The organism is Candidatus Hinthialibacter antarcticus, assembly GCA_030765645.1.
In the GTDB taxonomy this organism is placed as follows: Bacteria; Hinthialibacterota; Hinthialibacteria; order Hinthialibacterales; family Hinthialibacteraceae; genus Hinthialibacter; species Hinthialibacter antarcticus.
The window spans coordinates 173,014-230,684 of sequence record JAVCCE010000015.1 but is presented as its reverse complement, the minus strand read 5'-3'; the positions used below and the strand labels follow the sequence as shown (position 1 = coordinate 230,684).

The 57,671-nt window shown below is 54.4% G+C and carries 42 protein-coding genes and 1 tRNA gene (1 of these 43 running past the window's edge); 28 read left to right on the top strand and 15 right to left on the bottom strand.

What is annotated here, in order from left to right; translation table 11 throughout:
• Nucleotides 1-18: 18 nt before the first annotated feature.
• Both P9L94_05515 and P9L94_05510 read left to right on the top strand, forming a co-directional pair.
• Nucleotides 19-1,095, top strand: coding sequence for a Xaa-Pro peptidase family protein (locus P9L94_05515; GenBank protein MDP8243521.1), 1,077 nt, complete (start codon nucleotides 19-21; stop codon nucleotides 1,093-1,095).
• 213 nt (nucleotides 1,096-1,308) lie between these two features.
• Entirely contained in the window at nucleotides 1,309-2,145 is an 837-nt protein-coding gene (locus P9L94_05510; protein MDP8243520.1) for a glycoside hydrolase family 16 protein, read from the top strand.
• A gap of 344 nt (nucleotides 2,146-2,489) precedes the next feature.
• Here P9L94_05510 and P9L94_05505 read toward each other — a convergent pair whose 3' ends face one another.
• Nucleotides 2,490-3,332, bottom strand: coding sequence for a prepilin peptidase (locus P9L94_05505; GenBank protein MDP8243519.1), 843 nt, complete (start codon nucleotides 3,330-3,332; stop codon nucleotides 2,490-2,492).
• Nucleotides 3,333-3,576: 244 nt separating this feature from the next.
• Here P9L94_05505 and P9L94_05500 point away from each other — a divergent pair, with 244 nt between their 5' ends.
• The 12 genes from P9L94_05500 to P9L94_05445 all read left to right on the top strand — a co-directional run bounded on the left by P9L94_05500 (nucleotide 3,577) and on the right by P9L94_05445 (nucleotide 18,906).
• Nucleotides 3,577-3,936, top strand: a complete 360-nt coding sequence (locus P9L94_05500) for a histidine triad nucleotide-binding protein (protein MDP8243518.1) — start codon at nucleotides 3,577-3,579, stop codon at nucleotides 3,934-3,936.
• A gap of 295 nt (nucleotides 3,937-4,231) precedes the next feature.
• Nucleotides 4,232-6,340: a tetratricopeptide repeat protein gene (locus tag P9L94_05495; protein MDP8243517.1), complete on the top strand. Its 2,109-nt coding sequence runs from the start codon at nucleotides 4,232-4,234 to the stop codon at nucleotides 6,338-6,340.
• A gap of 11 nt (nucleotides 6,341-6,351) precedes the next feature.
• A complete protein-coding gene (yqeK, locus tag P9L94_05490) occupies nucleotides 6,352-6,942 on the top strand; it encodes a bis(5'-nucleosyl)-tetraphosphatase (symmetrical) YqeK (GenBank protein ID MDP8243516.1) in 591 nt (196 codons plus the stop codon).
• A 209-nt stretch (nucleotides 6,943-7,151) separates the two neighbouring features.
• Nucleotides 7,152-7,487, top strand: coding sequence for a hypothetical protein (locus tag P9L94_05485; GenBank protein MDP8243515.1), 336 nt, complete (start codon nucleotides 7,152-7,154; stop codon nucleotides 7,485-7,487).
• Nucleotides 7,488-7,557: 70 nt separating this feature from the next.
• A complete protein-coding gene (locus tag P9L94_05480) occupies nucleotides 7,558-9,150 on the top strand; it encodes an NAD(P)H-hydrate dehydratase (GenBank protein ID MDP8243514.1) in 1,593 nt (530 codons plus the stop codon).
• A 30-nt stretch (nucleotides 9,151-9,180) separates the two neighbouring features.
• Nucleotides 9,181-10,731 (top strand): ribonuclease Y, encoded by a 1,551-nt coding sequence (rny, locus tag P9L94_05475; GenBank protein MDP8243513.1) that lies wholly within the window; start codon nucleotides 9,181-9,183, stop codon nucleotides 10,729-10,731.
• A 30-nt stretch (nucleotides 10,732-10,761) separates the two neighbouring features.
• Nucleotides 10,762-11,589, top strand: coding sequence for a TIGR00282 family metallophosphoesterase (locus P9L94_05470; GenBank protein ID MDP8243512.1), 828 nt, complete (start codon nucleotides 10,762-10,764; stop codon nucleotides 11,587-11,589).
• Nucleotides 11,589-12,884 (top strand): exodeoxyribonuclease VII large subunit, encoded by a 1,296-nt coding sequence (gene xseA, locus P9L94_05465; protein ID MDP8243511.1) that lies wholly within the window; start codon nucleotides 11,589-11,591, stop codon nucleotides 12,882-12,884. Before P9L94_05470 ends, xseA begins: the two co-directional genes overlap by 1 nt.
• The gene (gene xseB, locus P9L94_05460) at nucleotides 12,868-13,113 is read left to right on the top strand and encodes an exodeoxyribonuclease VII small subunit (GenBank protein MDP8243510.1); all 246 of its coding nucleotides are present in this window, start codon (nucleotides 12,868-12,870) and stop codon (nucleotides 13,111-13,113) included. Before xseA ends, xseB begins: the two co-directional genes overlap by 17 nt.
• Before the next feature lie 35 nt (nucleotides 13,114-13,148).
• A complete protein-coding gene (locus P9L94_05455; GenBank protein MDP8243509.1) occupies nucleotides 13,149-14,114 on the top strand; it encodes a polyprenyl synthetase family protein in 966 nt (321 codons plus the stop codon).
• Between the two features lie 80 nt (nucleotides 14,115-14,194).
• A complete protein-coding gene (gene dxs / locus P9L94_05450) occupies nucleotides 14,195-16,096 on the top strand; it encodes a 1-deoxy-D-xylulose-5-phosphate synthase (GenBank protein MDP8243508.1) in 1,902 nt (633 codons plus the stop codon).
• Between the two features lie 113 nt (nucleotides 16,097-16,209).
• Complete coding sequence (locus tag P9L94_05445; GenBank protein MDP8243507.1) at nucleotides 16,210-18,906, top strand: PAS domain S-box protein; 2,697 nt, start codon at nucleotides 16,210-16,212, stop codon at nucleotides 18,904-18,906.
• On the opposite strand, the gene P9L94_05440 is transcribed toward P9L94_05445, so the two are convergent.
• Nucleotides 18,898-22,449 carry an interleukin-like EMT inducer domain-containing protein gene (locus tag P9L94_05440; protein ID MDP8243506.1) on the bottom strand — a complete coding sequence of 1,184 codons (3,552 nt, stop codon included), beginning with the start codon at nucleotides 22,447-22,449 and terminating at the stop codon, nucleotides 18,898-18,900. The genes P9L94_05445 and P9L94_05440 overlap by 9 nt on opposite strands.
• 184 nt (nucleotides 22,450-22,633) lie before the next feature.
• Here P9L94_05440 and P9L94_05435 point away from each other — a divergent pair, with 184 nt between their 5' ends.
• Entirely contained in the window at nucleotides 22,634-23,272 is a 639-nt protein-coding gene (locus P9L94_05435; GenBank protein ID MDP8243505.1) for a hypothetical protein, read from the top strand.
• On the opposite strand, the gene P9L94_05430 is transcribed toward P9L94_05435, so the two are convergent.
• The 10 genes from P9L94_05430 to P9L94_05385 all read right to left on the bottom strand — a co-directional run bounded on the left by P9L94_05430 (nucleotide 23,259) and on the right by P9L94_05385 (nucleotide 30,318).
• Nucleotides 23,259-24,629, bottom strand: a complete 1,371-nt coding sequence (locus P9L94_05430; GenBank protein ID MDP8243504.1) for a glycosyltransferase 87 family protein — start codon at nucleotides 24,627-24,629, stop codon at nucleotides 23,259-23,261. The genes P9L94_05435 and P9L94_05430 overlap by 14 nt on opposite strands.
• Nucleotides 24,626-25,153 carry a 2-amino-4-hydroxy-6-hydroxymethyldihydropteridine diphosphokinase gene (gene folK, locus P9L94_05425; GenBank protein ID MDP8243503.1) on the bottom strand — a complete coding sequence of 176 codons (528 nt, stop codon included), beginning with the start codon at nucleotides 25,151-25,153 and terminating at the stop codon, nucleotides 24,626-24,628. Before folK ends, P9L94_05430 begins: the two co-directional genes overlap by 4 nt.
• A 4-nt stretch (nucleotides 25,154-25,157) precedes the next feature.
• Entirely contained in the window at nucleotides 25,158-25,604 is a 447-nt protein-coding gene (locus P9L94_05420; GenBank protein MDP8243502.1) for an Rrf2 family transcriptional regulator, read from the bottom strand.
• A gap of 7 nt (nucleotides 25,605-25,611) precedes the next feature.
• Nucleotides 25,612-25,791 (bottom strand): hypothetical protein, encoded by a 180-nt coding sequence (locus tag P9L94_05415; protein MDP8243501.1) that lies wholly within the window; start codon nucleotides 25,789-25,791, stop codon nucleotides 25,612-25,614.
• 175 nt (nucleotides 25,792-25,966) lie between these two features.
• On the bottom strand, nucleotides 25,967-27,124 hold the full coding sequence (locus tag P9L94_05410; protein MDP8243500.1) for a transglycosylase SLT domain-containing protein: 1,158 nt from the start codon (nucleotides 27,122-27,124) through the stop codon (nucleotides 25,967-25,969).
• A gap of 2 nt (nucleotides 27,125-27,126) precedes the next feature.
• Nucleotides 27,127-28,020: a DUF58 domain-containing protein gene (locus P9L94_05405; protein MDP8243499.1), complete on the bottom strand. Its 894-nt coding sequence runs from the start codon at nucleotides 28,018-28,020 to the stop codon at nucleotides 27,127-27,129.
• 60 nt (nucleotides 28,021-28,080) lie between these two features.
• On the bottom strand, nucleotides 28,081-28,830 hold the full coding sequence (locus P9L94_05400; protein MDP8243498.1) for a PH domain-containing protein: 750 nt from the start codon (nucleotides 28,828-28,830) through the stop codon (nucleotides 28,081-28,083).
• Nucleotides 28,823-29,338 carry a PH domain-containing protein gene (locus P9L94_05395; protein MDP8243497.1) on the bottom strand — a complete coding sequence of 172 codons (516 nt, stop codon included), beginning with the start codon at nucleotides 29,336-29,338 and terminating at the stop codon, nucleotides 28,823-28,825. Before P9L94_05395 ends, P9L94_05400 begins: the two co-directional genes overlap by 8 nt.
• A gap of 270 nt (nucleotides 29,339-29,608) precedes the next feature.
• Nucleotides 29,609-29,908 (bottom strand): DUF559 domain-containing protein, encoded by a 300-nt coding sequence (locus P9L94_05390; protein MDP8243496.1) that lies wholly within the window; start codon nucleotides 29,906-29,908, stop codon nucleotides 29,609-29,611.
• A gap of 326 nt (nucleotides 29,909-30,234) precedes the next feature.
• Nucleotides 30,235-30,318 (bottom strand) — tRNA-Leu (locus tag P9L94_05385).
• A 155-nt stretch (nucleotides 30,319-30,473) separates the two neighbouring features.
• Here P9L94_05385 and glnD point away from each other — a divergent pair.
• Nucleotides 30,474-33,110, top strand: coding sequence for a [protein-PII] uridylyltransferase (glnD, locus tag P9L94_05380; GenBank protein MDP8243495.1), 2,637 nt, complete (start codon nucleotides 30,474-30,476; stop codon nucleotides 33,108-33,110).
• A complete protein-coding gene (locus P9L94_05375) occupies nucleotides 33,103-35,100 on the top strand; it encodes a GAF domain-containing protein (GenBank protein MDP8243494.1) in 1,998 nt (665 codons plus the stop codon). Before glnD ends, P9L94_05375 begins: the two co-directional genes overlap by 8 nt.
• Here the strand turns inward: P9L94_05375 and P9L94_05370 are convergent.
• Nucleotides 35,095-36,975, bottom strand: a complete 1,881-nt coding sequence (locus tag P9L94_05370; protein ID MDP8243493.1) for a glycosyltransferase family 39 protein — start codon at nucleotides 36,973-36,975, stop codon at nucleotides 35,095-35,097. The genes P9L94_05375 and P9L94_05370 overlap by 6 nt on opposite strands.
• A gap of 75 nt (nucleotides 36,976-37,050) precedes the next feature.
• On the opposite strand from P9L94_05370, the gene thpR reads away from it, so the two are divergent.
• From thpR to P9L94_05330, 8 genes are all read left to right on the top strand, one after another.
• On the top strand, nucleotides 37,051-37,608 hold the full coding sequence (thpR, locus tag P9L94_05365) for an RNA 2',3'-cyclic phosphodiesterase (GenBank protein MDP8243492.1): 558 nt from the start codon (nucleotides 37,051-37,053) through the stop codon (nucleotides 37,606-37,608).
• 14 nt (nucleotides 37,609-37,622) lie between these two features.
• Nucleotides 37,623-38,288: a DUF4159 domain-containing protein gene (locus P9L94_05360; GenBank protein MDP8243491.1), complete on the top strand. Its 666-nt coding sequence runs from the start codon at nucleotides 37,623-37,625 to the stop codon at nucleotides 38,286-38,288.
• Between the two features lie 83 nt (nucleotides 38,289-38,371).
• Nucleotides 38,372-38,617, top strand: a complete 246-nt coding sequence (locus P9L94_05355; GenBank protein ID MDP8243490.1) for a DUF433 domain-containing protein — start codon at nucleotides 38,372-38,374, stop codon at nucleotides 38,615-38,617.
• Complete coding sequence (locus P9L94_05350) at nucleotides 38,614-38,976, top strand: DUF5615 family PIN-like protein (GenBank protein ID MDP8243489.1); 363 nt, start codon at nucleotides 38,614-38,616, stop codon at nucleotides 38,974-38,976. The genes P9L94_05355 and P9L94_05350 overlap by 4 nt, the downstream gene beginning before the upstream one ends.
• Nucleotides 38,977-39,119: 143 nt before the next feature.
• Nucleotides 39,120-40,760 carry an ATP-binding protein gene (locus P9L94_05345; GenBank protein MDP8243488.1) on the top strand — a complete coding sequence of 547 codons (1,641 nt, stop codon included), beginning with the start codon at nucleotides 39,120-39,122 and terminating at the stop codon, nucleotides 40,758-40,760.
• Nucleotides 40,760-43,249, top strand: coding sequence for an O-antigen ligase family protein (locus tag P9L94_05340; protein MDP8243487.1), 2,490 nt, complete (start codon nucleotides 40,760-40,762; stop codon nucleotides 43,247-43,249). The genes P9L94_05345 and P9L94_05340 overlap by 1 nt, the downstream gene beginning before the upstream one ends.
• 284 nt (nucleotides 43,250-43,533) lie before the next feature.
• Nucleotides 43,534-45,027: a S41 family peptidase gene (locus P9L94_05335; GenBank protein ID MDP8243486.1), complete on the top strand. Its 1,494-nt coding sequence runs from the start codon at nucleotides 43,534-43,536 to the stop codon at nucleotides 45,025-45,027.
• Between the two features lie 69 nt (nucleotides 45,028-45,096).
• The gene (locus P9L94_05330) at nucleotides 45,097-45,723 is read left to right on the top strand and encodes a cyclase family protein (GenBank protein ID MDP8243485.1); all 627 of its coding nucleotides are present in this window, start codon (nucleotides 45,097-45,099) and stop codon (nucleotides 45,721-45,723) included.
• A 16-nt stretch (nucleotides 45,724-45,739) separates the two neighbouring features.
• Here P9L94_05330 and P9L94_05325 read toward each other — a convergent pair whose 3' ends face one another.
• Nucleotides 45,740-46,633: a dihydrodipicolinate synthase family protein gene (locus P9L94_05325; protein MDP8243484.1), complete on the bottom strand. Its 894-nt coding sequence runs from the start codon at nucleotides 46,631-46,633 to the stop codon at nucleotides 45,740-45,742.
• Nucleotides 46,634-47,016: 383 nt separating this feature from the next.
• The gene (locus tag P9L94_05320; GenBank protein ID MDP8243483.1) at nucleotides 47,017-54,981 is read right to left on the bottom strand and encodes a hypothetical protein; all 7,965 of its coding nucleotides are present in this window, start codon (nucleotides 54,979-54,981) and stop codon (nucleotides 47,017-47,019) included.
• A gap of 358 nt (nucleotides 54,982-55,339) precedes the next feature.
• Between P9L94_05320 and P9L94_05315 the strand changes: the two genes are divergently transcribed.
• The 3 genes in view from P9L94_05315 to P9L94_05305 are tightly spaced (at most 2 nt apart) and all read left to right on the top strand, a layout consistent with a single transcriptional unit that may run on beyond the window.
• Complete coding sequence (locus P9L94_05315; GenBank protein ID MDP8243482.1) at nucleotides 55,340-56,188, top strand: HAD family hydrolase; 849 nt, start codon at nucleotides 55,340-55,342, stop codon at nucleotides 56,186-56,188.
• Between the two features lie 2 nt (nucleotides 56,189-56,190).
• On the top strand, nucleotides 56,191-57,159 hold the full coding sequence (locus P9L94_05310; protein MDP8243481.1) for a hypothetical protein: 969 nt from the start codon (nucleotides 56,191-56,193) through the stop codon (nucleotides 57,157-57,159).
• Nucleotides 57,156-57,671: the beginning of a PfkB family carbohydrate kinase gene (locus P9L94_05305; protein ID MDP8243480.1), read on the top strand. It continues 531 nt past the right edge of the window; the window shows 516 of its 1,047 coding nt (coding positions 1-516); its start codon is at nucleotides 57,156-57,158; the stop codon falls past the right edge of the window. Before P9L94_05310 ends, P9L94_05305 begins: the two co-directional genes overlap by 4 nt.

Sequence of the window (57,671 nt, the reverse complement as noted above, 5' to 3'; positions counted from 1 at the left end):
AGTAAGGATAATAAACCTATGGATTACGCATCCCGGCAGGCGGCGGTTCGACGAAAAGTAGAAGAAGCAGGCGCGGATTGGTTTTTTGTGACCAATCTATTCAATATCCGCTATTTGTGTGGTTTTTCTGGCAGCCACGCCTATTTATTTGTTGGGCGCGACCGCCTGGTTTTCATCACCGACGGGCGTTATGACCAGCAGGTTCGTCAGGAAGTCAAAGGCTGCGAAGTCGTCATTCAAGGCACGCGCAAAGACCACGAAGCCGCCACTGACGCGCTGGGCGACCTGTCGAACGCGCGGGTCTTATTTGAATCGGGGCATTGCACCTTCTCGAAATTTCAACAGTGGCAGGAAAAACTGCCCGCCAAAGAATACATCGGGCAGGACGGCATCGTTGAATCGCTGCGGGTGGTGAAAGACGACGACGAAATCGACGCGCTGCGCCGCGCGTTAGCGGTCGCCGAAGAGGCGCATCTGAAATCGCTCGGTTTTCTCAAAGAGGGAATCACCGAGCGCGAGCTGGCGCATTTTCTCGAAGACGAAATGTGGAAAGGCGGCGCCGAGAAGGAATCGTTCGATTCGCTGGTTCTATTCGGCGAGCGCAGCTCGCTGCCGCACGGCAAGCCGTCGAACCGTAAACTCAAAAAAGGCGACATTGTTTTGACTGACTTTGGCTGTTTGCTTAACGGCTATTGCTCCGATATAACCCGTACGGTGTGTTTCGGCGAGCCTTCGGACGAGGTGCGCTCGATGTATGCGGCGGTGCTCGAATCGCACCTGGCGGCGGCGGACGCGATCCAGGCGGGCATGACCGGCAAAGAGGCCGATTTGAGTTCGCGCCGCGTGATTGAAGCGGCGGGGCGCAAAGACCAGTTCATCCACGGGCTGGGGCATGGCGTCGGGCTAGAGATTCACGAGTCGCCGCGCCTGTCGTACATCGCGGAGGGCGTCTTGCAGGCCGGGCACGTCATTACCATTGAGCCGGGGGTGTATGCGCCTGAAATCGGCGGTATCCGCCTGGAAAACATGGCGGTGGTGCGCGAGGGCGGCTGCGAAGTGCTCAATCAAACCCCGATTGATTTGCGGGTGATTTAGTTTTCGGCTTTCCCCCTCGCCCTCTGGGAGAGGGCTGGGGTGAGGGGCGGCTTTTTTCGTAATTCTTGATAAGGGCGTGCTCGCAAGCAGCCCGCCCTGCAAAAAATGGAGATGCGCAATTTGAGCCCCCTTTATTAAGGGGGGTGGCGCGAAGCGCCGGGGGGGGATCAAACAATGCTGATACGGAAGCATTCATCTCAAAGGGGAACCATTATGTTCCGAACTTCATTACTCATTCTTATTGCATTATTCGTCACGACAATCACCCACGCACAAGAAGCGCCGGAGGGCTACCAACTGGTCTGGTCGGATGAATTTAACCAGGACGGCGCCCCCAATCCCGAGAACTGGATCTACGAGCGCGGGTTTGTACGCAACGATGAATTGCAATGGTATCAGCAAGACAACGTCCGCTGCGAAGACGGCTTGCTGGTTATCGAAGGCCGCCGCGAGCGTAAATCCAACCCGCGCTATGACGAAAACAGCCGCGACTGGCGGCGCAACCGCCCCTACGCTGAATACACTTCGGCCTGCGTCCTGACGCGCGGCAAACACGACTGGCAGTATGGGCGCTTTGAGGTTCGCGCGCGCTTTGAAACCGAGCCGGGGCTGTGGCCCGCTATCTGGATGCTGGGCGTTTCGGGCGAATGGCCGGCCTGCGGCGAGATCGACATAATGGAATACTATCGCGGCATGGTTCTCGCCAACGCCTGCTGGGCCAGCGGGCGCCGCTGGCAGGCAATTTGGGACGACAGCAAGACGCCGATGGAGAAATTTAACGATCCTGAGTGGGCGTCAAAATTCCACGTCTGGCGCATGGATTGGGACGAAGAACGTATCGACATTTATCTCGACGACAAGTTGCTAAACACAATTGACCTGACCAAGACGGTCAATCAAGACAGCGCCAAGAAGAACCCGTTTCACCAACCGCATTACTTATTGTTAAATCTCGCCGTCGGCGGGACTAACGGCGGCGACCCATCAGAGACGACGTTTCCCACGCGCTATGAAGTCGACTATGTGAGGGTGTATCAGAAAACGGAATAGCGTACGAACAAATTCATAAAAAATACATCAGTGTCATTGCGAGGAGGCTAAAAGCCGACACGGCAATCTCACCCATCAATAAAGCGAGATTGCTTCGCTTTGCTCGCAATGACACACACTATACGTTGAGGTGAATCCTAAAACGAAATAGTGAACGGTTTTGGGTGGCAAGGGCAAGGCGTCGCGTAGCGACGGCAGCCCTTGAAATATTGCTTGAATGCATTGCTTTGTTTGTGCTGTTTTGATATCCCCCCCTGGCGCTTTCAGCGCCGTCCCCCCTTAATAAGGGGGGCTAAAAGTCTTAAGTCAATGACATTGGGATCGGTGGGGGGGGGGAAGGAAAATCAAAACGAAATCGTGAACGGTTTGGTGTACCACGCGATGATCTCGGGTCCAAACAACAAACAGCAATACGCGCCCAGCGCCAGATAAGGCCCGAAGGGAATCTTGCCGTATTTCTCTAACTTGCCCGCCAGCTTCATGCTGATTCCGACGATGGAACCGAAAAACGCAGCGAGAAAAATGCACAACAGCGCTTCTTGCCAGCCGAGAAATCCGCCCAGAAACGCCATCAACTTCACGTCGCCGAAGCCCATCGCTTCCTGTTGAAAGATGAGGGTGCCGATCGCGCGGATCGACCAGATCAGGCCGCCGCCAACCACCAGCCCCAACAGCGCGTCAGGGAATGTCTGCACCAGCGCCATCGGGAACCAGCCCGTCCATTGCGCGAGGGCCCCTATCGCCAGCGCGATAAAACTCATCGGGATCGACAGCTCGTCGGGGATGTATTGATGGTCCCAATCAATGCCGGAGATAATCAGAAGGTCAGAGACGAGAAATAAATAGAGAAATACCGTCGGGAGCGACGCGGCGGTCCCCCCGAAGCGCCACACCACGCCCATGAACACCAGCGCCGACAGCAATTCAAAAATGATATAACGCGGCGGGATGCGCAGCTTGCAGTTGGGACATACGCCGCCGAGCAGCAGGTAAGAAAACACCGGGACGTTGTTGTACCAATGAATCGGGGTGTCGCATTGCGGGCAGTGCGAGCCGGGCGAGACGATGGATTGATCTTCGGGAATGCGCACCACGCAGACGTGATAAAAACTGCCCGCCGCTACGCCAAACACGCCCGCGCAAAACACGAAAAATTCCAATGGAATATTTTGAAAAAAACCGTCCATCAATCAGAAGCCCATCTCGCTCGAATATTGCTGTACTGTAGAATGGGAACCTGCTTCAACAAAGATGCGTGGATTTGCCCGCCCCAACAATGCAGTTATAAATTTTAACCTGAACCGTTTGGACTAGACGGATTCATTGAAGGTCGCCAAGATGATTGGTCGTACCATCTCTTAAGCGTACAGGCTTCGTATGGCGGAATTTACCTACGATCAACCTTTTGGAAAACCGGAGGTCATTTCACTCATGACGAAAGACCATGACCCGGAGTGCATTTTTTGTAAAATTGCGGCCGGGGACATTCCAACCGAGTTCGAATATGAAGACGAGCGCGTCGTCGCTTTTCACGATATCAACGCGCAGGCGCCGCTTCACGTTCTTATTATTCCCCGCAAACATATTCCGCGTGTGGGGGATATCCCTGACGATGAGGGCGATCTGCTGCAGGCGATCAATCAGGCGGCGGCTGCCATCGCCAAAAAACGCGGCGTTTATGACGAAGGCTATCGGCTGGTGATCAATTCCGGCGATAATGGCGGACAAACGGTCTACCATCTTCATTGCCACTTGTTGGCGGGGCGCTTTATGCGCTGGCCGCCCGGCTGAGATTGTTGAGAATACAATCTGTCGAGAAGCCATCTCGTTATCAATCGTTTTTGAATAGAGAATTAAGCATATCACATTTAGATAAACCAACGTTGGCATGGGTGCAATTCTGGGAGCGCCTGTGCATCAGGGCCTGAAAGCCCGCACTGAAGCGAGCAGAGTTGTACCCATGCGTTTCGCAACAAACGGTCAAATTGTTAAAAAATGGTAATTAATTTGGGTGGCGCCAGCAAGACAATTTAAACGCGCGTTCGTTTAATACAGTGATACGTCGCTTTTGGTTTGAAGGAATCTAATGATGCGTTCATTTGTTTGGCTAGCGTTGGCATGCGTTTTCATCACGGGCTGTATCGCGCCTGAAGAATCTCAGCGTGAAGTCGCCAATCAACAGATTGAAAACCCAACTACGACGCCAATCACCGCGCCTACATTGACTGCGACGCCTACGCCGCAGCCGACCGTGACTCCTGCGCCGCAGATTACTTACGATGACCGCCGCAAACTGTACGAGGCCCTGCTTGAAGCCGCAATGCTGGAAGAAAAAAATAAATTTGCGGAGGCTGGCGAAGCCTATAGCAAGGCCCGCGAACTTCAACCCAAATCAGACTACCTCGGCGCCCGCGCGGGCGAAGCCCTGCTGAAAAGCGGTAAAGTCGATGAGGCCATCCATGTGGCGGAAGCCCGGCTGCTCGAATCGCCGGACGATCTCGACTTACATCGCGTTTTGGCGTTGAGTTACGCCGAAAAAAAAGATTGGGCGCGTTCGATTGAACATTACCAGATCATTTTGCAGGATTCACCCCGCGATCTCGAAGCGCTATTTGAACTGTCGAACGTGTATGAACGCGCCCGCCGTTTTGATGACTCGGCGAAACTATACCACCAACTGATTGAGTTCGATCCCGCCCGCGAGCTGGAATATCGCTACCGCGCCGCGTTGTTGTATTCGCGGGTTCGGCGCTTCCCGGACGCGCTGACCGAATATAACCGCATTGCGGAACTCTTGCCTGACTACTATGACGCGCATGTGAAGATTGGCGAACTCAACAGCCTGATCGGCAACGCAGACGCCGCCATTGAAGCGTTTTTGAATGCGTTGAATCTGGTTGACGGCGCCAATGAAGAACTGCGCATCCGCCGCTTGCTGGGGTTGCTCTATTTTCAGCGTGAATCATGGCGCGAAGCGTCGTTTCAATACAAGAGAATTAAAGAGTTAGACGCAGACGACCTGGATGCGTCGCGCAATCTGGCGCTGATTGCCGTCAAAATGGGCGATACCGACGCCGCCGTCGAGCAGACCGAAGCGGCCGTCAAACAAAAACCCGCCGACTATCGCCTCAATCGGCTTCAACTCGAAATTTTGCAAACCGCCGACCGCAACGAAGAGGCCTATCAGCGCTTTTTGAGTGGATTTGAACGCGCACTGGCGCAAGCCAACGAGCGCAATGTCAATTCATTTTTACTAGACCTGATTCATCGCAATTCATTTAAGACGCTCGAGACGCATGGGTTGCTCCCCCGCCTGTATGAAATTCTCAACCAAGCCGCCGCGTCAAATCCCGAACCCGTCCGTCTGGTGTTCTCACAAGCGGCGGTTGCCAATTATTTGGGTTACGACAACGAATTGCGCGGCTATCTATCATCGTTAATTAAGCAACTGCGTCAGGCGACGATTGCAGAGAATGAAACCCGGGTGCTGCTTTTGTTGGAACAATTTCAATATCGCTCTTATTTGCGTCATGCCTTGCTGCGCTTAAATCTGTCGTCGGACTTGCTCAGCGCCATGATGAGCGCGACCTTGGCGTTCCCCAATCAACCGTCGGTCTGGCGGGGGCTGGGGCTGGCGCATTCTGACCGCGAGGAGTGGTCGGAGGCGGGGCAAGCGTACTTAAAAGCCTTGCCGTTGTTGGATATTTCGTCATCTCAACATCGTCAGGCGAGCTTTCAACTCGCGTATGTTTATGATAAACAAGACCGCCTGGGAGATGTAGAAACCGTCATGCGCGAACTCATCGAGCGCTTTCCTGGCGACCCCGAGGCGTATAACTATTTAGGCTACACCTTCGCCGACCGCAGCCTGAAAGTCGAAGAAGGGCTGGGGCTGATCGAAAAGGCGCTGCATATTCAGCCCAATAACGGAAATTATATCGATAGTCTGGGTTGGGCCTATTTTCGTTTAGAAAAGTATGACGAAGCGATTGACCAACTCGAACGCGCCGCCAAAATAGAAGAAGACCATCCCATCATTCTCGATCACTTGGGCGATGCGTACGCAAAAAAGGGAATGACGGAAAAAGCATTGCAGGCCTGGCGACAGGCGCTCGACGCAGGTCCTGATTATCCATTTGAGTTTACGCCGGACTTTCAGCAAGCCCTCTTGGACAAAATTCACCGTTTGGAGTAGTAACCGCCACCGTGATTGATTTATTACCGTCTGACGCCGTCGCCCATCTCAAAACGTGTATTTCTGAAAAGCGCTATGAGCATTGCCTTGGCGTGATGGAAACCGCGTTTGACCTGGCGGACGCATGGGGCCAATTTAAGATTGACCGTACGCATTTGGCCTGGGCGGCGCTCTTTCACGATTGCGCCAAAGAACTCAACAAAGAACAGCGGGCGGCCCTGCCCACCAACGGACGGGTGGTCTACGGCAAGGAATTGATGCGCTTGCCGACTTTAGCCCATGCGCCGCATGGCGCCCTGATGATGAAAAATACATTTAATATTGGCGACTATGGCGTCTTGATGGCAGTGGCCTATCATCCAACCGGACACCCCAATTTGACCCCGCTGGGTTGGATCGTGTATCTGTCGGATTATCTGGAACCGGGGCGCTCGTATTTTGATTTTCGCGAAGACTATTTAGAAACCACTCGAAAAGACCCGCTGGCTGGCTTACGATTGGTGTCTGATTCAAAAATTAAGTCGGTTCAAGACAAGGGGCGCCTGGTTCACCCAATCGCCTATGAAGTCAAGACATATCTAGATTCATTACAAAAATTATAAAAATATTAAATTTAAAGTTGATTCACCGAATTTCTATGTTTGTATCAAAAATTGACGTAAAAAATGACGAGACCGAGACTTTTTGGTTTGTAAGACGTTTTTAGGGAGCAGGCGTGAAACGTATTCGTTCGATTGAATCAGGGCTTCCCGCCCTTCCCAAATAGATTTATCTGGACTTACAATACACACAAACACAAGGGCTTTGTAAAATGGCACGTGGAAAGAAAAGCCGAAAAACGACGGAAACACCGCCGCCAGCGTCTGTAGCGCGTCCTCAAGAAGTTGAGAAAAAGGGCGTGGTGCATCGGCGTTTTTATTTTTATGACTACATCGTCGTCTCAATCTTTTTTGTTGCATTCGCATATTTGCAAAAATTCGTGACGATGAAGTTTTTAGGCAACAGCGGACTCGATGACTTAAAATTTGAGAAAATCGCCGTCGATTTCTTTTTCGATACCTTATGGAAGGGTTTTTTAGTGGTCGCGCTTTTGGTCTTTCTTCACGATTTCTTTTATCGTGACGTTGAAGACGACAACGCGACATAAGAAGCCTGTTTGTTTAAGGTAACGCTCTCTTTCTCAGCCGTGGGACATCGCTCTTGCCCATGAGCTGATAATGGTATTTGCCCCGTATCCGTTACGCATTGTGACTGGCCGCGCGATGGCTGAGATTGATCGTATCTCAATCGAAGATCGCGGTGTGCCCGGTCAACAATTAATGAACCGCGCGGGGGAAAGCGTCGCCCGCCGCATTCTTGCGTCTGTTCCTACCAGCCAATTATTCGACTCTGCCATTTTGTGCGGACGCGGCAACAACGGCGGCGATGGGTTCGTCATTTCCCGAATTTTACATAAAGAAGGCTATTCGCCTCAAGTTGCGCTATTGGCAAGCGGCGCCGCTCTCAAGGGCGACGCCCAAAAAGAATATCAACGCGCCCTCGAATGCGGTGTTTGCGTTTATGAGTGTGAAACTGAGGCCGATTTAGACGCATTTCTTGAGACGGCCTGTCGCGCTCAAGTCTGGGTGGACGCCCTGCTTGGTACGGGGGCGTCTGGCGCGCCGCGCGGCTTGTTCGCCAAGGCGGTGCAGGCGATGAATGCGCGGGCGAAGCACTGTTGGGTCGCCGCCGTTGATGTGTGTTCCGGTGTGGACGCCGACAGCGGCGCGGTCGCAGGCGACGCCGTATACGCTGACGCGGTCTACACCATGGGCTTGCCCAAGGTGGGGCATGTCTTGCCGCCGGGGCTGAATTATTATCAATCGCTCGAAGTTCTCGATATCGGTTTTCCGCTTGATTTGATGCAAGCCGCTGAATCTTGCGCGGAGTTGCTGCAACCTCGCCAAATTGATGATTGGCTGCTGCAACCGGGGCGTTCGTCTCATAAAGGCTCTAAAGGCCATGTGTTGACCATCGCGGGTTCGCGCGGCATGACTGGCGCGGCGCTGTTGTGCGCCAGGGCGGCGGTCAAAATGGGCGCGGGGCTGGTGACGGCTGCGTGTCCGGCGTCTTTGCTGCCGCTGTATGCAAACGGCGTTTGGGAAATGATGACTTTGCCAGTGGATGAAACCGCCAGCGGCGCGTTTTCGCAGACGGCGTTCGATCAAATTGACTTTGCCCGCTTTGATGCGGTGGTGATTGGCCCTGGATTGGGACGCGACGAAAGTACGCAAGCGTTGGTGAAACGGGCGTGTCGAGAAATCAAGCAACCGTTGTTGATCGACGGCGACGGGCTGTTCGCTCTTTCGTTGAGTGATCTCCAGGCGCGGGCTGCGCCCTGGGTGATTACGCCGCATCCCGGCGAAGCGGCGCGGCTGTTGGAGTGTTCCACTGCGGATGTACAAACCGACCGTTGGGGCGCTGCACAGAAACTCGCTGTCGGCAATGGGGTGGTCGCGCTCAAAGGCCCCAAGACGCTTGTCGCAAAGGCGGGCGAGCCGCATTTGGTGAATCCCACCGGCAATCCCGCGATGGCGTCGGGCGGCATGGGCGACACTCTCGCGGGCATGATCGGCGCTTTGTTAGCGAATGGACTGGCGCCTCAAAATGCTGCGGCCTGCGGCGCTTACCTGCATGGGTTGGCAGCGGACATTATCGTTGAAGAATCCGGCGCGGAGTCATTGGCGGCGGGCGAAATTTCCAATGCGCTCCCTGCTGCGTTAGCGGCGGTGCGCAATTCTTGTAAACAACGCGCAATGATTTGCGCGTGATGACATAGATAGAAAGGATGTATCAATACCATGGAATATATTCTTGCTGTAGTGGGGCTGCTAGTCGGTTTGATTATCGGCTTCGTTCTGAATAAATCGATGATCGCCAAAGAAATTGGCAGTCTGGAACAATTGGGGGCCCGTATCCGGGAAGAAGCGCAAAAAGAAGCGGCGACGATCCGTCAGGAAGCTGCGTTTGAAGCCAAAGAGCAGATGCTTCGCGACAAGACCCGCATGGAAGAAGAAGAACGCAAACGCACGAAAGAACTCAACGAGATTGAGAAAAAACTTGACCGTCGTGAAACGCAAGTCGAAGAACGCAGCGGTCAAATTGAAAAACGCGAAAAAGAAACACAGGAACTCTCCGTTCGTTTAGAAAAGAAAGATAAAGACCTCGAAAAGAAAGAAACTGAACTCGATCAACTCATCCATGAAGAACGCACCCACTTGGAGCGCATTTCAGGATTGACCTCAGAACAAGCCAAAGACTTGCTGTTGAAATCACTGGAGTCGGACGTTCGCCGCGACGCGGCGCGCATCATCAAAGAGATTCTTGATGACGCCAAAGCCAATGCGTCGCGCGAGGCGGCCCGGATTGTTGTCGAAACCATGCAGCGCGGCTGCACCGAAGTGGTCAACGAAACCACCGTATCAACCGTCGCGCTGCCGTCAGACGAAATCAAAGGCCGCATCATTGGCCGTGAAGGACGCAATATCCGCGCCTTTGAAACCATCACCGGCGTGAACCTGATTATCGACGATACGCCCGACACCGTGGTCATGTCGGCTTTTGACCCCATCCGCCGCGAAGCCGCCCGCCAGACGCTGGAAAAACTCATCGCCGACGGACGCATCCACCCGGGCCGCATCGAAGAAGTCTACGAAAAAGTCATGAAAGATATGGAAGAAGACATGCGCGAAGCCGCAGAGCGCGTTCTCTTTGACTTAGGCATTCTCGATATGAACCCAGAAATCGTGAAAGTGCTAGGACGCCTGAAATACCGCTATTCATACGGACAAAACCAACTCTATCACGCCCGCGAATGCGCCTTTATGGCGACGGCGCTGGCAGAGGAACTCGGCCTCAATACCGAAATCGCCAAGCGCGGCGCGTTGCTGCACGATTTGGGCAAGGCGGTCGACTTTGAACGCGACGGCACTCACGCCTCGATTGGCGCGGACATCTGCCGCAAATTCGGCGAACGGCCTGAAGTCGTGAACGCGGTCGCGGCCCACCACGAAGACGTGGAGTTTGAAACCGCTGAAGCGATCCTCGTCCTGGTTGCTGACTCGATTTCCGCCGCGCGCCCCGGCGCCCGCCGCGAAACCATCGACCATTACGTCAAGCGCTTAGAAAAACTCGAAAGCATCGTTACCTCATTCACCGGCGTGGAAAAATGCTTCGCGATTCAAGCCGGACGCGAAGTGCGCGTTGTTGCGCTGCCGGATGAAATTGACGACCAGGGTTCGGTCAAAATGGCGTATGACATTTCTAAGAAAATCGAAGATGAAATGGATTATCCGGGCCACATTAAAGTGACGGTGATTCGTGAAACGCGCTCGGTGGCCTATGCACGTTAGGATGGCCGCTCGATTGATTAGGAGATGCGCGTGAGTGCAGATGATAACGGGAATGCCCTGAATATTCTGTTTATTGGAGACGTATTTGGCCGGCCGGGGCGCGAAGTCCTGGCCCGCCGATTGCCTCAATTACGGTCGCAGCACGGCGTCCATTTGTGTATCGCCAACGGAGAAAATTCCGCTGGAGGCAAAGGGCTGACCTACGACGTCGCGCAGCAATTTTACGATAGCGGCGTGGACGCGATCACCCTGGGCAACCACTCGTGGGACAACCGCTCGATCTTTTCGTTCATCGACCATGACAAGCGCATCGTGCGGCCCGCCAATTACCCGGAGGGAACGCCCGGGCGCGGCGCGACGGTGGTGAAAGCTTCCGACGGAACGCCGGTAGTGATTGCGCAGTTTTTGTGCCGCTTGTTTATGAACCCCATCAATTGTCCGTTTCACGCCGCCGATGAAGTGTACGATCAATATGGTTCGCACAAAGTATTTTTTATGGATCTGCACGGCGAATCGACCTCCGAGAAAATCGCGATGGCGTGGCGCATGGACGGACGCTATAGCGCCATCGTCGGCACGCATACCCACGTACAAACCGCCGATGAACGCATTCTGCCCAACGGCACCGCTTTCATCACCGATGCGGGCATGACCGGTTCGCATGATTCGGTTATTGGTATGGACATCGACACGGCGGTGACCAGTTTTGTGTCCGGTATCCGCCAACCGTTTCGTATCGCCAAAGATAATGTGAAAATCATGGGCGTTCTGGTCAAAGTGAATAAAGAAACCGGGTGCGCCATTAAGATCGAGCGCATTCAAACCAACGGCGCACTGCCCGACACGGAGCACGCCTGATGAACCAGGAAGCGCCCATGCGCCCGCCGTTGTCAGTGTCTGAATTGACGGACGAAATTCGTCAGTCGCTGGAAGAACGCTACGAGTGGGTGCAGGTGCAGGGCGAGATTTCCAACTTCAAAAAAGCGCCGTCCGGGCATGTGTATTTTAATCTGAAAGACAAAAACGCGGTGCTCTCTTGCGTCGCCTGGCGCAGCACCGCCTCGCGCTGGAGCGGGCTTGATCTTCATGATGGACGCGAAGTGGTGACGGGCGGGTCGATTACGCTTTATCCGCCGCGCGGACAATATCAGCTGGTGGTCAATTCGATCCGCCTGGCGGGCGTGGGCGCCTTGCAGCAAGCCTTTGAAGCGCTCAAACGCCGCCTCGCCGATGAAGGGCTGTTTGACCCGGATCGCAAGCAGTCGCTGCCCGACTGGCCAAAACGCGTTGCGGTGATTACTTCGCCCACGGGCGCGGCGGTGCGAGACTTTATCCGAACCCTGCGGCTGTCGCGATGTCCGATTGAAGCGACGGTGTGTCCGGTGCGCGTACAGGGGACCGAAGCCGCGCAAGAAATCGCCGCCATGATTAAGGCGGTCAACCAAAGCGGGCGCTTCGATATGATTGCGCTGATACGCGGCGGCGGCAGTCTAGAAGATTTGTGGTCCTTCAATGAAGAAATCGTCGCAAAAGCGATATCCGCTTCCAAGGTTCCAATCATAAGCGGCGTCGGGCATGAAATTGATTTCAGTATCGCCGATTTCACTGCGGACTATCGCGCGGCGACCCCAACGGCGGCGGCGCAGGTTTTATGTGATATCTATGACGTCCATCGCGGGCGCCTGCAACTCGCGCGCGAACGCTTGTTGCGAAACGCTTCCAATGCGCTGCAAAGCGAACGCGGACGGCTCAAGGCCATGCGTGACGCAGTGAAAACACGACATCCCCGCGCGATGGTGTTTCAAGAGCGCCAGCGTCTTGATGACCGCGCAGAGCGCTTTCAACAATGGATGACATCGACCATCCAACAAAAACGCGCGGCGCTGCAAGACCGCCGCGCATCGTTACAACGCGTGTTTCGCCATGGTTTTGCATTAAAGCGCCAGTCGCTCGAAACGCTGTCCGGCTTTTTGCGCAGCTATGACCCGCATAAAATGATGGAACGCGGCTATAGTATCTGCCGCCGCCAAGATGGAACCCCGGTGTTACGCGCCAATGAAGTACAGCCCGGCGAACGCATTCGGGTGCAGATGGCGAACGGCGCGCTTGGCGCCGAGGTCAAAGAGGTCGAGATCAATGACGAAAAAAACTGACAAGCCTTTCGATTACGAAAAAGGCATGGCGCGGCTCGAAACCATCATCGAAGAATTCGACGAGGGCGGCCTGTCGCTCGAAGCCATGGAAAAATCGTTTATCGAAGGCATGGAACTCATTCAAAAATGCTCGGAACGGCTGAATCAAGTCGAGACCCGCGTAAATAAATTGACAGAAGAACAACAAGGTGAGACCTGGAGCGAAGAGCCGTTTGACGATCAGGAATGATCGTCGCCCCGGTTAGCAACAAGGAAAGGAAGTAAATGGCCGTGAGCGCCGCCAAACAAGACCAATCGCAGTGTAAAACCTATCTCAAACAACGTCGCATTGAGATCGAAGACATATTGTGGAAACTGTTGCCTAAGCCGGACGGCGTGGCTGCAAAACTCAACGAGGCCATGCGCTATCCGCTCGAAGCGGGCGGCAAACGCATCCGTCCGCTACTGGTTTTAATCGGAGCGGATTTTTGCCGGGGCGTCTCCGGCGAGAACCTCTACGCTGGAAATTACTGGGACGGCGTTGACGGCGAATTGAAAGAAGCGCTGCTGGTTTCGGCCTGCGCGATCGAAATGGTTCACACCTATTCGCTGGTCCATGACGACTTGCCTTGCATGGATGACGACGACCTGCGGCGCGGGCGCCCGACCTCGCACAAGGTGTTTGGCGAGGCGATGGCGGTGCTGTCCGCCGACGCGCTTCACACCTTGGCGTTTCAATTGCTCGCCAGTGTTCCCGAATGCTTCGCCGAACGTAGTTACTATGTAGCGCGTGAGCTGGCGGTCGCTTGTGGATATCCCGGCATGGTCGCGGGCCAGGTGGTTGATTTGGAATATGAGAACAAACCCGGCGATGAACAAATTCTAGAATATATTCACATGCACAAAACGGCGGCCCTGATTCGCGCCGGATTGACCATGGGCGCCCACATGGTGAAAGGCAATGAGCGCGATTGTCGTATATTAAAAGAAGTCGGCGAAAAACTTGGTTTGATCTTTCAAGTGGTTGACGATATCTTGGATGTGGTCGGTGATACGGAAGCGCTCGGAAAAGAAGCCGGAGCAGACGAAAAACATGGTAAACTGACCTATCCGGCTTTGATCGGTCTCGAAAAGTCGCGCGGGCGCGTCCAATCGCTCAAAAACGACATCCTTTCACTGTTAGAACCGGAAGGCGACCGGGCGACTGTGTTAATTGACATCACCAATGAGTTGGTCGAGCGCGAGAGCTAGCACTTTCTCTCGATAGATGATGCAGTCATACTATTAGATTCGGCGAAAACGATAAAGGTAAAGGTTTAGGTAAAGAACGAATGGTTCTTGAACGCATCAACGGTCCAGAGGATCTAAAGACGTTAGACTCCAACGAATTGGAGTTGCTTGCGGAGGACATCCGCCAACAGATTATTGATGTTGTCAGTCAAAAAGGCGGACACCTTGCGCCCAATTTAGGGGCCGTTGAACTCACCATCGCGCTGCACCGGGTCTATGACAGCCCCAAAGATAAAATGGTGTGGGACGTCGGACACCAATCCTATCCGCACAAACTGTTGACCGGGCGCCGCGATGAGTTTCATACCATTCGCCAATATGAAGGGCTGAGCGGGTTCCCCCGCCGCTACGAGAACCCCCACGACGCCTTTGGCGTGGGCCACGCCAGTACGTCGATCTCAGCCGCATTGGGCATGGCGACGGCGCGCGATTTAAAGGGCGGCGACAATAAAGTGGTCGCCATCATCGGCGACGGCGGCCTGACTGGCGGCGTGGCGTATGAAGGCCTCGATCACGCCGGACACCTCGACTCGGATATTCTCGTCATTCTCAACGATAACGACATGTCGATTGCCCCCAACGTGGGCGGCATCTCACATTATCTCAACCGCATCATCAGCAGCTATTACTACAACAAAATTCAGGGCGATATTGATAAGGTCATCGAAAAAAGCCTGGGCGACGCCATCCGCACCCGCATCAAAAAGGTGCAGGAGAGCATCAAGTCGTTGATTGTTCCCGGCGTGTTTTTTGAGGAACTCGGTTTCCGTTACTTCGGGCCAATCAACGGGCATGACGTTCACTTATTAGAAGAAACCTTCAAGGGCATCAAAAAATTGCCTGGGCCGAAGTTGCTGCACATCATCACCGAAAAAGGCCACGGCTATAAATACGCCGCTAGCGACCCGGCGATGTGGCACGGCGCCAAGCCGTTTGACATTGATACCGGCAAGCCGTCGGCGAAAAAATCGACGACCGAAAAGCCCTCGCCTCCCGCCTATACCAAGGTGTTTAGCGACGTGATTTGCAAAATGGTTGACAAGGACCCGCGCGTGGTCGGCATCACCGCAGCCATGCCAGGCGGCACCGGGCTCTCGGCGCTGCAAGAACATGCGCCCGACAAATTCTTCGACGTTGGCATCGCTGAACAACATGCGATTCTCTTAGCGGCGGGCATGGCCTGTGAGGGCATTCGCCCGGTCGCGGCGATTTATTCCACCTTCTTACAACGCGCTTACGATCAGATTTACCATGATGTGTGCATCCAGAACCTGCCCGTGATCTTTGCCTTAGACCGCGGCGGCGTGGTGGGCGACGACGGCGCGACTCACCAGGGCTTGTATGACATTGCGTATTTGCGCACGTTTCCCAATATGGTGGTGTCGGCGGCGTCGAATGAAAAAGAACTTTCACAGCTGCTCTGGACGGGCCTCAATCATAACGGGCCTTTTGCCGTGCGTTATCCGCGTGAAAACGGTCAGGGCGTTGAATGGTCAACCGAAGAAGAGCCCTTGCCGATTGGTAAAGGCGAAGTGGTCCATGAAGGCTCAGAGGTTGCGATTCTTGCCTATGGCTTCATGGTCAACATGGCTGACCATGTCGCTGAGCATCTTCAAAAAAGCGGCATTAACCCGACCATCGTGAATATGCGGTTCGCCAAACCCATTGATGTTGAAATGTTGAAAGAAATGGCGAAAGACCATCATCATTTCGTGAGTTATGAAGACCACACCATCGCGGGCGGGTTTGGCGCGGCGGTTTCAGAAGCGCTGCACGACAATGGATTAGAAAACATTCCATTGCTGCGGTTGGCGATTCGCGATGAGGTCGTTGAACATGGCCCCCGCAAAGTGGTATTCGCCGACCATGGAATCTCTCCCGACTTGGCCGCCAAGCGAATTGAAGCGTTTGTGCAGTCAAAAGCTTCGGCGCTCATTGCTTAATGAGCGTCTCGTTTCAAATATGAGCATTTGCTTGTAAGTTGGAGTGCAAGCAATTCCTTCTGCTTTTTCATGCATCTGTTATACTTGTATGTACAACTGCGTGGTGAAAAAGCATGATGTCAAACTTTCCGTTATTTTCCCGTCGTGAAATCCGCTTTCTCATTATCTATATTCTTTCCAGTATTCTTTATTGTTCTGTCGTCTATATTCTTTGGCGATTCTTTTCCGCAAGCATTTCTGATGAAATGCTTGCGATTATTGCTTTACCAATTTTATACAGCGCTTACCATTTTCGCCGCAATACCTTTTACGCCGTTACCGCGATTTCATACATCGGCTGCTTTCTATTTATGCAGGCGGTATTCGAGGGCCTCGTATTACATGATTCCTTGATGATGCTACATGTCGGCATCATTGTACTCTTTGTTTCGGGCTTATATGTGAACCGGGCCATCGGGGACCTACGCCGGTATGAGCGTTCATTATCTGATGAACGCGACAAGTTGTTTTCAATTCTCTCTCATACTCCTGACCGCATTGCAGTAACGGACGAAGATTTTAATATCGTCTTTGTCAGTCAAAATGTAGAAAAACTGTATAAAGGCTGCGTCGGCAAAAAATGTTATGAAGCATTTTGCAACCGCTCATCTCCTTGCTGTGTAGATTGCTCTGTCCAGGAAGTGATACAAAAAAAACGTGATCATTTTTATTTCAGCCACCCGTTTGTTGAACGGAACGTGAACGGCGATGACAGCGAACCGGCTGAAAAAATGTTTGAGTTCCATGCGTATCCGATCCAGTTGGACGGTAAGCAATGCGTCGTTGAATTCGCCCGTGACATCAGCGACCGGATGTTTGCGGAGGCGGAATTGCGCAAGAGCCAGCAAAAACTGGTCGAGCGCGAAAAAATTTATCGTGACGCTATCGAGCTGGCTGGCTGCGTCCCCTATTACCTGAATTACGAACGGGATGACTATGATTTTGTTGGATCAGGCATCAAAAAATTATTAGGCTATGAGGCCAGTGAGTTTTCACGTGATGCGTGGGAGCGGTGTGAGAAAGAACTGTTTTTGTTAGACGACTTAAAAGCCACGCCCGCTCTAGAAGCGGTCGAGGCCGTGAAAACTGGCAAAGAAACTCACTGGCATGCGCACTACCGGGCCGAAACCAGGACGGGTGAAGAGCGCTGGTTGTCTGACTCCGCCGTTCAAATTAAGAACGACCAAGGAATCGTGATCGGTTCCATCGGTCTGCTTCAGGATATTACCCAGCTGATTTCGCAGGAGAAAGACCGAATCCTGCTCGAAACCGCGATTGAGCAAGCCGCCGAAAGCATTGTGATTACTGACAGCGCAGGGCGTATTATTTATGTTAACCCGTATTTTGAGCAGGTGACAGGGTATACGCGCGCTGAAGCATTAGGCCAAAACCCGAGAGTACTAAAAAGTGGAAAACATGACTGCGGCTTTTATGAGGAGATGTGGAAGACATTAACGGCAGGGAAAGTCTGGACCGGCGTTTTGATTAATAAAAGCAAAACCGGAGAACTTTTTGAAGAAGAAGCCACCTTGTCTCCAGTGGTTGACTCGTATGGAACCATCGTAAATTACGTTGCCGTGAAACGCGACGTAACAGAGAAAAAGCAGTTAGAACAACACCTGCGCCAATCGCAAAAGATGGAAGCGATTGGTTCGCTCGCCGGCGGCATCGCGCATGATTTTAACAATATTCTGATGGCTACGATGGGCTATGCGGAACTGGTGCGGTCTCAGTTGCCGCAAGGGGGGGAACTGTATAACCAACAGTCGAACATCATTAAAGCCAGTATGCGCGCCAAAGAATTAATCAACCAGATTCTTTCGTTTAGCCGCCAAACCGAGCAGGAAAAACAATCTATCCACTTAAGCCCAATCCTAAAAGAAGCCTTGAAGTTGCTCAGCGCTTCGATCCCCAAAAATATTACAATCCTCAGTGAGATCGAGTCGGATGATATTTGTATTTTTGGCGATCCGACTCAGATGCACCAAGTGATGATGAACCTGTGCACCAACGCCTATCATGCCATGCGCGACCGCGGCGGCGTGTTGTCGGTCACGATGAAATGCGAACCGGCGCCCATTACTCAAACGACGGAGCGAAATTCGACGCCGGGTGAAGAACGCTATTGCGTCTTAAAAGTCAGCGACACTGGCGTGGGCATGGACGAGCAAACGATGGAACGCGTCTTTGAGCCGTATTTCACCACCAAGAAAAAAGGCGACGGTACCGGGTTGGGGTTGTCGGTGGTGCATGGCATTGTGAAAGACCATCACGGATTCATTGATATCCAAAGTGAAGTCGGAGGCGGGACAACCGTGACCGCGTCTTTCCCGTTATTGCCAAATAAGGCTGAAAATCCACAACACAGCGAACCGTTGTTGCCGGTAGGCGCTGGCGAAACCATTATGATTGTTGATGATGAATGGCCTATTGTCGAAATGCTAAAACTTTCGTTATCGCAATTGGGCTATCGAGTGGAGGGCTTTGTTTCATGCCGCGAAGCGCTTGAGGCGTTCAAGGCAAACCCCCGTTCGTATGACATGGTGATTACCGATATGTCGATGCCGCATCGGTCGGGCATTGAGGTCGCGCAGGAAATCGCTCAAATCCGAGAGGATGTTCCTGTGGTTCTTTGTACGGGGTATGTTGGTCCTGAACATGAACGGATGATTGCCGATGTCGAGATTGCTGATGTTTTATTAAAACCCGTGCTTCAAAAAGATGTCGCCAAATCGGTTCATCGTTGTCTTCATCGCCCCACATTACATTGATGCGTCGCGCGACCTGTTCGACCGAAAAATCAACCAGCCCCAAATCAGAGTCGCGATGGCTGCGATTAACGAAACGACCGCTCCTAAGATAAAACTCGCGGGTTGATACACCAGTTCGATCTGGTGCGCCCCCGCTTCGACTTTGACGCCCCGGAAAAAGTAATTGATCCGTTGAATCGGCTGCGGGCGCCCATCGACGTACGCCTTCCAACCGGGATAGGCGATTTCGCCAAATAGAACCGTCCCGCCTGATTCCGAACTGCCGGAGGCCAGCAGGCGGTTGGGGGTTGGCTCATCCACCAGCCACACTTGAGCAACGGAAGCATCGTTCGCCGCCGGGTCGTAGGTCTTCTCAAATAATTCTTTGACCGGGTCTGCGGGTATGTTTTGTTCACGCGGCTGAATGAAGTCGGTTCGCGTCAACGCCGGGCCGTTGGGGTAGCGGGTGAAGGCGATTGAATCCGGCCCCTGCCATTGAAATGTTTCTGAGCATTGCGTGGTTCCTTTAATCATGACGAACGCGTGAGACAGGTGTTTTCGGCTGTCAGGTTCGAGATGATATTCAAACTGCGAGCCATTTTCACGCAACAGATCAACCGTTTTCCGTAACAATAAATCCGTCCCTTCGCCGCAGAGCGCGCCGAGAATGTACGTCCCGTCGGGCGCGTCCTCGATGAATTCGCGCATACGGATATTTTCCGCAGGCGGGTCTTTGACGTAAGAATTTTGCGGATTATTTAAATCAAGATCATCCGCCAAGTCAAAATTCTCTGAGGCAATAACCTTCTGCGCGCCCGCGTTGTAGGCGACCAGGTTATAGCCGCGTTTGTTCAGCGAATGGTCAACGCCGCCGATGAGAATGCCCGCCTTGCCGACCTGCATGTCACCGTCGAGCGACTCCCAGGGTTGGATGGATGAAAACACAACCATCGGCGCGACAATGGGCGGCGTTTCTGTGGCCGGAGGTACCACGCCCGCGTATTTCCAGGGAGCAAAACGCGTATCATGGATGTCTTCAAATAACCGGTACCAGTCTTCGGCGAAAGTGCCTGTCGCGATCCAGTCGGGCTTGGGCTGTTGCGATTTACTGCCGCTGATATACATTTTTTTGTTGGATTGAAGCACGAGCGCTTCGGTAGCGGACGCGACTTCCAGGGCGGAACCCAGCGGCGCCCCTTTGACGCCGACCACAGCGTGAGCGAGGCGAAACGTGGTTCGTACATCCACCGAAGCGCCAATGGCGCGGAACACGCCCAGGCCTTGAGCGAGTAAATGGTCGCTGGCGTTATCGCGCACGGCGGCGAACACGATGCGCCCTTCCGGCACGGATTCGATAAAATTCGCCATCCGTTCATGCTCGGGGTAACCGGGCACGCTGATGCTGAACATCAAGTTGAAATAGCCCTTCTTTTCGATCATGCCGGTTTTTGGGTGCGCCACCGCAAAATAATAACCCGCTGCGGAATCATCCGGCGGGACCAGTTCGTCAAACACATTCTCGCCGTTGATGATGAGATAGGCGCCATGCTTGACCGCGTTGGCGGACGCGCTGGCGAGCAGAAACGGTTTGCAAAAGACGGCGTCTTGCGCCGGGACTGGCTTCGCGTTTGTCGCGTCATCCGTTTCAACAAGAACTACATCGTTGTAGGGGAACGATTGCAGCGCCAACAGTTCGCGCTGCGTTTCTAAATCGGTTTGGAACACATCGCGGGTTGCGCGGGCGCGAATGGGCGGCGTCTGAGAGAGATATAAAAACGGCAGTCGCCATTCGTACTCTAACGGTAATCGGCGCGAATCGTTCACAATGGCGCCGACGCCGCACATTTGTAATAACGTGAGGTTGGGGTTGTCAGGATTTACCAGAGCTGTGTCTTGCCGCAGCGACAGGTTGATTTGCGGCGTCAGCGGCGAGTTGCCGTCGAGTTCATAAAACCCTTGCGCGGCGCCGTGATATTGATTGCGAATACCGCCGCCGCCGAGAAATACTTTCGCGCGGTGGTTCCAGGTGAGGCTGCGCACTTCATCCACCAGCGGGTCAGCCGGATAGCCGCCGGCGCCGGGCGCGAGATCGAGATTGCGGTAATGAACGCCCAGGTCGATCCAGGCCAGCGCGATGATGCAGACCGCGAACGCGGTGGGCGGGCATTTGCCGGTTTGGACGAGACGCAGCAGCAAGAAAAACGCTCCAGCGAAAAACGCCAGCCAGATCACGCTAATCAAAAGGCGCTGAGAAATTTCATCGGTGGCAGCGCCGCCGCCTGCGTTAATGGTATTCATCAATACAACTAGCAACAGAACAATAATAAGCAACGCCCCCGCGCCGGAAACCACGCGGTAGAACAGACGCGCTTCGTTGGAGTCGTGCATACGCGCAGCATTTGCGCGGACCCAATCCAGCCCGGCGCCCGCAAAAAAGGCGACGGGCAAACTGGCGAAATAGATCCAGCGGCTGGGGGCCCGGACCCAGGCCACGCCGGGAACCAGTACGTAACTGATGTCATAGAGAAACATCCATTCGCCCATCGAAAGGCCAATGGCGATCAATCCAGACGCCAACAAATATTTTTCAAAGGCGTTCAAGTTGCCCCGCAGCACGGTGAACAGCGCCAACAGGAGCGGAATGATTCCCCAATAGAACACTTCCACCTGCGACCAGTTGCGTAAGGCCTCGGGCAACACGGCGTCGATCAGTTCATACGGCGGCATGGAAAATTCGGTGCTGCGCGCGAATTGCCCCGCCTCGGCGCGTTCACCCAACGCAATCATTTCAAGCGTGGGGAACCACTGCGCGGCAGCGATAGCGAAGCCAACGGCGAACGGGACCGCAATGGGCAGGCAGCGTTTGAATAAGACGGCGGCGGTGCGCGGCGCGTCTTGGGTTTGCGTCCAGACGCCGTAGAGCATCCGCGCAATTAAGAGCAACGACATATAGAGCGCGGCCTGTGGGTGTCCGGCCAAAAATGCCAGCGCCAATAAAAGCGTCATCGGCCATAATGAGCGTGCCTGCGGCGAACGCGCCCAGCGTTCCGCCCACAAGAGCAGCCACGGAAACCAAACTAACGCAAACAACATATTCGTATGTTTTTTATGGGCGCAGTGGAACCCGCAAAAGGTAAACGCAATCGCGCACAGCGCCGCGCCCCAGGGCGACAGGCCTATTTCACGCGAAAGACGGTAGGCGCCCATGCCCGCAATGAAGAGATGCAGCATCACGGTCAGCTGCGCAATCAGGTACGCGGTTTCGGGCCAGCCGATGAACGGCGCCATCAGCCAATGGAACGGATAGAAAAAACCCGCCTCGCAATTGGCGACGCCGGGCCAGCCGCCGAATTGATAGGGGTCCCACAGCGGCAGGCTGCCTGACAGCGCCGTGCGGAACATGCCCATGCGGGTGGCGAAATCTTTGATGAGAATGTCGTCGGTGAAGTGCATGCGGTCGGCGGCGAAGGGCGTCCACACCCGCCACCAAAACAGCGCGATCATCGCCGCCAGCGTGAAGGCGAACACCCATAGTTCATTTGTGCGGTTTTGCGTCTGGTTCATAGTTAGCCCGGGTTCTCATTCGCTCTGGTCTTTTGGCTTACGAAAGCGTACTCCGTATTTGCCCGCTTTGTAAACGATTAAGAATACACGAAGCTTTGTCAAGCGAAAACACAGGCGACATTTTCTATAAAAGTTGATATCCTATAAAAGAAGCATTTTGAATTCGCCTGTAGGAGTTTGTTGCGTGAATTTTCGCCGTCATACGTCCGCATTCAGTTTTGTTGAAGTGCTGATTGTCATCGGGATTCTGGTGATCCTTGCCACGATGGCTGTCCCGAAATTTATGATCGCCCAGGTACGGGCGAAGTTATCGCAAAATCTTACCGATATGAAATATATCAGTGAATCGCTCGAAGCCTATCGTCTCGACCACAAAGTTTATCCGCCCTGGCGGCAGGCGCGGGCGTGGGTCAATGTTGACGATCACATGCACCCGCTCGTGATTCGCTATTACCGCCTGACAACGCCTGTCGCATACATCGGGCAGGTTCCGATTGACCCGTTCGTTAATTATGAAGACGAAGCCGAGTTGGAGCAGTGGGGCGACGCCTATGATTATGTCGAGGTCACCAACGGCGATAACGAGGTCGACCCGGACGCCTGGGGACATCAGTTTCGCATCAACGGCTGGGGGCCTGACGGCGTCAACAGTTATGCGGGCGGGCGTGAATTTAACAATGCTGCCGAGGGCTGTCCGGCAGGCTCGCCATTGTTTGTGTATAACCCGACCAACGGGTTGGTCAGTTACGGCGATATTTTATGGGTCGGCCCCAAAGGCGGCCCGTTCATTGATTCATACTGCGAAATCATCAACGGCTACTAAGAGTCGGCAGGGCTACAGGCGCACCATTTCTTCGCCAGGGCAAAGCGTCGTCGAGCAATAGAAAAAAGAACACGCCGAACTCGGTCGCCTTCACCCACCAGGGGAAACTGAGGTCGTAATAATAGGTATAGGATAAAAAGACCAACCCGGTCAGCGCGATCCAACTTTTGTTTGGGAACACACACATCAGCGGGACCATCCACACCAGATACCAGGGGTTCATAACCGGAGAGCAGAGAAGTAGCGCACCGAGCACAATGAACGTAGAGCGCATCGTTTGTTCAAGGCCGGGGCGCCAATAGAGACGCAACGCCTGCCATGCGGCAGTGAGAAGAACCAAGGCGAACAGGGTTCGTCGTGTAAGCATCGAGGCGGCGCCTGGCTCAAACCCGCCAAACCGTGCAAACGAAAATGAGAACAACTCATACACGCCCGCGTTAAACTGCCATTCATTTGAGAACGCCATAAAGCCCGCAAATGGGTTCACGCCGGGCGCGAGAAACGGCGCATAGAGAAATAAAATCGCTGCGAAAAAAAATACATACGTCCAATAGTTCCATTGCCGATGCAATAGCGGCAAGAGAAACACGCCGAAGAATTTGGTCAGCGTCATCGCCGCCAACACGGCTGCGCTGCACAGCGGTTTCCCCTTTGCCAGCAGCAGAAAGAACCCGACCAATAAACACGCGCTGACCGTATCGGCATGGCCGGAGTTCGCGACCTCTTTTATCACCAGCGGCGACCAGGCGTAAATCAGGCACCACTCCGGCGGCTTGTTGAGCGCTTCCAGCAACGACAGCAACAAGAAAATCGTTAGCGCGTCGAAGATTAACAAGATGAATTTCATGCCGACGACGCTGCCGGGATATACGCCTTCTGATAGAAAGAAAATCATCTGCAACGTCGGCGGATAAATGGTCGGGACGTACTTGTAATTGATCTGCTGAAAATAGTCTGTCCGGTAGTCGCGGGTTTCAGGCTCCGAGGGCGCGTAGCGATAGGGGTTTACGCCTTGGTGTTGCGTGTGACCGTCCCACAAATAGCGGTAAATATCATTTTCTAAAATCAAATCGCTGGGCAGCAGGATCGCCCGGAATAGCAGCCCGAAGGCGATGCCGAACCACAGGTGGCGAGGGTCGAGGCCCGGTTTCCAAACCAAGGGCGTAATCAGCAATAGGTAAAGGCCGAACAAGATGAAATAAGTAATCAGAAAAAGCGTAATCAGTTCCGGCTGGCTGGTGCGCGGCGACAGGTCTTCGAGCGACAAGCGAAACAGATAGACGTAGCCCAATGCGCTCAACACGCCGAGCGTAATTAACCCGACCGCGCCGCGAACCGGCGATGATGTTTGCGTCATTTCTCCGCCCATTGTTTCGCTTCCCGGACGCGCTTGCTGTTTTTGTCGGGCGGCGTTTGGTTGAGCAATTCGGCGATGCTGTATTGTTGCCCCGGGGGAGTGAGATCAGGGCAGAGGTCCGCCAGCGGTTGCAAGACAAAGCGTCGCTCGTTCATGCGCGGATGGGGAACTTGTAGCGCGGGCGTATGGATGATCTGGTCGCCAAAAAGCAACAGGTCGAGGTCAATGGTGCGCGAGGCATGTCCTCCGTCAGCGGGGCGTTCTCTCCCCATTGTGTGTTCAATTGATAATAGACGCTGCAACAAGTCCTCCGGCGCGAGCGATGTCTGCGCTTCAATCACGCCGTTGATAAACGCCGGGGCGTCGCCGATTTCAACCGCAGCGGTTTCGTAGAGAGGCGAACATCGCAATCCCAGAATGGCAGCGTCCCGATGGATTTGCTCAATGGCCTGATCAATGAGCGCTTCCCGGTCGCCCAAATTCGACCCAAGCGCTATGTAAGCCAATGTTGTTTTATTTGACACGAGATTAGATGTAATACATGATGACGTCTTTGTCGACGCCGGCTTCTTCGACGTGGGCGAGGTCAGCGAGGGTAATCGACTCCAACCGCTGCCGCGCGAACATGCGGATTTCTTCCATCACCCGGCGTAAGCGCACGACCGGCTCTTTGGCGTGTTCGGGCAAGCCTTCGCCGTCCATGTGTTCGGTCGAAAGCAAGGGGCCCTGCGAGGCGATCAATATGCGGCTGATAGAAATCAGCGCGGGCGGTTCCCTGAGTGAATAGCCGCCTTTGGGGCCGGGGCTGCTTTTCAGCAATTCGGCCTCTTTGAGGTTGCGAACGACGTGTTCGAGAAACTTGCGGGGAATGCCCTCGCGCTTCGCCAATACTTGCAGGCTCAATCGTTCCTCGCCCGCTTTCGCCAGCGCAATCATGACCCGCAACGCGTAATCAGTGGTTTTGGAAAATTTCATCAGCCTCTTATCGAATTCCCTTGCCGGATTCGCCTTGCCTGCGAATGGCGTTGTTCGTCCAGCCTGAACCACTTTCAGGCGGCAAGGGCCGTTTGCGGCGTTTGCCCAATAGATATCCGCTGGCAACGCCTAAGCCAATCACGGCGCCCAGTAATAAAATGGTAAACATCGTTCCTTGAATTAACATGATAGAGTAGTGTACGCCAACCTGTGAATAAGAGCAATTGTGAGGCGGAGTTTGCGCACTGACATGGAAGGCTGATTCGATCTCGTGAACACGAATTTTCTATCACGCTGGCGTCGCGTTCGCTGGCGGCGATGCAAATCAAACCAGGACGAACAGAACGGCGACGGGTTCAACGTCACCCGAACCGCGTTTCGAGTTTCTGTAAGCGGGTGCGTACTTTTTCGATATAGCGCTGGCCTGCGCCAGTGACGCCGCTGCGTTCAACCCGGCCCGGCCCGGTGTTGTAGGCCGCCAGCGCTTTGTCCTCATCATTGAAGATGTCTAATAAGAAACGGATATAGCGTGTGCCGCCGCGAATGTTTTCTTCTGGATTAAACGGATCGGTGACGTCAACGTCTTTGGCGGTGCCGGGCATGAGTTGCATCAACCCTTGTGCGCCTTTGTGCGAGATCACGTCTTTTCGCCATGACGATTCCACGTCGATCAGCGCCCACACCAACAGTGGATCGAGTTGGTTTTCCTCTGCGTATTGGTCCACCCATTCCAGCCATTCCAGCGGAGGTAATTTTTCGCCGTTGGATTGTGCTCGTTTGACGGAGGCGAGAAACTCGGTGCGCTTTGCGGGTTTTTTCTTGGCCTTGGGGCGATGCTCAGCGAGGGCGTCGGCGCCGTAGCGCAAACGGTACGTGCGCAACTGTACCAGTTCCTGACGCACCTTCTCCCATGTCGCCGGATCAACGCCGTAGTCGGCGGCCAACACCAGATGGCGCTCGGCGCTGCGCAGGTCGAGGTGGTCCATGCGTTCGCGCGCCATCGCCATGTGCAGTTTGCCGCGCATCCCGCCCCAGAATTCTAAATCGTCATTTTCATTTTTTTGTTTGAGTTCTTCGAGCGCTTGCTTGATGCCTTTTTGTTGAATGAGGCGTTCAATCTTGCGCGCCTTTTCTTCCCGTTCTTTTTCGCGTTGGCGGTCGACTTCCTGGTTGAGGCGCTCGATGAGGTCAAGCGCTTTGGCGCGCCATTTCGCGACGCGGCTGGCTTGTTGAAGAAAGGCGCGCGCCCGGTCGAATTGGCTGCGTTGAAAGAGTTGTTGCCCGAGCAGCAATTCGCTCTCGCCGCGTTCGGCGTGGACGACCGAGTCTACCTGGTCTTTGGGGATCGCAAACGCCCCGGCGCCGTTTTCAATTTTGACCGACTGGTTTGATTCCAACACGATGCAGCCTTCAAGCAACGTACCGTTTTTGAGCTTGACCAAGTCGAGGTCCTGCGCGGTTTGCGCGAGGGCGTTAATCGCAATGAATAAAAAAACGAGTGGAGTGAATCGAAGCGTCATGGTTAAACCATTTGTTTCATGCGTTGTTGGAGATATTCGCGCAGCATCTGGTCGAGCGGACGATCAGTGCGCGTGAGTTGATAATCGGCGCCCATTTCCAGACAGGCGTTGCGATAAGTTTCGATAAAGGATTCAACGCGGCGGCGGTAGCCGTCTCGCAATTTTTTCGGTGCGGTGCGCAGGGTGTCCTCTTCGCCTTCGGCGCCGTAAAAATCAACGGTGCCGCGATAAGGCAGGTCGAGTTCTTCGGGCGACAAGACATGAAACACGATAACGTCTTGTTTCATTTTTTGCATGACCGATAACGCTTGCAGCACCCGCTCGGGATCTTCAATGAGGTCGGAAATGAGAATGAAGATGCCGCGTTTTTTGACGAATTCGCGCATCAGTTCCAACGCGCCGCTGATGTTGGAGGAGTGCGCATTGGGTTCGGTTTTTACCAGCGTTTCGAGAATGTTGCTCCATTGCTCGCGGCGGTTGCGCGGCGGCAGGTATTCGCTGATTTTCTGGTCGAATGTTGCGAGACCGACGCTGTCGCCTTGATGCAGAATCAGGTACGAGAACGCCGCTGCCATTTGCTGCGAATAGAGCGCCTTGGTGGTCGTATCGCCAAACCACATCGACCCGCTGAGGTCGATGAGAATTTGCGTGCGCAAGTTGGTGTCTTCTTCAAATTGTTTAACGTGGAAGCGGTCGGTTTTCGCGAAGACGCGCCAGTCGATGTGACGCAGTTCGTCGCCGGGGTTGTAGGGGCGGTGTTCGCTGAACTCGACGTTGCGTCCCATCAGATGGCTGTGGTGCATACCCGACACAGCGCCCTCCACCGCCTGGCGGGCGTGGAGTTCGAGATGTGAAATAGAAGATAAAACCGCTGCGTCTAGGATGGGTCCCGGCATGTGATCCCTTTAGAATCTATCGTTCGCAAAACAAAATTGTATCGTATTTGTCCCGTTTCGTCAGGCGCCAGCCGGACCTGGGTGTTGCGGCGGGGCCTCGCCGGATGACGGCTTCATGGTTTGAATTTCCGTGAGGATTTCGCGCAGCACGTCAATTTCATTGGCCGAAAAGCCGCTACGGCGTTTTGTGGGGGCGCTTGGGTCGCCTAATCCGCTGTTGGTGCGGATATGCTTTAGATAGTTGCGCACCAGATCGCGCAACTCTTCGGCGTTATCCAGCCCGTCCATCACCGCTTGGTGATAATTGGCGGTTTGTACTTGCTGTTGGGTGACGCCGCTACCGCCGCCGGCGGTTTCAACCACCAGGCGCGAGATGCCGAAGATACGCTCAATCGGGCCTTGTTCGATGCTGATATTTTGAATGTTGGCGAAGGTCAGGGTTTGTTCCAAAATACTCAACACGCCCTTGCGGATGCGCAGGCTGCGGTCGGTGATGATGTAATAACGCATGTCGTATTCGAGCCGGATCAAGAAAAACGCGCTGATAAAAATCATCGCCCACAGCGCAGCGAGCGACGCGCCCGCCAATACGCCGATCAGCGGTTCGTTGATAATCAACACAATGGTGATGATGAAGAACAGCGTCCCGAGAAAGATCGCGCCGAGGGCGAGGTGCAGCCAACGGTAATGCAAAAACTGTTTCGACGCGCGAAAGGTGCGCTGCGTGGTATGCGGGCCAGAGGGCGCCGCCGGCGCCTCTTTGGGCGCGCTCAACAGATCGAGAATGAGGTCTTTGACGCCATCATACATGAGCGTTGCCTCCCCCGTCTTTTAGATCGCGCAAGGCGTCGCGAATTTCACGCAACAGCGCCACCGCTTCGCCGTCAGCCTCAGGCGCATCGTCTTCCGCGTCTTCGTCGAGACCGCGCGCGCCGCGCATTTTCGTGTAGAGAAAATCACGAATGGCGTCGTATTCTTCCAGCCCGACGATGGAGAGTTCCGCCGTCGCGCTGCCGGATGCGGTTTGAATTTCAACCGTGCCCAGCCCCAACCAGCGCTCGACCAGGCTGCGTTGGACGTGAATGTCTTGGATGCGCGAGTAGTTCAAATAGATTTGGCGTTTGTGAAACACGCCCCACGAGGCGCCCACGCCCTCTTTGTCGATTTGGTAGCGCAGTGAGATGTATTTCAAATACAACGGAACAAACACCAGTGGGAACCCGATCAGCGCCGCCAGACTGCGGACGAAATATAAGACAAGCAGTTTCTTATTGGGGCGTTCCAGGGCGAAAATCCGTGCTTCCAGTTGAGGGTCCATAGTCATTCTCTTTTGCTGTTTTCTCTATTGTTCCATTCAATGCCCAAGATTCCAAGCGGCGCCATTGTAGATGAATGAGAAATCTTTTCTGGTTCTTCTGTAAATTGGATACTTTTTTATTTCTCTGCAATAGGCATGGGTACAACTCTGCTCGCTTCAGTGCGGGCTTTCAGGCCCTTATGCACAGGCGCTCCCAGAGTTGCACCCATACCTAATCTTGTTTGGCAATTTTTGATATGCCGGAACCGGATGAATCTTTTTGCTCAAAGGTTAGCCCTGTTGGCTACACGCAGCGTAAATGGCCTCAAGAACCTCGTCTAGCCGATCATGTATATCTTCATTTTTGAAACGGAGCACAAGATAGCCTTTATTTTGAAAGAATTCATCTCGTTGCTTGTAGTGTTCAACAGAAAAATCATGCGATTCGCCGTCGAGTTCAATCACAATCTTGCAATCGGGAATCAGAAAATCAGCAATATAGTTTCCAGCAGGACACTGCCTGCGAACATGCAGATTGAGCATTTTCCTGAGCCGCAATCGTCGCCAGAGAATTCGTTCTGTGGGTGCAATGTCATTGACTTAAGACTTTTAGCCCCCCTTTTTAAGGGGGGACGGCGCTGGAAGCGCCAGGGGGGATTCGGGCGCAACACGTTGCGCCCCTACATAGCTGATATATTTTTGATTCGTTGCATCAAGGGCTGCCTTCACTTCGCGACGCCTTGGCTTGCCACCCCTTAAGTCAATGACATTGGGCCAGGGTGGGGGTTGTCTGACGAAACAGAAACGAATTGGAAAACCGAAATAGCCATCGTGGAACGAGGGCGGTTGCTGCGTATAAAATTACAGAGGAATGTTTTTCTATAAACCTACTCAAGAAAAAACGGCGGGGATTGATGTGCCGGAGGAGGGAATCGAACCCTCACATCCCGGAGGATACCAAATTTTGAATCTGGCGCGTCTACCAGTTCCACCACTCCGGCATTCAATGTCCATGCGAAATCGAGTAAACTGAAGCAGTCATACTCATTATCTTTCGCAACGGAGATTGTAACGGCGTTGCGGCGTCCAGTCGAGATGCAGACGCCCTCTCCTGCGTGAATTTGATACTAATTTTTATTGTCTGGTTAATCTACGCATGGTTCTTGCCGCCCCGGTTGAATCGGAAATATCAAAAATTTACGGGCAATATAAAGAAAATTTGTCCAAAATTCGCGAGATGCACGAGCACGGTCACGATTCTCGCGATATTGTTCGTGAAATCACCAACGCCACCGACTCGATGGTGATTCAGCTGTTATCGGAGCATCTCCACAAGCGATTTAATCAGTCGGAGATGCCGCCCAACCTGCTTCTCCTGGCGCAAGGCGGTTACGGGCGCCGCGAGATGCACCCCAAATCGGATGTTGACATCCTGTTTTTATATCAGTCCGCCCTCACCGCCGAACAAGGCGAACTGGTCAAATCGTTCTTTCGGACGCTGTTTGATTTAGGTTTTCAGGTGGGGCATTGCTGCCGCAGTTTTCGTCAGTCGCTCGACATGGCCTACAACGACCCCCATAGCCAGAGCGCATTGAGCGAGAGCCGCTTTCTCGCCGGCGACTGGCGCCTGTTTGAAGAATTTAAAGAACTGCTGTGGCGCAATAGCCGCCGCTATCGAAAAGAATATATTCGCGGAAAAATCACCGAGCGCGAAAAACGCCATAAACGCTTTGGCAGCACTATCAACATTACCGAACCGAACATCAAAGAAAGCCCCGGCGGGCTGCGCGACTATCACTTCGGCCTCTGGCTGGGGTCGCTGATGGTGGGGCATACTCTCAAACTGTTGCACCTCAAGCGCAGCCATATTATCGACGACGAACTGATGGAACGCGTCGACGCGGCCTTGACATTCGTCTGGCGGCTTCGGACGGACCTGCACTTTTTGACGGGAAAAGAACAAGACGTTCTCATCATGCCGCTGCAGCATGAAGTCTCGACCCGGCTTGGGTATGTTGACCGCGACGGCCATCTCTCTGAAGAAGAGATGATGCGCGACTACTTCACCCATGCCAAAGCGTTGCGCGATTTCGCTGAGATCATGCAGGAAAAGTGCAAACCCAGAACGTTCTTTGAACGCTACCTGCCCCAGCCCAAAAAAAAGTTGTCGGAAGGGTTTTATACCCGGGGCAATGTACTGCACATCCCGCCGAACCTGCATTTCTTTGAACACAACCCGCAGCGTATTTTAATGGCCTTTGTCCATGCTGCCGTCCATCAAAAAGTGATGTCGTCTGAAGCAGTCCTGGCGATTCGCGATAACCTGGAACTCTTGGATGAAGCCTTTCGCCAAGACCGCCAAAATGCGGGCCTGCTGCAGCGGTTTTTCTCGCTGCCGTGCCCCATTCACAACGAAGTGCGCTTGATGCGCGACACCGGCGTTCTCGAGCGCTTGTTTCCTGAGTGGAAACCGATCTCGTTTTTGGTGCGCTACGATCTCGCCCATAAATATACGGTGGATGAACACTTGCTGTTGTGCTTGCAGCATCTAGAAACCTTCGGCGAAGATTCCATGAGTTTCGCCCGTGAGCGGGCGCGCATCTGGGCGGAATGTAAACATCGCGACGTGGTGCGGCTGGCGGTGTTGATGCACGACATCGGCAAGGGCAGCAACGAAGACCACTCGACCCGCGGCGCCTTCGTCGTCGCCGAAGTCGGCAAACGGCTTCGTATGCCCGAACGCCAGAAAAACCAGCTGATCTTTCTCGTTAAATATCACCTCTTAATGAGCCATATCGCCCAACACCGCGACTTATCAGACCCCGACGTAAACGCCGACTTCAGTGATGCGTTTGAAAACCAAATTGAACTCGACATGATGTATTTGCTCACTTATGTTGACATTCAGTCCGTCTCGAAAGATTCAATGACGGAATGGAAAAATAATCTACTCTGGCAATTATATTGTTCTACGCGAGAGGTGTTCTTAAGCGAAGGCGAGACCGACGAAGACAAACAAGAAAAAATAAAATCGCGAAAAGAATCGCTGATTGACGCTCTCTCAGACAAGTTCAGCCGGGAACTGGTACAAAACCATCTCGATTTTTTCCCGCCCAGCTATATGATTCACCAATCGCGCAAGACCATTGCCCAGCATATTCGCGGCATCGCCCATTTCGACGGCGAGATTCCCGTGGTGACGTTGGAGTCGCACGTCGACGCGGCCTGCCGTAATTTGTTCATCGCTTTTCGCGACAAGGTCGGTCTGTTTAACCGTATTTGCACCGCCATCATGCTGGAAAATTTCGGCATCATTGAAGCCAATCTCAATACCCGCCGCGACGGCATGGTCGTCAATAACATTGTCATTCGAGATGAAATCGGAAACACGGAAATTGATGAAATGCGGGAGCGTCTATTAAAAGAGCGCATCCAGATGCTCTTGCGAAAAGACGGCGAGCTGCCAGTGATCCCTGTGTCAATGAATAAATCGGTGATTGGACGCAGCAGTTTCAAAACCCGCGTAAAGGTGCTCAATGACGTCTCAGCGCGCTTCACGGTGTTAGAAATATATTGCGTTGACCAATCCGGGCTGCTGCAGCGCTTGTCTTCCGCCATTTCTTCATTAAATATGAACATTGATTTCGCCCGCCTGGTGACCCAGGGCAACCGGGTGGTTGACGTGTTTTACATCACCGACTGCAACGGCGAAAAAATACTAGATGCGGATACGCTGGAACAGCTGAAACAATTGGTCAAAAAAGTAGCGAACGACGGGCTGCAAGATGACTGAACCCTATTCACAACACATCCGGTTTCAAGACATTGCCGCCAATCCGTATGTGATTGCGCTGCAGCAGGGCGTGCAAGTCATTTTGCCCGAAGCGCGATGGTGGATCGCCGACGAAACTTTCACCCGTTCGCCGTTTCCCGGCGAGACCGAGCCGCTCTATTGTGAAGACGCTGGCGACGGCTCTCTCTGCAAACAAACGCTGGCTGAACAAGCCAAACGCCAGTCTTCCATTGTGGTTTGCGACCACGGTCGCTTGCAGGGGTTTGTGCGTTTTCAATACCGCGATGAATTTTTGGGCGGACTGGGCGTTTGCAACTTGCCCACCGAACAACGGCCGCTGCTCGAAAAAATTCTTATCATGGTCGAAGGCTATTTTGCGTTGTTGTCGGGCGCGCTTGAAGACCATGACGACCTTGAACTAGTCCATTCCATTCTGGGCGAAACCATCACGCTGGTTGAACTCGACCGCCTGCTGCAACGCCAGTCGGACGCGTTGAGCCAGGCGTTGGGCGCCAGCCGCAGCGTCATTTTATTAATCAACGAAGACGGCGAATTTTATCCGGCCCATATCAAGAATTACCCCGCCGGGTTGTTGAAGCGCCGCGACCTTGAAGTCACTCGTTACGATTACGTCGCCCCTCACGGCGGCGAAGAAAGTTCGCTGCGCTTGCTGGAAGCCGACGACCCGCTTCGCAAATGGCTGCGCGACGCGTTGTCGGCCCTGAACCACGCGATTGATGAAGACGCCGACTGCTGGGCGATTTCGTTTTATCGCAATGCCTATTTGATCGGCATGTTTTTGACGTTCGATCCCGCCTCGGGCAGCATGTCAGTGGTGAAGCAAAACCTGATTCGTTTGCTCGCGACCGGCGGCGCCGCTGCGTTGGATTATGCGCTCACCTTGGAACGCATGAAAAAACGTCACAAAGCGCTTTCAACGATCCATATCGTCCACCGTCTGATCTCGTCCAGTTTCACCACCAATGAAATATTACCCAAAATCGGGCAATTAACGCTGCAACTGCTCCAGGCGCAACGCTGCTCGATCATGTTATGCGACGCTGAGCGCGAGGTGCTGCTTCCCAAGGTTTCACTTGGGTTGGACGAAGATGAAACGGGCGCAAAAGAAACGAAAATCGGCGAAGGGTTGGCCGGTTGGGTGGCGGAAAACTTTAATCCCGTCATCTTCCACCCCGCCTGTGACACGCCGCCCTGGCCTGCAACCGGCGAGACCTATCCCGCCGAGTCGTATTTGTCGGTCGCGCTGTTTGACACCGACATCGAAGGCGTGGTGACCGTAGCGGGCAAGAAGGGCGACTTTACCCCGGGCGACCGGGAGATTCTGGTGACCTTCGCTGAGCAGGCGGTATTGGCGATTAAAAACGCCCGCACTCATGAAGGCGAGCGTATCTTCACCATCAAGGCGCTGACCAGCATCGCCAATTTGATTGAGAGCCAAGACCCCGGCGTGCCGGGCGTGACGGCGGCGACCTGCCGTTGGGCGCAGCGCATTGCGGCGTTTCTACAACTGGGCGAGTCGGATATTCAAAACATCGTCTATGCGGCGCTGCTGAATGAATCGGGCATGTTGCGCACTTTCGGCAGCCAGACCCCCTATGAAGAACAGCGCCAAAAAGGGCCGCAACTCAGTCTGCGAATGACCGAAAGCCTGGGCTTGCCCGACGACGCCGGACGCATCGTCTATCACATCAATGAACTGTGGAGCGGCGAGGGCTATCCCGATAAGCTAAAAGGGCGCGAGATCCCGCTGGGGTCGCGCATCATCGCGATTGCGTATGCGTTCTCGGCGCTGTTGAACCGAAACGGGCGTTCGGTTGAAGATGGACGCCAAGGGTTGCTGAAAGCCCATCGCACCTTATCGCGTTTCAATGAACGCAGTTATGATCCTGAGATCATCGAGCAGTTAAAAACCGTCATCGAAGCGATGTCAGACGACGAAGTCGAAGACGAACTCAACCCCAAGTCATAACGAGACCGTATAAAACATCAAGTCGCCGAACGGGTTGCGGTGCAGCGTTACTTTCCCCCCTGCAAATTGGTTCTGAATCACAGGCAACAATTGTTTCTTCGTCGGGTCCACCACAATCACGCTTTGTTCTAAAGATGGGATTTCATCAACGGACGCGACGTTGCGCGGCTGAAATCCATTTGCGATAAAACGCACCGTCCCGCTTTGCGCAGAGCAATGCGGGCCTGCAAAGACGTACGTTTGCGTTTGAGGCGGCAGTTGTTGGATCCAATACGCCAGTTGCGTTTGCGGATAATGGATGCTGCGCGGGCTGGTTTCGTGGGCGTAGCGCCCAAAAAATTCGTGCACATTCGACGACAGCGCAAACGCGATCAAGAGGCCGACGGCGATGCGCGTGGGCCATTGCAGGCGCATGTGGAGCGCAGTAGTTTCGATCTCGTGAAATAACCCGGCGATTAAAATAAAGAGCAGCGGCGCCAGACCAGCCAGGCGCGGGTAAAAGGGCGCGTCCATGAGTAGCGCCGCGCCTGTAAACATAATGGCGAGCGTCCAAAGCAGCGGCGCTGCGCGGCGTGGGTCATAAAAACGCAACAGGGCGACGCCCGCCGCGAGTACAAACAGCGCCGCGCTGATGTGGTCTAACATGGGCGCGTCGCCGCCGAATTGCGCGCTCTGGTCTAAATAGAGCACCGGAGCCAACAGCGCCCGTTCGACCTGGTTGCGCCAGCGTTGAGTCGAATGGCTGGTTTCGGCGTCTTGGTTCCAAATAAAAATGGATTGCGCGCGCGAACTGAGAAAATCCAAGCGGGATATTTTACACAAATCATGCGTGAGCAGCGGCCCCAATGTGAGTAACAGAAATACGAGCGGGAGCAATAGCGATAGCGCCAGCCAACGGGCGTCGATGCGCCGCCAGACGAACAGCCACAGTTGCGACAAGGCCCAAAGCAGCGGGAGAATATGGCTGGCCTGATACGACTGCATCGCCAGCCCCAGCCAAACGCCGCTGAGAATGCACAACCCGATGGAGCGCGTTTGATTGACGCGGTTCCACAATAATAACGTCCCAACCAGAAAAAACGGCGCCTGAATATATTGCACCCCGCTATGCATCAAATATAAAAACCATTGGTTTGCCGCCAGCATCAACCCTGCGGCGAACGCGGCGGCCTCACCGCCAAAACTACGCGCCGCGCGATAGGTCATCAACACAATGGCGACGCCGAGAAGCGTGGAGGTAAAACGCAGGCCGAACAGGTTGTCGCCAACCATTGACATGACCATCGCCGGGATAGCGAAAAACAATTGCGGGATCGAATACCACGACGATGAAAATATGGTTTCAATATTTCCATGCAACGCCATGCGGGCGTGCAGCCCCACCATGCCCTCGTCGCCGTGCACGGTTACGGGGATGTCCGTTAGTTTGAATAAACCCAGCGTGAGGGTGATAAGCGCCAGCGCTGCGGGCGGCGCCCAGGTTTCGTTGTAGAGGTTTGAAAATAGAGTGCGCAGTATTTTATGTGACGCGAGCAGACATAAACCCAGAAACGCAATCCAGCAAATCAGCGCCGCCCAAAACCATGCGGGGTTTTGCATTACGCCCAGCGCGGCGGCGCCGCACGAGAATAGCCCCAATGCGGCTGCGGCGCACACCAATGGCGTCGAGACGTCGTAAATGATTGCGGGGCGTTCTTGGGAGCGTGTGAGATTGAGTTCGCTTTGTTTGGGCGGCTTGATAAGAACGCATAGCCCCGCGCTTGCAGCCAGGTAAGTCAGAAGCCCCGCATCCAGGCGCCCGTCCAAAAGCAAGCCTTGCGCGAACCAGGCCGCGAACAGAACAACGCCCCATAAGACCGGCGCCCAGAGTTTCAATCTTCACCTCGCGACAACGCTCGTTGTTTGGTGTGGAAGGGATTACAATAGCGCAGATTTTTTCGGAGCGAATTCATGCGAGCGTTTTTATCCATCCATCTTTCTGAGAGTGTACAGAACCAAGTCGGGCGGTTACAGAACCAGTTGGCGCCTGAGTTGCCCGGCATTCGCTGGACGCGTCCCGCCAATTGCCACCTGACGCTAAAATTTTTAGGCGATATAGAACCAGCAACAGAAACCGCTATCGCGAATTGCTTGCCCGGCGTTGCTATGCAATTTTCGCCGTTTACGGTCGAATTCAAAGGCGTAGGGCAATTTCCGCCGCGTGGAGCGTTATCGGTTTTGTGGATCGGGGTCGAGCAGGGCGGCGCGGCGTTGCTGGCGTTAGAGGCCGCCGTCCGCGAGGGGCTGCGCGACGCTGACGTCGAATTCGACGCACAATCCTTCGTGCCTCATTTGACCATCGCGCGGGCGCCGCGTGGACGCAAAATATTTCTGCGTTCGCCAAAGCGGTTTGAGTCGTTCTCTCTCGCAACCATGACGGTCTCCTGCGTGTCTCTGATGCAAAGCGTTCTCGATCCCAAAGGGGCGATCTATACTGAGCGGGTGCGGTTTCCATTCTCCGCAGGGTAACGTGAAAGGCCAATATGAAACCGATTGCCGTATTTGTCATTTTTTTATTCTGCGCTGCAAGCGTTGCCTTCGCGCAACCGACCGGCGATTTGACCCTCGCGCGGCTCAAATACAGCGGCGGCGGCGATTGGTACGGCGACCCGACTTCGCTGACCAATTTGCTTACGCAATTGCGCGAACGCTTCGCCATGAAAACCGCGCTCGAAGAAACCGTGATTGCGCCCGGCGCTTCCGATATTTTTTCGTACCCGATTGTCTATATGACCGGACACGGCACCGTGCGTTTCTCCGACGCCGAGCGGGCCAACCTGCGCGAGTATCTTCGACGCGGCGGCTTTTTGTGGGCGGACGACAACTACGGCCTCGACGAGTCGTTTCGCGAGGAAATGGCGAAACTGTTTCCCGACGCATCGCTGACGCCCTTGCCGCATGACCACCCGGTGTTTCATTCATGCTACCCGTTTGAGAATGGCCCGCCCAAAATTCATGAACACGATGGTAAGCCGCCGCAGGTTTTGGGGATTTATTCCGAAGGCCGTTTGGTGGTGATGTATTCGTATGAAACCGACATCGGCGACGGCATCGAGAGCAAGGGCGTGCATCCGCAAGATTCGCCGCAGGTTCGCGATGAAGCCATGAATATGGCGCTGAATATTATTCTGTATGCATTGTCGAATTAGATAAGCCCTATTTCACGCTTGATTTATTTTCAACTATACTATTTCTCATAACGGGTTTTAAATTCGCTGAGGAAACTGGTTCCATGGGGATGAAAAAAGAGCAAATAATGGAGCATATCAGTGTGGATCCAAATGTTTGTTTTGGAAAACCCTGTATTCGCGGCAGGCGCATCTGGGTTTCTTTGGTTCTGGATCTTCTAGCGGATGGGATGAGCCATGAGACGATGATTGCAGAATTTGAAATTAATGAATTAGATATACGCGCATGCCTCGCGTATGGCGCAGAAATGTCGCGTGAGAGTTTTGTCCCCATTTTATTAGAAACATGAAAATCAAACTTGACGAAAACCTGGGTCGAGCAGTTGCGCTCCTGTTTCGAGAATCTGGATATGATGTTGAAACAGTGCGCCAAGAGGGGTTATCAGGCGCGACCGATCAGCAGTTGATTCAAGTATGCCAGGCGGAAAAACGATGCCTGGTTACTCTCGATTTAGATTTTAGCAATCCTCTTGTATTCAATCCATCGGATTATTCAGGGATCGTTGTACTGAGAGTCCCTCCGAATCCCGCCTATCAAGATTTTATAGAATTTTCAAAAAATCTCTTATCTAAATTGACTGACAATTCTATTGATGGAAATCTGTGGATTGTTCAGCGCAATCAAATTCGGATATATAAACCCGACTAGGAACTTAGGCTCGATTCTTTTCTTTCTTTTGAGCGGTTTGCTTCGCATGTTTACAAGACCGTGCTATTTTCTTGATAATAATGAGATGTTTTGGTTCGATTTTGATATTGTCTTGTATTAAACAGAATTAACTTCTAACGCTTATGGACGCCGCGCAAATTCACGAAGTTGACGAACGCGAACGCATGTTGTTCCGGCTCTTGCTGGTCAACAAGTGGTTTATTATTCCCACCACGGTCGCGTATGAGTGGATCCTCTCGACCTCGGCGTTTCGTTCGGCGATTTATCATTTCGTCACGCCGACCATTATCTATACGGCGGTTTCGCTGCTGTTTGTCTTGATGTTGTGGATGAGCCATCGCCGCGATTCCGAAGGGCGCCTCAAAAACCGCCATACCATCGCCTGGCTCAATGGGCTGTCGTTGGGCGCCGACGCCTCGTTTGTGTTTTTCTTGATCTTTGTTCCCGACGCGGGCAATTACTTGTGGTTTTTGTTCTTACAGCCGATGGCGGTGATGTTGTTGGCGCCGCGTTTCAAGAAGTTTACCCAATTATTGTTGGACAGCGTCTTCGGCGGCGTGATTGTGATTGCGATTTACGGCCTCTTGAGTTCGTATCAATCGCCTACCGGCGCGCCGAAATATATTTTTTCCGACATGCTATTGAGTCTGGCGGGGTTGTTCTATATGTGGGTGAGCGCCCGCGTCTTTCACGTTTGGATCGACGCGCTCAACCGCCAATGTCACGCCTTAGCGCGGCGCAATGATTTTTGGACTGATATTCAACAGCAGTTTCCGGTGAAATTTTTCATCGTGGACGACAAGGGCAAACTCGAAGTCGCCTCTGAAGCGGCGCGGCAAATCATCGAACTGCCCAAATCGAAAGTTGATGATTGGCCGGAAGCCACCCAGTCGATCCGTAACGCCCTGCTGTTGCGCTTTCACGCCGAAACCCCAATGGATGAAATGATTACCCTGCCGGACGATGACCGGCCTGAGACCGTGCAAATCCTGCCGACCTTTTTGGGGCTGCAAAACAAACGCTACTGTATCGCGTTGATCTCGGAGCGCGATCCCAAACAACCCCCGGCGGCGGGCATCATGCGCTCAGACCGCTTGACCATCGCGGGACAAATTGCGGCGGGATTGGCGCATGAGTTAGGCAACCCGCTGGGCATTATTCGATCTTGCGCGGCTTACGTCCGCCAAAAAGCCGACGAAGACGACCCCAACCGCGAAGAACTGGAACTGATCGAGACCGAAACCACCCGCTGTCAAAATATGATTGACCGCTTGTTGTCGCTGGCCTCGCCCAAGCGCGACACGCCCGCCCACCATGACTTGCGCGATATTCTTCAGAGTTCCACCGCGTTGGTGAAATACCAAGCCGGGACGCGCATCATTGAAACCTCGCTGCCCAAACAGGCGGTCCCGATTTTCGTGAATGAAGGCCAGCTGACGGCGGTGTTTGTCAATCTGTTATTAAACGCCTTACAGAGCATGGAGCAGGCGCCGCTGGACGCCAAACTGCGCGTTCACATGCGGGTGCGCGGCGCAGAAGCGATCATCGACGTGACCGACGAAGGCTCCGGCATCGCCAAAGAAGAACTCGACAAAATTTTTGACCCGTTTTTTACCAAAAAAGCCAGCGGCACCGGGCTTGGCCTCTCGATTGTCCACCAAATCATTTATTCTATGAACGGTCGAATCGAAGTCGCCAGCACCGAAGGCGCCGGTACGACCTTCACCGTACATTTACCCCTTGAGGAGAGCGACGCGCTGTAATGGTTAAACGGCCCAAAGCCGATCTCGCGACTCGGCCTACCGTGTTTTTACATCTAACCCTATGCCTGCTGTGTTTTCAGTTGGTCTCTACCGCGTTGTATTACAACGGGCATTTCACCGATGTCTTAATCAACAAATTTTTGCTGGGGCAAGTTCTCGCGTTGTCGGCGTGGCTGGCCTATTTGGGCCATTGTTTGGCGGTCGGGCGGTTTACCCTGGCGAAGACGCCATACGACGCGCCCGTTTTGTTGTTCGCTGCGTGGGCGGCGTTGCGAACCTTTTCCGCCCCGGACGAGTCGGCGCTTTATCACGGGTATATCTTTTTCGCGTTGCTGTCGGCGTTTCCGCTTTGGACGGTGTGTTTTCGCTATAAAAAATTCCGCAGCCTGTTTGTCTGGACGGTCTTCTTCACGGGCATGTGCGTGATGTTGGGCTGCTTGCGCCAGATGTCGACCGATACGCCGGGGTTTGCATTTCCCGGCTTTGAAGCGATGACCTTGTCGAAAGGTTCCTACGAGCGCCAGTTTCTTTGCTCATTTCTCGGGCATAACAACCCCAGCACGGGCTACATCGCCATTGCCTGCATCCTCGCTGGCGCCATCGGCCTTCGCGCGCGAAGCGTCGGGCTGCGCGTCTTCACGGCGGCGTATGTTTTGTTGGGATTGGCATTAATCATTCTCGGCGGAAGCCGCGGCGTCGCCCTGATGTTAATCACCACAACGCTGTTTTTGGTCTATGCGTTCCAGCGCGCCGGGTTGCGTTGGGCGTTTGGCGACTCGCACGAAGAAGCCAAACAGGCGATACGCCAATGGGCGCTGCGCGGGCTTAGTCTTGGGGCGCTGTTTATCGTTGTCTTATTCGCCGTATGGATGATGCCGCGTTCAGAGTTCGTCAATCAGAATGTCTTCGGGCGCTTCACCACCTCCTACCAGGACCTCATGACCGGAACCTACCCGCGCGTCTGGTGGATGTCGCTGCAAATGGTGAAAGACAAGCCGCTGACCGGCGTCGGTTTCGCGTCATGGATGCAACAGTATCCTGAGTATCAAAGCGAGTGGTTTGAGGCGCACCCCCGAACCTCGATCGGGCTTCCTCCTGTGGGGTCTATCACCCAACGGGCGCACAACGACTATTTTCAGGCCTGGGCCGAATTGGGGCTGCCCGGCTTATTGCTGATGATTTGGCTGTTTACCGTTCATTTGCGATGTATTGGTCAGTTGCTCTATGACAAGCGGTCATTGCTGGGGATTTTCGCCGCGACGGCAACCCTGGCGACCATGACCCGCGCGTTGTTTGGGTTCCCCTTTCATGAAGCCCCGGCGAGTTGTTTGTTCATCGCCAACTGGGCGCTGGTCGCCCACCTGGCTTCGCCCAAATTCCGTGAGTGGTCGCCGGACTGGCTGACCAAACTCGCTGCGCCTCAAAAATGGGCGATGGGGGCGGTTGGCGTGGTTGCGTTCTTCATTACCGCGATGCCAGTCTATCAATACATGCTGGCCGATTACCTTGCCAAATTGCATGGACGCTATGGGGTCGCCGCCGCCAATCTGACCGCCGAAGGCGATAGGGACGGGGCAAACCAATGGCTTGAATGGGGCTATCTCAGTTTACAGCGTTCGATTGAAATTGCGCCCGAACTGGGTTCCAACCGATATATTTTGGCGATTGATACCTACGAACGCGGCAAATTAGCGAGTGACGTTGAACAAGTCCGGCGTAGTATTGAACTGTTTGAAGAGACGCTCAAAAGTTACACCTATTACGGCGTCTATACCTATTTAGGACAAGCCTATTTATGGGCGTGGGAACATTCGCAATCGCCCGAAGACGCAGAAAAAGCGATCCAGGCCTTCACCGCGTCGTCAAAAATTATGCCCACCGATGAAGACGTGCTGAGTTGGCTGGCACTCGCCTTGGGCAAGACCGGGCGCACTGAAGAGGGGCTGTATTTTGTCAGCGAACTGACCTTGAAATTCCCCGGGTTCGTCGAGCGCTCATTGCTTCCAGCGGCGTTCAGCGCAGAAGCGAGAGGCGACTGGCTTTCGGCGGCCTTTCTATTTAGCATGAGCGCCCATAATGACCCGCACAACTTTGAAGTCGCCCGGCAAACCGTCGAATTTTACATTCGCAGCCAGCGCCTCGATCTGGCGGAAGATGTGTATGTTGTCGCGGCAAGCGTCCAATGGAGCGATGAAAACCGGGCGCTCTTTCAAAAATTACTGTCGGATATTTTGTTACAGCGCCTCAGCCGGGGCGAGTATGAGCCAGCGCGGGACTTCTTGCTCGAACTTCAACAAAAAGAGCGGGTTGCGGGTGATTCAGCCGTGTGGTATTATTCGATGATCGTTTCTTCTCTGGGCGGCCATCCGTTTGAGTCTATAATCGGCTGGCGCCGTGCGGTTGATGCGGGCGTCGACGCGGCCCAATTGGAGCCGTTTCGCTTCGTATTAGTCAATCAGCTGCTGGCGCCGATACTTCAGGTATACTAGAAGCGGTCTCAATAACAATGATGACGAAAAATCTTGCAACCTTTTAACAATTGACAGACCAATTTTGGCATGGGTGCAACTCCGGGAGCGCCTGTGCATCAGGGCCTGAAAGCCCGTACGCAGCGAACGATGAAGGATTTTTGAGATGGCGTCTACGAAAGCCCGGTCCAACTTCACTCAACGGTGAGCCATTGGATATATTTCTAAAATCCCAGCGAAATAACTTTATATATCGTCTTGGATTCACTACAATTACTTAGAAAAATCTCATTCGAAGGATATGGATGATGCGTTTGAATCAATGGATTGCAATACTAATCTTTTCTATGTGCCTGACCGCTGCGGCGGACAATAAACAGGATTATGACTTAGGGCACAGAAATTTTTATCAAGTCACCAAACAAATCAGCGAGCGCTATGAAGACAAAGTCGATTTTGCCGATTTGTTCGAACATTCGTGGAAGAGCCTCGAAACCATTCTGCCAGTAACCAATGAACGCTTGGTGGCGGTTGTGCCGGTCGATGCGCCCTCGAAAGAATTACAAGCCATCTATAGCCAGCGCATCCAAACCGCATTGGAACTGGTTTCGCGCCAACTGCCTGAAGGGGCCACGCCGACCGTTCGCGACTTGTGGAACCGCTCCATCAATGGGTTAGTGATCGCCCTCGAAGACCCCTATAGCCAGTATCTGCCGCCCGTCGAACACCAGGAACTTCAGCGCGTCTTGTCGGGAAAGCCCGATGAGTCTCATCAATTTTACGGCGTTGGCATCCACGTAGATTGGGACACCCAATCCGACCTCGGCGTGCTGGTGATTACCCCGTTGCAGGGTTCGCCCGCCTACGAAAACGGCATCCAGCCCTCCGATATTATCACTGGCGTTAACGGCAAGCCGCTTTCAGAACTCGAAGGCGCCTATGCTGACAAATTACAAGAAGCCATTGATCTGATTAAAGGCGAAAAAGACACGCCAGTGAATTTGACGGTGAAGCGCAAGGATGCGCCGGAACTGTTAGAGTTCACCCTCAAACGCGCGCCTATCAATAGCGAAGTTCACATCATGCGCGAGATGCTTGATGACGAAGGCGAGCAGAGCGGCATCGGGTATATCCGCTTATCGAGTTTTTATCAATATTCCAGCAAAGACGTACGCGACGCGCTGCTCTACTTAAAAACGCTGGGCATGGAAAAACTCGTTTTTGATATGCGGTATAATCCCGGCGGCTATCTTGACCAGGCGGTTAAAATTGCTGATATTTTTCTGCCCAAAGGCGAGTTGATTACGTATACCTACGGGCGCGAATCGCCCTATAAAGAATTTCGCGATTCAATCACCAGCCTGGACGGGTTTAGCGATATCCCCATGGTGATCTTGGTGAACGAGGCGTCGGCCAGCGCGTCTGAGGTCGTGACCGGAGCGCTCAAAGACAACCATCGCGCGGTCGTGGTGGGCAAAAAAAGTTTCGGTAAAGGCTCCGTGCAGGAAGTGTTCCCGCTCGACGGCGATGCAGGCTTGCGTTTGACAGTGGCGAAATATTACACGCCCTCCGGCAAGTGCATCCACAATCTTGGCATTGAGCCGGACATTCACGTGGACCGCATCACCTTTGAAAAAGCCAAAGAAATCACCGAAAAAGATTACGACCACGTTTCACGGCTCGAGCGCCAGTTTGAACGCGACCCCCAGTTGAAGGCCGCGTATGAATATTTGAACGGCGACAAAACCATCGCCGACCTTCGCTCTTCAACGCAAGAAGAAACAAGCGACGAAGGCTGATGCAGGCAAAATGACTTGCGAAAAGGCGTTCTCATTTGGGAACGCCTTTTTTATGAATGGAGCATGAACATGGCATTGTATGATTTGACCTTAGACCTTCACGAAAACCAGCCCTGCTGGCCGGGCGACACGCCGTACGTGCGCATCGCGACCAGCGAGATGAGTAACGGCGGCGGCTGCAACGTCTCCAAAGTGTCGATGAGCACCCACTTCGCCACCCATTTAGACGCGCCCTACCATTTTGAGCCGGACGGTCTGCGTCTTGACCAACTCGACTTGAACACGCTCATCGGCCCGGCGCTGGTGCATGAAGTTGAAGGCGATGCGCCGCTAATTCTGCCCGCGCACCTACCGCCGCTCGACGGCGTCGAACGGATCATTTTTAAAACGCGCAACAGCGCCTATATTGATGATACAAAATTCCACGAAGATTTTACCGCGCTGGGGTTGGATGCCGCCCGGGCGTTGACGGCGGCGGGCGTGAAACTGGTGGGCATTGATTATTTTTCTATCGAAGCCTTTAAGAACCCCGGCCATCCGGTGCATCACGAACTCTGCGGCAAGGGCATGATAATCGTTGAGGGACTCGACCTGCGCAACGTGCCGCCGGGGCGCTATGAACTCATCGCGCTGCCGCTGAAATTCAAAGACGCCGACGGCAGCCCCTGCCGCGTGGTCTTGCGAGATATCAGTTAACCTGTCTCATGTGACCTTACTGTAAGCCCTCTTTTTCGATCCACTCTTTCACGTTGGCGCGTTCAGCGTCGCTCAGTTCGCGCAGCGGCGGGCGTACGCAGCCGGTTTCAACGCCGAAGATGCAGTAGGCTTCGAGTAATTTGGGGATCAGGACGCTGCTGTCCCAAGCGTCAACCAGACGGTTTAACTTTTGCTGCCATTCGGTTGCGAGGGTCCAGTCGGCTTTGCGGGCGGCGTTGTGAATGTTTACAAAATAATCTGGGACGGCGTTGCCGAACGAGGTGACGTTGGCTTCAATGCCGAGCCGCAGCATTTCAGCCACGACGGTATCCACCCCGCAAGTGGCGTGAAAGCGCTCGCATTGCAGGTCGAGCCAACGCCGCACGGCGGCGGGGCTGGCGCTTTCTTTGATGCCGCGAATCACCTCGAACGAATCCAGCAGCCGTTTGACGGTGTCAACTTCGATGTTGTTGCCCGCGCATTGGGGGATGTTATATAAATAGACGGGCTTGCCTTCGACGCGTTCTGCGGCGCGCGCGTGAAATTGATACTGCGCTTCAACATCGACGCCGTAGTACCAGGGCTGTAAAAAACTCAGCCCGGTTACGTCGGTTTTCAGCGCGGCGTCGATGGTCTTGAGGGTGCCGGGCCAATCGTCGCAGGTCACTTGCGCCCAGACTTCGAAGCGTCCGGCGGCGGCGCTGACCACTTCGCGGACCACAGCGATTTTTTCATCGGCGGTCAGGTTGGGGCCTTGTCCGGTGGTGCCGCAGATAAACAGCCCGCTCACGCCTTTTTGAACATGGCGTTCGACCATCGCTCCCAATTTGTCTAATGCAACCGCGCTTCCATTTTCAGTAAACGGCGTGACCAAAGCGGGGTAAGCCCCGCGCATATAAGGGTACGTCATCCCGATATTCTCCTTTAGATTTCGCAAAAACGGGAGCGGCCCGACCGCTCCAATGAGTAATCATAAATCACTATCGTTTATTCTCAATGCGTTTAATAAAATCTGATCCCCCCTAGCCTCCCTTATTAAGGGGGGACGGCGCTGAAAGCGCCAGGGGGGATCTCAAAACAGCACAAACAAAGCGATACATTCAAGCAATATCTCAAGGGCTGCCGTCGCTTTGCGACGCCTTGCCCTTGCCACCCGACACTTCACATTGAGAAGAAGGTGCATAATGCGAAATGAAAAAGGCTTGGGCGAGTCTCTGTGAGCGCCTGTGCATAAGGGCTTGAAAGCCCGCACCGAAGCGAAGAGAGACTCACCCAAGCCTTATACCGGCTTGCTTACTTTCCGCTTTCAAACGCTTTGGTGATATTTGCGCGTTGGACGCCGCTGCGGCCAAAGTTGGCCTTCAGATATTCGGCGCTGGACAGCGCAAAGTTCGTCAACACCACCCGGTCGCTCTGACCGATGTTGTTCCAGTCAAATTTGCGCTCGCCGCGTAAGACGGCTTCGTTCTCCTGCACTTCTTCGCGCAGGTTGTAACGGTCCCACAGGCCGATGCCGACGTTGGGTTCGAGGTGAATGAATTGCCATTCAGCGATCTCGCCCTCGAAGCGTCCGCGTTCATCTTGCAGCACGGCTTTGGTGCCGATGCGGCGGCCTTGCGCGTCCCATTCGGGTTCCAAATCGACTAGGCGCCCATTGCGTTTGAAGACGGGCAGCACCAGATAGTCGCACATCAGGTAATTCGCCCAGCCATAAGAAACACCGCGCAAATCTTCGCCGATCTTGAGTCCGGTGCGCTGTTCCCACTCGGCGCCGTGTTGCTTGATGTATTCATTGACGGCATTGAGCGCCTTGGGGCCTTCTTTGTGCAAGCCGTCGAGAATTTGCTTGCGGTAACGCTCTTGGATAAATTCAGGCCGCAGCGTCTCCAGGGTGCCGCCGCGCCCGACGTTGGTGGCGACTTGCAGACTGATGAGCGAAATTGGAAACGCCGTGTCATATTTGCGTTTTGGATTCGACGACGACGCCACGATGCGCAGCGAACCATAAATCTGCGGGCGCGGGTAATGTTCGCGCTTGACCGGGGTGTTCCATTCGAGCACCTGGCGGTCAACGAAACGGTCGATCAGTTCAGGCGACGCCCATAGTTCGGGCGAGGTCATAATCGCAGTTTGGATGACCACGTTTTGCGACTTTGAAACCTGCAAGACAAACTTCGCGGCGTCGAGCAGGGCGTCTTCTTGGATGCGGGTATAGTCGTCTTGGATTTCGAACACCTTGAGGTTGCGGGCGCCCGATTCCGCCGCGCCTTTGATGAGCACGATGGGGTGTTCTTTGGCGAATGCGCGCAGCCCGCTAAAGCCGTTTGCGGGTCGGCCTTCGCAGATTTCCCGCAGCGCGTCTTTTGACGATGCGCCTTGCGTCCAGTCTTGCATCCAGTCAATTTCCGGCGGCAGATGGACGCCTGTTTTCGGCGTGAAGATGCCCGGGTAGATCGACTTGTCATAAGTGATGTCGCTGAGAATGCGCGACTGGGTGGTGGCGGGCAGGCCCTCGGCTTCGGTTTGGCCGCTGTCGTAGAGCGGCAGGCCGTGGAACGGCATCAAGCCGCTGACCGCGATGGGCGAGGGCTTTCCGTTTTGCGCAAAACGAGCCGCGACGCGAATGCCCTTGGGCGTGAGCCGCCCGCTGGCTTTGTCTTGGGCGATGCGTTCGCTGATCTGCTTGGCGTTCATGCCCTGTTGGCGCAGCGCCTGTTTATATTCTTTTTCGCTGATATAGAGATGACCGTCGGTCAATAAAATGACTTTGCGTTTGGCGCCTTCGACTTCGGCGAAATCGTTATAGCGGGTAATGATGATGTTGACGCCGGTTTTCTTTTTGGATTGTAACTCCTGGTTAATCGTCGGGCCTTCACGCAAAGCGCGCGAAACGTGGGTGCGCCCAACGGGATACAAGAACGCGAGATTGACGCGACTGTCGGCTTCGATGAGATCCGGGTCTAAGTCGATCACTGGAGGCAACAAGAAACCGTCCGTCTTCATAAAGGCGATTTCACGCAATTGATTGTAGGCCCGCCATTGCCGTTCGTCCGCCGTCTGGGCGTTGGCGCCGATGGCGACCACTTGTTTCTTGCCGCAGAAATTGCCTAGCAGTTGGTCTTGATCGGCAACGCTGAGATCGCGCAATTCGGTCGCGTAAAGCAAGACGCCGCGCATGTAGTCATACAACCAGGCGTGGCGTTCGACCGCCAGGGCGATGCGCTCATCACGCGGAACCGGCTCAAAGCCGACGCCGCGCGAATAGGCCCACGGCCAATATTCATACCAGTGGTCGTTGATCGACTCGGCGAAGAAGTCGGTGATGTTCTTCCAGGCCATGGCTTCATCGAGGTCTTCGGTCAGCGCAACCGAGAATTCCAGCGTTTGCGCCAATGCGAACGTGACGTAGAACAACTCAATGGCTTTGGCGGTGGCGTCGAGTTTTTTGCGGTCGCCTTTAGCGGCTTCAGCCAAACGGGCGATTCCTCCCACGTCTTCATATCCGCCCGCCAGTTGTTTGAGATGCTCGAAGATGATTTCGCGTCCGGTGTAGACCAGCGCCAGATCGTCGAGGACCTTCTGCTTGCTGGATCGGCGCTCTGCGCTGTCTTCGGGCATGTGGTCTTTCACCAAACGGGTGAAGGAGGCGCGGGTCAGCCCGATGACGCGGCCAAATGTTTTGTTGACGTTGTTCTGAAGGCTCTGGCGTTTGGGCGAATCGGCTTTCATGCCTTGCAGCGACTTGATGTCGCGTTGAATGGCGTTCAAACAATCTTGCGCACTGGCCCATATCTCATCGAACGGCGCGACCGCTTCGTTTTGGAACGCCTCACGGAAACCGTCCTCGCGCTGGTTGAAGGCGCGGGCGCGTTCGGCGCGTACCTTGAGCGCTTTGCGGCGTTCGAGCGCTTCACGGGCGGCGATTTCGACCGCCTTGCTGGATGACTCGACCAACATCTGCTGCGTGAAGCGTTGCGTTTCCGGTTGATAGGCGGGGCGCACCATCGCCGCGCAAACGGCTTCGAGCGCATCGCCCTCGAATGGCTGCACATCGACGGCGCTTTGCGCGGGGCAAAGTTTGGCGATGAACGAGACACCCATGTTCCAGGCGGCGCGGCGTTCTTCGATATCGTCTTCCTGCTCGCCAATCACCACGAACACGCCGCCCACGCCGGCGGTCCAGGTTCCCCAATCGAGTTGTTGCAGCGGCAGGCCTGCACTGATTTTGATCAGCGCCTGGCTGATGTGCGAATCGCGCAGTTTCCATTTTTTGTGGCGTTTGAGCTTTTCTTCTTCGCGCAACGCCTTGCCCGCTTCTTCTTCTACGGTGATTTCTTCTTGCAGAGCGTGATACAACGTCAACGCGTTTTGCGCGGCCTTGGTTTGCGCATCGCCTTCACATTGCGCGACGGCGGCGACTGCGTCAAACAGCGAGGCGGCGCGGGCGCGTTGGCGGCGCATGTCTTCGCGCAGGCGATCAATGTTGCGCTTGCCCAGGCCGATGCCGCGATAGACGCCCCCGCGTTCGATGGCTTCGCAGGCGGCGAAGAATTGCATCACGTCGAAGTAGGTCAACATCCGGCGGGCGCGTCCGGCGGCGCCGTCGGCGATGGCGAGCGCACTGTGCGGGTTGCCGTTGCGCATCATGGCGATCAGGCGCGGCATGTCGTCGAACTGGTCGACCAGCTCGGGGAAGGGAATGCCTGTGTTGATGACGTCGACGCCCTGGATGTCGGTTTCATACGAACGCCCCGGCCCGCGCATGCGTAAGACCAGCGCGTGGATGCGTCCGCCGACGCGTGAGATGAGATCGTCCTGTTCGGACGCTGGCAGTTGGTTGATGCCCGCCCACTGGCGCAGGCGCCCGCCGAAGACGGTCGCATTGGCGCGAATCTGGTCTTCGGTGAGGCCGTAGTCATTGAGGATGACCTGCACCTGGTCGGCGATTTCATCCAATTTGGCGTCGCTGGTGTAGAACAACAAATCTTGCGTTGACGACATGGTTGACGAAATCATCACCAGTTCGCCCGGCGGGTCATGCGGCGGGAACGCCTCTTGCAGTCGCTCAACCGTTTCCTTGTCTTTCAGGTTGAGGCGAAACGCTGACATGAGTTGCCGCAACATGCGCTGTCCGACAGAATCTTGCGTTTTAGGATCAAAGCCGTTGGTCATCAGATACGCCAGGTTCTGGCCTTCTTCATCGAGCGAATGGGCGAGGTGGTCGCCGGTTTGGGCGAAGAGTTCAAACAAACGCATCCCCGTCGAGAAGCGCACGTCTTGCACGGGCTTGTATTCCGCCGAGAGCGCGATGACCGATTCGCCTTCGCTATGACAGAGCGGATGTTGCTGGCGCGCTTCGCGCAGCGCGTCGTAGATCATCCAGGCTTTGTAGAACACCATAAAGCGGTTGACCTGTTCCGCGCGGATAATCATGCGCTCGACGCCCCATTGCGCCGCCAGGTTCGCCATCAGTTTCGAGCCTTCGGTGGTTTCGTGCCACGGCTGGCCCAGGTTCTCGACGGCGCGCGCAATCTTGTTGATATGGAACACCATCAGGTCGTCGCGCAGGTCGAAGTATTTTTTCATCTCGCTGTACTTGAGCAGCTTGTCCGCCGCCCAGCGCTGCCAGTCGAAGTACGAACCAAAGTCGCGTTGATGCAGCAACACGAATTTCGCCATTTTCATCACGCCGTCGTGCAGGCGTTCCGGTACGCCGATCTGGCGCAGCTTCATCTCGTTTTGCAGCGACAACACGAACGCTAAAAATAGGCCGTCTTTGGGCACGCAATAGCCGCCGTAGCCTTCGCCCGCAGGCGGCGCCATGCGGTCTTCGCGCAGGTTCATCTGGTCGGCCATATCTTCGGCGTCGCCTTCGAGCACCGCCATACACAGCAGCGCCAGCGCGTTCGACCCGGCGAAATGAGTGACGCACAGCGCGTTCTCGGATGTCTTTTGAATTTCGGCGTAAGCCAGGGCGGGGCGTTCTTCGACGCCGCCTTCGTTGATGAGGCTATAGAATTCAAACCCGGCCTGCGCGGCCCAGCGGTCGGCGCCGCCCACCCACTGCCGCCACTTGACGACAGAATCGCGTTCGCGTTCGCCCAGGTTAACGCGGCTGGGGGTGTAGAGCAGGTTGTAGCGCTTGTTGCCGCCCGCTGCCTGATAGTAATAGAGCGGGTGTTGCGCCAGCGCGTGTAGTTTTTTCTTAGCGACCACTTCTTTCCGCGCGGTCGATTTCGCCAGTTGAGTGCGGGTGCGGATATACGTCGCAATCTGGTCTTCGATATGCAGTTCGGGGTGTTTTTGCATCAACTGCGCCAGCACGGCGTCACGCGCCGCAAAGCGGATGACGGCGTCGAGTTCTTCCTGATAATCGCTCTCTTCGGCGATGGCCCGCTTTTGAATTTCATAGAGATTTTTCTTGGGCGCTTCTTTGTGCAGCGCTTCCACCCGTTGTTCAAACGCCTTGCCGTTATTGTTCGCAACAACGGCGACCGCTGTCTTCATCAATGCGGCTTTGTTCTTCTTGATATAGGCATCGACCTCTTTCGGATCGTCGGCGTTTTTAACATTGACCTTGCGCTTGCCTTCGCGCTCCATCAGTTCGATTAGTACGCCCAGTTTGGCGGTCTCATTGAGGATGGGTTTGTACGATATCAGCACTGTCATCACCGCCGCCGGTTCCGGCAGGCGCTGTTGCGCCATCACTTCGTCGATGACCACGCTCATGCCGAACTCGCCGATCACCTTGCGGCTCAGCGCCTGAATGCGCGTTCCAAATTCGCCCATGCGTTTTTGCACGGCGCTTTCGAGGTTTTCATGGCGCACGATGTTATACAGCGCGATTTCTTCCTCGATCCAGGTTTGAACGTAGCCTTCGGTCATCCCGGCTGATTCGGTGGTGAGAATGTGCAGGCTGCTGGTGCGGCGGGTGGGTTGGTCGGCGATTGCGGTTAGTTGGTTGCATTCGTCGGCAAGCCCGTTGCGGCTCGATTTCACCGTCGCCAGCGCTTTCTTGCTGATCGCTTCGACGGCGCCTGCTTTTAACGCGGCGTGAATTTTTTTCGCCGTAGCGGATTTTTTATCGGTAGATAAAACCGTCTCGAGCGCTTCATGCCGCAGCACGTCCTGCGACTCGACGATGTGCGCGACCGCTTCGACCTGGTCGCGATAGAAGGCGCCGATCATCGCGCCCAGCGCGGATGCTCCCTGTAAGGCGGCGGGATGTTCTTTGATGAGCGCCCAGGCGGCGTCATCGGCGTTCTTTTCAGGGTTCTCGCGGCAATAGGCTTCGGCTTGCGCGCGCAGAGATTCGTCATGCTGCACCAACAACCGCCGCGCCAGCCCCACATGTTGGCTGTCCATCACCGCTTCAATATTCTGCGCCCAAAATTCGGCGTGAATTCTAAAAAACGCCTCCATCGACTCCTGATCGACTTCGGTTTCGATGACTTCGATGGTGATTTCATCATTGCCTGATTTTACCGTGCGCTTGACTACGCGCTCATGAATAAACAGCGGGATCGCCTCGATCCAATCATCGACGTGAATGACCCAGTGGGTCGGCTCGTTATCGCCGCCGTCGACCGCGAGCAGGCCCGATCCCGGTGTACTGTAGGTGTAATGTCCGCCGATGCGCATCAGGTCGCGCAGGTCGTCTTCTTTGCCGGGGTGAACGTCGCGCAGCAGGTTGGCGTTGGCGAGGTTGACCGTCTCGGCGGGGTGCAGCCGTTGCATCAACACAATGAACGCCGCTGGCGAGGTCTTGCTTTGTTCTAACTGGTCGCGGAACTCCGCCGCCAAGCGATACAACGAACGGGTGGTTTCTTGCAGCGAATCCAGCACCGCGCCGCAGGCGTCGGCGTCCGGGCGTCCGATCACGCGCCGCGAGGCTTCGTCTTTTTCGCGCAACATGCGTTTAAATTCTTTTGACTGGAACGCGAACAGCGCTTCTTCAAAATGGTTCAACGCCCCCACGGTTTGCGCGAACGGCGTTGGTTTTTGCTGTTGGATCAAATGCAGCAGCCGCGCCGCCTGGGTTTGCAACTCGCGCAGCGAGGCGCTGGCTTGATGGAGTTTTTTCGCATAGGGCAAAAGGCCTTCTTTATCGGCCAGCACCTTTGATACGGACAACAACTGCGACTGGTTGCCAAAGGCGCGGCTGAGGCGGCCCGCCACCAGGCGCATACCGTTTTCGCGCGACCAGGAGGTGATGCGCTGAATGTTTTCGCCTTCGAGCGTCTGGTCGTAGGTTGACGCCACCGCTTCGTTTATCAGGGCGCGTTTTTCATCAACGTCTTCAATCGGCTCGTTCATAATGCGGACAACCTGCTCGTTGTTATAGGGCAGATCAATACGCTGCTGCCCGGTCAGCCAGGTCACCCAGCGGTCGCGCCATTTCAGGGTTTTTTCGATGAGCTTCGCCGCATCTTCGAGTTCGAGCGCTTCAAGCCGTTTCGTCAACGCATCAACTTCATCCGCTTCAATGACAACCCCGTTTGAATGTTGAGTCAGTTGTTTGAGACATTCGGGAATCTCGACGGATGTTGAGCTGGCTTTTCGCCGTTGTGAAAATAAGGCCGCTTCGAGGCGGTTGCCCGCAGCGAACAACAACGGCGTCCGTACGCGCTGTAATTGCGTAAAGTCAAATTGTTCGAGTTCTTCGGCGAGTTCTTTGTTGTGGGCGATGTCAATAAATAAGGCGAAGGCGCTGTTGCCGTCGAGGCGGCGGTCTTTTAAGACCTCCTTCAACGCTTGCGTCTGTGCGTCATCAAGCAGGTCGCTAAAATCGAGCAGCGCGTGCAGGGCGTCGCGTTGAGAAGCGCCGCCAAGGATCGAAAGCGCATAGAGCAGCATCATCGCGCTGAGAACGGGCGAACCCTCTTGCGATGCGCTTTCGGCCCAGCTGGTTTCAACCTGAATGACGGGGCTGTCGCCGGGCAAGACTTCGATGAGGGTGTTGTGGCCCGACATCCAGGCGATTTGTACCGTAGAGTCGCCTGCGCCATCGAATGCGCTATGAATCAGGGGCGTATGGCCCAATTCCTTGAGTAATTTCGCGCCGTCTTGCAGTAGAGACTGCGTGGTTGCGACGGCGGGGCCATTCGTTCCCGATGCAACCTTGCATTGCGCGGATGAAGCGCTCATTGACAGGCTGCCGGTCGCAATCAGATTGCCTGGAGCGCGGCGCGCTTTCTTGACGCGGGTTTCTTCGTTGATGGATTCAATAAGAGTGATTGGAAAACAATAACGGCCCATGAAGCACATCCTTTATTTGGTGATTGTGCAGGAGACCGAAAATTGAAGAACCGCGCCAACAATATGAAATCATAATGAAGGTATATACAAATGCTTGCTGGTCCATTCCCCAAAGAGCAGCAAATACGCAACATTACAGCTTTCGTTGCCAAACCAAGGCGCGAGTAACAATCTCCCACTGAAAATGTAAATACATTTAATCGCTATAATTCTCTCATGCGAGTTCATTCGGGGTCAATGGAAGCAGTTTTGTAGGACGCATAAAAAAAATAATCGAATCCGGCTTGCGTCCCTGGACGCCGCCCGGGGTTTTGCCTAGCTTTAGATGCGGTTTATTCTGTTTTTTTTAGTGGGACCCATGACAATTAATCAAACTCCAACTTACGCTCCAGGAACTAAAATTGAAATCATTCACGCCTTGCCAGACCAGAGGCGGCTGCGCCATGTTCTGTTTGATTTCGACGGCACCCTCTCGCTGATTCGCGAAGGCTGGCAAGACATCATGAACCCCATGATGCTGGAATTTTTGACCGAAACCGGCGCCCGGGAAAGCGAAGAAGAACTCACGCTGATTATCAAAGAGTTCGTCGCCCGCCTTACCGGTAAGCAGACCATCTATCAGATGATCGAACTTAAAGAACAAATCGAAAAACGCGGCGGGACCGCCAAAGACCCGCTGGAATATAAATACATCTACCTCGACCGCCTGTGGGAGCGCATCAAACACCGCGTGGAAGGGCTGCGCAACGGCAAGTCTCAGCCCGTCGATTTTTTGGTTCCCGGCAGTTATGAGTTTTTAGACGCGCTCAAAGAACAGGGCGCTAAACTCTATCTCGCCAGCGGCACCGACCATCAATTCGTCGTAGATGAAGCCGAAGCGCTAGGGCTGACGTCCTATTTTCAGACGCACATCTACGGCGCGGTTGACGATTATAAAAAGTTCTCAAAGAAAAAAATCATTGAACACATTATAAAAGAAAACAACTTGTCCGGCGCTGAATTGCTAGCGGTCGGCGACGGCTATGTCGAAATTGAGAATTGCAAAGAAGTCGGCGGGTTTGCGCTGGGGGTCGCCTCTGACGAAGCGGGCCGCATTGAAGTCGATGAATGGAAACGCAACCGCCTGATTCAAGCCGGGGCCGACTTTATCGTCCCCAATTTTTCCGAACACTCACAATTGATTGATCTCTTGTTTGGAGAGAGTTAAACATGCCGTTTCCTGCCTTTGACCGCAGCCAGTTGATTCTCAAGCCGCTTGCCGAGCGCAAACACGACATCGACCTCTCTGTTATGCTGCCGCTGGATGCGCCTTGCGGTTTTCATCATGACGCCATCCCCGAAATCACCCGGGCGATGCGCAAAGCCCGCGAACGCGGCGCTCAGATTATCGTTTCGATGGGCGCCCACGTCATCCGCTCCGGCACAGGCCGCATGTTGATCGACCTGATGGAGAAAGGCCTGATTACCCATATCGCCATGAACGGCGCCGGGCCGATCCACGATTTTGAACTGGCGATGATCGGCGAAACCACCGAAAGCGTGGAGCGCTATATCAGCGAAGGCCAGTTCGGCCTTTGGAAAGACACCGGACGCATCAACGACGCCGTAGCCGCTGGCGTCAAGCAAGGCATGGGCATGGGCGAAGCCATCGGCCGCATGGTTCTCGACGAGAAATTCCCCCATCGCGATATCTCCGTCATGGCGGCGGGGGTTCGGCTGGGCATTCCGGTGACGGTTCATATCGGCGTTGGTTACGACATTATTCACGAACACCCCAACTGCGACGGCGCGGCGATGGGCGCGGCTTCGTACCAGGATTTTCTCATTATGACGCAGTCGGTTTGCGGTCTCGAAGGCGGCGTGTTTTTGAATTTCGGCTCAGCGGTAATGGGGCCGGAAGTATACCTCAAAGCGCTGTCGATGGCGCGCAACGTCGCCAAACAAAAGGGCGAAGAGATATGCCATTTTCTCACCGCTGCGTTCGACTTGTATCCGATCTCCGGTTCGTATCACGAAGAAGCGCCCAAGACCGATCCGCGCTATTACTATCGCCCCTGGAAAACGATACTAGTACGCACCGTCAAAGACGGCGGCGTGAGCCATTATATTCAGGGCGCTCACCGCGAGACGGTCCCCGCAATTTATCGCTCGTTAATGGATTCGGTTGAAGCAAAATGAATGAAGCCCGCCTGCAGCAACTCTTAAACGCCTTTCAGCAACAACGCATCGCCGTGTTTGGCGATTTATTTTTAGACAAATATCTTGAGATCGGCCCCGCGCTCGAAGAAATTTCCATCGAGACCGGCAAGGTCGCGCACCAGATTACGGGCATCCGCTGTCAACCCGGCGCGGCGGGGACGGTGTGCAATAATTTAAGTTCGCTGCAAGTGGGGACGGTCAACGTGTTGTCGGTCGTTGGCGACGACGGCGAAGGCTATGACCTCAAGAAAGCCCTACGCGCCCGTCGTATTGAGCCGGTCTTGGTTGAAACCGAACAGCGCTTCACGCCGACTTACTGCAAGCCCATGTCGCAGCAGCCCGGCGGCGAGGTTGAACTTGAGCGGCAGGATACCAAAAATCGCGGCCTGCTTGGGCGAGACCTCGAAGACGCCGTCATCGCAAAATTGGATGCACTGGCGCCGCAAGTCGACGCCGTCATCATCGCCGACCAGGTGCAGGAACGAAACTGC

Excerpts from the sequence above, each read along its gene's own strand:
- P9L94_05515 (MDP8243521.1), top strand. The coding sequence starts at position 19 with ATGGATTACGCATCCCGGCAGGCGGCGGTTCGACGAAAAGTAGAAGAA.
- P9L94_05510 (MDP8243520.1), top strand. The coding sequence starts at position 1,309 with ATGTTCCGAACTTCATTACTCATTCTTATTGCATTATTCGTCACGACA.
- P9L94_05505 (MDP8243519.1), bottom strand. The coding sequence starts at position 3,332 with ATGGACGGTTTTTTTCAAAATATTCCATTGGAATTTTTCGTGTTTTGC.
- P9L94_05500 (MDP8243518.1), top strand. The coding sequence starts at position 3,577 with ATGACGAAAGACCATGACCCGGAGTGCATTTTTTGTAAAATTGCGGCC.
- P9L94_05495 (MDP8243517.1), top strand. The coding sequence starts at position 4,232 with ATGATGCGTTCATTTGTTTGGCTAGCGTTGGCATGCGTTTTCATCACG.
- P9L94_05485 (MDP8243515.1), top strand. The coding sequence starts at position 7,152 with ATGGCACGTGGAAAGAAAAGCCGAAAAACGACGGAAACACCGCCGCCA.
- P9L94_05480 (MDP8243514.1), top strand. The coding sequence starts at position 7,558 with ATGGTATTTGCCCCGTATCCGTTACGCATTGTGACTGGCCGCGCGATG.
- rny (MDP8243513.1), top strand. The coding sequence starts at position 9,181 with ATGGAATATATTCTTGCTGTAGTGGGGCTGCTAGTCGGTTTGATTATC.
- xseA (MDP8243511.1), top strand. The coding sequence starts at position 11,589 with ATGAACCAGGAAGCGCCCATGCGCCCGCCGTTGTCAGTGTCTGAATTG.
- xseB (MDP8243510.1), top strand. The coding sequence starts at position 12,868 with ATGACGAAAAAAACTGACAAGCCTTTCGATTACGAAAAAGGCATGGCG.
- P9L94_05455 (MDP8243509.1), top strand. The coding sequence starts at position 13,149 with ATGGCCGTGAGCGCCGCCAAACAAGACCAATCGCAGTGTAAAACCTAT.
- dxs (MDP8243508.1), top strand. The coding sequence starts at position 14,195 with ATGGTTCTTGAACGCATCAACGGTCCAGAGGATCTAAAGACGTTAGAC.
- P9L94_05445 (MDP8243507.1), top strand. The coding sequence starts at position 16,210 with ATGATGTCAAACTTTCCGTTATTTTCCCGTCGTGAAATCCGCTTTCTC.
- P9L94_05440 (MDP8243506.1), bottom strand. The coding sequence starts at position 22,449 with ATGAACCAGACGCAAAACCGCACAAATGAACTATGGGTGTTCGCCTTC.
- P9L94_05430 (MDP8243504.1), bottom strand. The coding sequence starts at position 24,629 with ATGACGCAAACATCATCGCCGGTTCGCGGCGCGGTCGGGTTAATTACG.
- P9L94_05420 (MDP8243502.1), bottom strand. The coding sequence starts at position 25,604 with ATGAAATTTTCCAAAACCACTGATTACGCGTTGCGGGTCATGATTGCG.
- P9L94_05415 (MDP8243501.1), bottom strand. The coding sequence starts at position 25,791 with ATGTTAATTCAAGGAACGATGTTTACCATTTTATTACTGGGCGCCGTG.
- P9L94_05410 (MDP8243500.1), bottom strand. The coding sequence starts at position 27,124 with ATGACGCTTCGATTCACTCCACTCGTTTTTTTATTCATTGCGATTAAC.
- P9L94_05405 (MDP8243499.1), bottom strand. The coding sequence starts at position 28,020 with ATGCCGGGACCCATCCTAGACGCAGCGGTTTTATCTTCTATTTCACAT.
- P9L94_05400 (MDP8243498.1), bottom strand. The coding sequence starts at position 28,830 with ATGTATGATGGCGTCAAAGACCTCATTCTCGATCTGTTGAGCGCGCCC.
- P9L94_05395 (MDP8243497.1), bottom strand. The coding sequence starts at position 29,338 with ATGGACCCTCAACTGGAAGCACGGATTTTCGCCCTGGAACGCCCCAAT.
- glnD (MDP8243495.1), top strand. The coding sequence starts at position 30,474 with ATGGTTCTTGCCGCCCCGGTTGAATCGGAAATATCAAAAATTTACGGG.
- P9L94_05375 (MDP8243494.1), top strand. The coding sequence starts at position 33,103 with ATGACTGAACCCTATTCACAACACATCCGGTTTCAAGACATTGCCGCC.
- thpR (MDP8243492.1), top strand. The coding sequence starts at position 37,051 with ATGCGAGCGTTTTTATCCATCCATCTTTCTGAGAGTGTACAGAACCAA.
- P9L94_05360 (MDP8243491.1), top strand. The coding sequence starts at position 37,623 with ATGAAACCGATTGCCGTATTTGTCATTTTTTTATTCTGCGCTGCAAGC.
- P9L94_05355 (MDP8243490.1), top strand. The coding sequence starts at position 38,372 with ATGGGGATGAAAAAAGAGCAAATAATGGAGCATATCAGTGTGGATCCA.
- P9L94_05350 (MDP8243489.1), top strand. The coding sequence starts at position 38,614 with ATGAAAATCAAACTTGACGAAAACCTGGGTCGAGCAGTTGCGCTCCTG.
- P9L94_05345 (MDP8243488.1), top strand. The coding sequence starts at position 39,120 with ATGGACGCCGCGCAAATTCACGAAGTTGACGAACGCGAACGCATGTTG.
- P9L94_05340 (MDP8243487.1), top strand. The coding sequence starts at position 40,760 with ATGGTTAAACGGCCCAAAGCCGATCTCGCGACTCGGCCTACCGTGTTT.
- P9L94_05335 (MDP8243486.1), top strand. The coding sequence starts at position 43,534 with ATGATGCGTTTGAATCAATGGATTGCAATACTAATCTTTTCTATGTGC.
- P9L94_05330 (MDP8243485.1), top strand. The coding sequence starts at position 45,097 with ATGGCATTGTATGATTTGACCTTAGACCTTCACGAAAACCAGCCCTGC.
- P9L94_05325 (MDP8243484.1), bottom strand. The coding sequence starts at position 46,633 with ATGACGTACCCTTATATGCGCGGGGCTTACCCCGCTTTGGTCACGCCG.
- P9L94_05320 (MDP8243483.1), bottom strand. The coding sequence starts at position 54,981 with ATGGGCCGTTATTGTTTTCCAATCACTCTTATTGAATCCATCAACGAA.
- P9L94_05315 (MDP8243482.1), top strand. The coding sequence starts at position 55,340 with ATGACAATTAATCAAACTCCAACTTACGCTCCAGGAACTAAAATTGAA.
- P9L94_05310 (MDP8243481.1), top strand. The coding sequence starts at position 56,191 with ATGCCGTTTCCTGCCTTTGACCGCAGCCAGTTGATTCTCAAGCCGCTT.